The organism is Citreicoccus inhibens (genome assembly GCF_019039035.1).
GTDB classification, from domain to species: Bacteria; Myxococcota; Myxococcia; order Myxococcales; family Myxococcaceae; genus Citreicoccus; species Citreicoccus inhibens.
In genome coordinates this window covers 1-56,959 of record NZ_JAHNZT010000020.1, presented here as the reverse complement: position 1 = coordinate 56,959, position 56,959 = coordinate 1, and the positions used below count along the sequence as shown (strand labels likewise).

The 56,959-nt window shown below is 67.6% G+C and carries 47 protein-coding genes and 1 pseudogene; 21 read left to right on the top strand and 27 right to left on the bottom strand.

The window, feature by feature from the left end:
- Positions 1-73 precede the first annotated feature (73 nt).
- Together KRR26_RS22345 and KRR26_RS22340 are read left to right on the top strand one after the other, a co-directional pair.
- Entirely contained in the window at positions 74-628 is a 555-nt protein-coding gene (locus KRR26_RS22345) for a peroxiredoxin family protein (protein ID WP_120210746.1), read from the top strand.
- Between the two features lie 222 nt (positions 629-850).
- Positions 851-1,722, top strand: a pseudogene (locus KRR26_RS22340) (MFS transporter).
- A gap of 84 nt (positions 1,723-1,806) precedes the next feature.
- On the opposite strand, the gene KRR26_RS22335 reads toward KRR26_RS22340, so the two are convergent.
- Positions 1,807-2,928 (bottom strand): sterol desaturase family protein, encoded by a 1,122-nt coding sequence (locus KRR26_RS22335; RefSeq protein WP_236069005.1) that lies wholly within the window; start codon positions 2,926-2,928, stop codon positions 1,807-1,809.
- A 140-nt stretch (positions 2,929-3,068) separates the two neighbouring features.
- Positions 3,069-3,821, bottom strand: coding sequence for a cupin domain-containing protein (locus KRR26_RS22330; RefSeq protein WP_217080759.1), 753 nt, complete (start codon positions 3,819-3,821; stop codon positions 3,069-3,071).
- A 509-nt stretch (positions 3,822-4,330) separates the two neighbouring features.
- Here KRR26_RS22330 and KRR26_RS22325 point away from each other — a divergent pair.
- The 3 genes from KRR26_RS22325 to KRR26_RS22315 are packed head-to-tail and all read left to right on the top strand — an operon-like array spanning position 4,331 to position 10,617.
- On the top strand, positions 4,331-4,729 hold the full coding sequence (locus KRR26_RS22325; RefSeq protein ID WP_217080758.1) for a hypothetical protein: 399 nt from the start codon (positions 4,331-4,333) through the stop codon (positions 4,727-4,729).
- Between the two features lie 14 nt (positions 4,730-4,743).
- Positions 4,744-5,709: a peptidoglycan-binding domain-containing protein gene (locus tag KRR26_RS22320; RefSeq protein ID WP_217080757.1), complete on the top strand. Its 966-nt coding sequence runs from the start codon at positions 4,744-4,746 to the stop codon at positions 5,707-5,709.
- A gap of 18 nt (positions 5,710-5,727) precedes the next feature.
- Complete coding sequence (locus KRR26_RS22315) at positions 5,728-10,617, top strand: OTU domain-containing protein (protein WP_217080756.1); 4,890 nt, start codon at positions 5,728-5,730, stop codon at positions 10,615-10,617.
- Between the two features lie 35 nt (positions 10,618-10,652).
- On the opposite strand, the gene KRR26_RS22310 is transcribed toward KRR26_RS22315, so the two are convergent.
- The 10 genes from KRR26_RS22310 to KRR26_RS22265 form a co-directional block, all read right to left on the bottom strand.
- Positions 10,653-11,210 (bottom strand): DUF4123 domain-containing protein, encoded by a 558-nt coding sequence (locus KRR26_RS22310; RefSeq protein WP_158611599.1) that lies wholly within the window; start codon positions 11,208-11,210, stop codon positions 10,653-10,655.
- Positions 11,207-11,740, bottom strand: a complete 534-nt coding sequence (locus tag KRR26_RS22305; RefSeq protein WP_217080755.1) for a hypothetical protein — start codon at positions 11,738-11,740, stop codon at positions 11,207-11,209. Before KRR26_RS22305 ends, KRR26_RS22310 begins: the two co-directional genes overlap by 4 nt.
- Before the next feature lie 328 nt (positions 11,741-12,068).
- Positions 12,069-13,943, bottom strand: coding sequence for an invertase recombinase-like protein (locus tag KRR26_RS22300; protein ID WP_236069003.1), 1,875 nt, complete (start codon positions 13,941-13,943; stop codon positions 12,069-12,071).
- Between the two features lie 301 nt (positions 13,944-14,244).
- Positions 14,245-15,237 (bottom strand): dimethylarginine dimethylaminohydrolase family protein, encoded by a 993-nt coding sequence (locus tag KRR26_RS22295; protein ID WP_217080754.1) that lies wholly within the window; start codon positions 15,235-15,237, stop codon positions 14,245-14,247.
- A 109-nt stretch (positions 15,238-15,346) separates the two neighbouring features.
- Positions 15,347-16,315 carry a Fic family protein gene (locus tag KRR26_RS22290; protein WP_217080753.1) on the bottom strand — a complete coding sequence of 323 codons (969 nt, stop codon included), beginning with the start codon at positions 16,313-16,315 and terminating at the stop codon, positions 15,347-15,349.
- A gap of 245 nt (positions 16,316-16,560) precedes the next feature.
- On the bottom strand, positions 16,561-16,902 hold the full coding sequence (locus tag KRR26_RS22285; protein ID WP_217080752.1) for a hypothetical protein: 342 nt from the start codon (positions 16,900-16,902) through the stop codon (positions 16,561-16,563).
- A 12-nt stretch (positions 16,903-16,914) separates the two neighbouring features.
- Positions 16,915-17,112: a hypothetical protein gene (locus tag KRR26_RS22280; RefSeq protein WP_217080751.1), complete on the bottom strand. Its 198-nt coding sequence runs from the start codon at positions 17,110-17,112 to the stop codon at positions 16,915-16,917.
- Between the two features lie 123 nt (positions 17,113-17,235).
- The gene (locus KRR26_RS22275; protein ID WP_217080750.1) at positions 17,236-20,211 is read right to left on the bottom strand and encodes a phospholipase C/P1 nuclease family protein; all 2,976 of its coding nucleotides are present in this window, start codon (positions 20,209-20,211) and stop codon (positions 17,236-17,238) included.
- Between the two features lie 163 nt (positions 20,212-20,374).
- A complete protein-coding gene (locus KRR26_RS37480; protein WP_328707190.1) occupies positions 20,375-20,941 on the bottom strand; it encodes a TetR/AcrR family transcriptional regulator in 567 nt (188 codons plus the stop codon).
- A 99-nt stretch (positions 20,942-21,040) separates the two neighbouring features.
- Entirely contained in the window at positions 21,041-22,225 is a 1,185-nt protein-coding gene (locus KRR26_RS22265) for an FAD-dependent monooxygenase (protein WP_120210590.1), read from the bottom strand.
- 217 nt (positions 22,226-22,442) lie between these two features.
- Between KRR26_RS22265 and KRR26_RS22260 the strand changes: the two genes are divergently transcribed.
- A complete protein-coding gene (locus KRR26_RS22260; protein WP_217080749.1) occupies positions 22,443-22,634 on the top strand; it encodes a hypothetical protein in 192 nt (63 codons plus the stop codon).
- A 294-nt stretch (positions 22,635-22,928) separates the two neighbouring features.
- The gene (locus KRR26_RS22255; protein ID WP_199723965.1) at positions 22,929-24,011 is read left to right on the top strand and encodes a helix-turn-helix transcriptional regulator; all 1,083 of its coding nucleotides are present in this window, start codon (positions 22,929-22,931) and stop codon (positions 24,009-24,011) included.
- 53 nt (positions 24,012-24,064) lie between these two features.
- On the opposite strand, the gene KRR26_RS22250 is transcribed toward KRR26_RS22255, so the two are convergent.
- The 4 genes from KRR26_RS22250 to KRR26_RS22235 all read right to left on the bottom strand — a co-directional run bounded on the left by KRR26_RS22250 (position 24,065) and on the right by KRR26_RS22235 (position 29,870).
- Positions 24,065-24,775: an iron-containing redox enzyme family protein gene (locus KRR26_RS22250; protein WP_120210592.1), complete on the bottom strand. Its 711-nt coding sequence runs from the start codon at positions 24,773-24,775 to the stop codon at positions 24,065-24,067.
- 81 nt (positions 24,776-24,856) lie between these two features.
- The gene (locus KRR26_RS22245) at positions 24,857-25,669 is read right to left on the bottom strand and encodes a GNAT family N-acetyltransferase (RefSeq protein ID WP_217080748.1); all 813 of its coding nucleotides are present in this window, start codon (positions 25,667-25,669) and stop codon (positions 24,857-24,859) included.
- Positions 25,670-26,001: 332 nt separating this feature from the next.
- On the bottom strand, positions 26,002-28,746 hold the full coding sequence (locus tag KRR26_RS22240; RefSeq protein WP_217080747.1) for an AAA family ATPase: 2,745 nt from the start codon (positions 28,744-28,746) through the stop codon (positions 26,002-26,004).
- Positions 28,743-29,870 carry a metallophosphoesterase family protein gene (locus KRR26_RS22235; protein ID WP_217080746.1) on the bottom strand — a complete coding sequence of 376 codons (1,128 nt, stop codon included), beginning with the start codon at positions 29,868-29,870 and terminating at the stop codon, positions 28,743-28,745. The genes KRR26_RS22240 and KRR26_RS22235 overlap by 4 nt, the downstream gene beginning before the upstream one ends.
- 400 nt (positions 29,871-30,270) lie before the next feature.
- Here KRR26_RS22235 and KRR26_RS22230 point away from each other — a divergent pair, with 400 nt between their 5' ends.
- The 7 genes from KRR26_RS22230 (at position 30,271) to KRR26_RS22200 (ending at position 37,432) form a co-directional block, all read left to right on the top strand.
- Positions 30,271-31,197 carry a helix-turn-helix transcriptional regulator gene (locus KRR26_RS22230; protein ID WP_217080745.1) on the top strand — a complete coding sequence of 309 codons (927 nt, stop codon included), beginning with the start codon at positions 30,271-30,273 and terminating at the stop codon, positions 31,195-31,197.
- Between the two features lie 198 nt (positions 31,198-31,395).
- Complete coding sequence (locus KRR26_RS22225) at positions 31,396-31,989, top strand: RNA polymerase sigma factor (RefSeq protein WP_120210597.1); 594 nt, start codon at positions 31,396-31,398, stop codon at positions 31,987-31,989.
- Positions 31,982-32,365, top strand: a complete 384-nt coding sequence (locus KRR26_RS22220; RefSeq protein ID WP_233577515.1) for a hypothetical protein — start codon at positions 31,982-31,984, stop codon at positions 32,363-32,365. Before KRR26_RS22225 ends, KRR26_RS22220 begins: the two co-directional genes overlap by 8 nt.
- A complete protein-coding gene (locus KRR26_RS22215) occupies positions 32,362-33,096 on the top strand; it encodes an ImmA/IrrE family metallo-endopeptidase (RefSeq protein WP_217080744.1) in 735 nt (244 codons plus the stop codon). The genes KRR26_RS22220 and KRR26_RS22215 overlap by 4 nt, the downstream gene beginning before the upstream one ends.
- Positions 33,097-33,098: 2 nt before the next feature.
- Positions 33,099-34,280, top strand: a complete 1,182-nt coding sequence (locus KRR26_RS22210; RefSeq protein ID WP_120210599.1) for a hypothetical protein — start codon at positions 33,099-33,101, stop codon at positions 34,278-34,280.
- A 12-nt stretch (positions 34,281-34,292) separates the two neighbouring features.
- Positions 34,293-36,443: an ATP-binding protein gene (locus KRR26_RS22205; protein WP_120210600.1), complete on the top strand. Its 2,151-nt coding sequence runs from the start codon at positions 34,293-34,295 to the stop codon at positions 36,441-36,443.
- A 119-nt stretch (positions 36,444-36,562) separates the two neighbouring features.
- Positions 36,563-37,432, top strand: a complete 870-nt coding sequence (locus KRR26_RS22200; RefSeq protein WP_120210601.1) for a YopT-type cysteine protease domain-containing protein — start codon at positions 36,563-36,565, stop codon at positions 37,430-37,432.
- A gap of 22 nt (positions 37,433-37,454) precedes the next feature.
- Here the strand turns inward: KRR26_RS22200 and KRR26_RS22195 are convergent, their stop codons facing one another.
- Complete coding sequence (locus KRR26_RS22195; protein ID WP_217080743.1) at positions 37,455-38,813, bottom strand: hypothetical protein; 1,359 nt, start codon at positions 38,811-38,813, stop codon at positions 37,455-37,457.
- Between the two features lie 170 nt (positions 38,814-38,983).
- Between KRR26_RS22195 and KRR26_RS22190 the strand changes: the two genes are divergently transcribed.
- Positions 38,984-39,382: a cytochrome c oxidase assembly factor Coa1 family protein gene (locus KRR26_RS22190; RefSeq protein WP_147423098.1), complete on the top strand. Its 399-nt coding sequence runs from the start codon at positions 38,984-38,986 to the stop codon at positions 39,380-39,382.
- A 15-nt stretch (positions 39,383-39,397) separates the two neighbouring features.
- Here KRR26_RS22190 and KRR26_RS22185 read toward each other — a convergent pair whose 3' ends face one another.
- The 3 genes from KRR26_RS22185 to KRR26_RS22175 form a co-directional block, all read right to left on the bottom strand.
- Positions 39,398-39,856, bottom strand: a complete 459-nt coding sequence (locus KRR26_RS22185) for a GNAT family N-acetyltransferase (protein WP_217080742.1) — start codon at positions 39,854-39,856, stop codon at positions 39,398-39,400.
- A gap of 516 nt (positions 39,857-40,372) precedes the next feature.
- Positions 40,373-43,198, bottom strand: a complete 2,826-nt coding sequence (locus KRR26_RS22180; RefSeq protein WP_217080741.1) for a VCBS repeat-containing protein — start codon at positions 43,196-43,198, stop codon at positions 40,373-40,375.
- Positions 43,199-43,665: 467 nt separating this feature from the next.
- Positions 43,666-44,595, bottom strand: coding sequence for a LysR family transcriptional regulator (locus KRR26_RS22175; RefSeq protein ID WP_120210606.1), 930 nt, complete (start codon positions 44,593-44,595; stop codon positions 43,666-43,668).
- A gap of 64 nt (positions 44,596-44,659) precedes the next feature.
- On the opposite strand from KRR26_RS22175, the gene KRR26_RS22170 reads away from it, so the two are divergent.
- Positions 44,660-45,505: an SGNH/GDSL hydrolase family protein gene (locus tag KRR26_RS22170; protein ID WP_236069002.1), complete on the top strand. Its 846-nt coding sequence runs from the start codon at positions 44,660-44,662 to the stop codon at positions 45,503-45,505.
- The gene (locus KRR26_RS22165) at positions 45,502-46,341 is read left to right on the top strand and encodes an NAD(P)H-binding protein (RefSeq protein WP_217080740.1); all 840 of its coding nucleotides are present in this window, start codon (positions 45,502-45,504) and stop codon (positions 46,339-46,341) included. The genes KRR26_RS22170 and KRR26_RS22165 overlap by 4 nt, the downstream gene beginning before the upstream one ends.
- A 503-nt stretch (positions 46,342-46,844) precedes the next feature.
- Here KRR26_RS22165 and KRR26_RS22160 read toward each other — a convergent pair.
- Together KRR26_RS22160 and KRR26_RS22155 are read right to left on the bottom strand one after the other, a co-directional pair.
- Positions 46,845-47,207: a cupin domain-containing protein gene (locus KRR26_RS22160; protein ID WP_120210672.1), complete on the bottom strand. Its 363-nt coding sequence runs from the start codon at positions 47,205-47,207 to the stop codon at positions 46,845-46,847.
- A 173-nt stretch (positions 47,208-47,380) separates the two neighbouring features.
- Complete coding sequence (locus tag KRR26_RS22155; RefSeq protein WP_120210608.1) at positions 47,381-47,587, bottom strand: cold-shock protein; 207 nt, start codon at positions 47,585-47,587, stop codon at positions 47,381-47,383.
- 302 nt (positions 47,588-47,889) lie between these two features.
- Between KRR26_RS22155 and KRR26_RS22150 the strand changes: the two genes are divergently transcribed.
- The 4 genes from KRR26_RS22150 to KRR26_RS22135 all read left to right on the top strand — a co-directional run bounded on the left by KRR26_RS22150 (position 47,890) and on the right by KRR26_RS22135 (position 51,085).
- Positions 47,890-48,432, top strand: coding sequence for a Spy/CpxP family protein refolding chaperone (locus KRR26_RS22150; RefSeq protein WP_217080739.1), 543 nt, complete (start codon positions 47,890-47,892; stop codon positions 48,430-48,432).
- Positions 48,433-48,468: 36 nt separating this feature from the next.
- A complete protein-coding gene (locus KRR26_RS22145) occupies positions 48,469-48,990 on the top strand; it encodes a hypothetical protein (RefSeq protein ID WP_217080799.1) in 522 nt (173 codons plus the stop codon).
- Between the two features lie 14 nt (positions 48,991-49,004).
- Complete coding sequence (locus KRR26_RS22140) at positions 49,005-49,685, top strand: response regulator transcription factor (RefSeq protein ID WP_217080738.1); 681 nt, start codon at positions 49,005-49,007, stop codon at positions 49,683-49,685.
- A 113-nt stretch (positions 49,686-49,798) separates the two neighbouring features.
- Positions 49,799-51,085 (top strand): HAMP domain-containing sensor histidine kinase, encoded by a 1,287-nt coding sequence (locus KRR26_RS22135; RefSeq protein WP_120210612.1) that lies wholly within the window; start codon positions 49,799-49,801, stop codon positions 51,083-51,085.
- Positions 51,086-51,139: 54 nt separating this feature from the next.
- Here the strand turns inward: KRR26_RS22135 and KRR26_RS22130 are convergent, their stop codons facing one another.
- From KRR26_RS22130 to KRR26_RS22110, 5 genes are all read right to left on the bottom strand, one after another.
- A complete protein-coding gene (locus KRR26_RS22130) occupies positions 51,140-51,946 on the bottom strand; it encodes a carboxypeptidase regulatory-like domain-containing protein (RefSeq protein WP_120210613.1) in 807 nt (268 codons plus the stop codon).
- Between the two features lie 97 nt (positions 51,947-52,043).
- Positions 52,044-52,898, bottom strand: a complete 855-nt coding sequence (locus KRR26_RS22125; RefSeq protein WP_120210614.1) for an ABC transporter permease — start codon at positions 52,896-52,898, stop codon at positions 52,044-52,046.
- Positions 52,895-53,887 carry an ABC transporter ATP-binding protein gene (locus KRR26_RS22120; RefSeq protein ID WP_217080737.1) on the bottom strand — a complete coding sequence of 331 codons (993 nt, stop codon included), beginning with the start codon at positions 53,885-53,887 and terminating at the stop codon, positions 52,895-52,897. The genes KRR26_RS22125 and KRR26_RS22120 overlap by 4 nt, the downstream gene beginning before the upstream one ends.
- A gap of 33 nt (positions 53,888-53,920) precedes the next feature.
- On the bottom strand, positions 53,921-54,805 hold the full coding sequence (cyoE, locus tag KRR26_RS22115; RefSeq protein WP_120210616.1) for a heme o synthase: 885 nt from the start codon (positions 54,803-54,805) through the stop codon (positions 53,921-53,923).
- A gap of 303 nt (positions 54,806-55,108) precedes the next feature.
- On the bottom strand, positions 55,109-56,959 hold a 1,851-nt coding region (locus KRR26_RS22110; RefSeq protein ID WP_217080736.1), incomplete at its 5' end, for a tetratricopeptide repeat protein.

The window sequence follows — 56,959 nt, the reverse complement described above, 5'->3', positions numbered from 1 at the left end:
CCTCGGCCGATGTCAGGATGGGCTCGTGATGCGCGGGCCGTGAGCGCGCACGGGCCCTTCCTGGAGAGACGCCATGCAGACGGCAGGCACTGGAGCGCTGGAGCGAGTACGGGCCGCGTGGGCTCGGGCGCGACAGCGCTGGTGGGTGCGATGGGGCGTGGACCTGGCGCTCGTCGCGCTCGTCCTCACCGCGGTGGCGGCCTGGCAGACACGGCACCTGCCAGGCGCTGGCACCCAAGCGCCGGACTTCACCCTCACGAGCCTTTCGGGCGAGCAGGTATCGCTCGCCTCGCTGCGCGGCAAGCCCGTGGTGCTCGCCTTCTGGGCGCCATGGTGCGGCGTGTGCGGTGCGGAGTCCTCGAACCTCGCGCAGCTGCGACGCCTCGCGGGAGACTCCGCGCACGTCGTGTCCGTCGCGCTGGCCTATGACGACGTGGCCGCCGTGCGGCGCTTCACGCAGGAGCACGCGGTGGACTACCCCGTGCTGCTCGGGAACGACTCGCTCCAGGAGGCGTGGCGCGTGAACATGTTCCCCACGGTCTTCTTCCTGTCCCCCGAGGGGCGCATCGAGCGCTCGGTGGTGGGCTACACCACGCTGCTCGGGCTGTCCTGGCGGTGGATTCTATAGAGTCGGACGCACTTCGGAGTGCATCGGATGGGAACGACCAAATCCGCAGATGAGTGAGCCGCGGCAACACGCCCCTCGTTGCCGCGGCCCTCTTGTCCCAGCTCATCACGTGTCCCGTGGAGAGGCAGATGGCCGCCAGTTGTATCGCTTTGCGCGGATACCATCGTGACTCATTCGAAAGCCGTGTCGTGGACGTACGCCGTGCCAGCAGCGCTGTTGCTGATGGCCCCCCTTCGGCCTCCTGGCCTCGCTGGCCATGGCCATCGACCTGCCCGTCGTTCCGGCGATGACCGGAGTGCTCGGAACTTCATCCTCCGTCATCCAGCTCACGCTGAGCCTCTACCTGGCCACCCTCGGGCTGGGACAAGTCGTGTTCGGCCCCATCTCGGATGTCATCGGCCGACGGCCGGTGTTGCTGGGGGGCGCGCTGCTGTTCGCGCTCACTTCGTTCCTCATCGCCGGTGTCTCGGACGCGTGGCTCTTCGTCGGCCTGCGGCTGTTGCAGGCCCTGGGCGCCTCAGCGGCCCTCGTCGCCACGTTCGCCACGGTTCGTGACATCTACGCCCAACGGCCGGAGAGCGCGGTCATCTACAGCCTCTTCAGCGCCATGCTGGCCTTTGTCCCCGCCGTGGGCCCGATTGCCGGGGCCCTGCTCGCGAGGCAGCTCGGCTGGCGGTCCATCTTCGTCACGCTCGGCGCCCTGGCAACCGCGGCCGTGCTCCAGGCGTGGCCCCGCTGGCACGAGACGAATGGTGCTGCTGTTGGGCGCGGCGTTGCTCACCGCGGGGCAGTTCCTCGCGGCGCCGTCCTTCTGGACATTCGTCGCGCCCATGTGAGTCATCGCTTCCGTCACCGCCAATGGTGCACTCCAGTCCTTTGGTGACAGGGCGGGCACGGCGGTCGCGATCTACTTCTGCATCCAGAGCCTCATCGTGGTGACCGTGGGCACGCGGATGGTCGCCCTGCTCGACGGCGACACGGCGTGGCCGCTGGTGGGCTACGCCACCCTCCTGCCCACCGTGACGCTGAGCGCCCTGGCGAACCTGCGACCCCAGCCCCAGGCGGCCGAACAACAGCCCGAGACGCACGCCTAGGCCCGGGCACCGCCGCGCCGGAAGCATCGTCCGTCTCCCGGCGCGGCACACCTCTCCGTGACTTCGACGACGAGCGCGGCGGGACTACCCGTAGGGCGTCTCCTCGTGCCGCTGGAACGGATAGGCGAGCTGCCCCAGGTAGGTCTCCGGCGGCTGGAACTTCGTCGTCCCATACCGCGAGGGCCAGTGCGCGGGGAGGTGCGAGGTGCCGAAGATGACGTCGATGAACGAGAGGAAGACCGCGAAGTTCTTGTCGATGCCCTCCTCGTCCGAGGTGTGGTGCCAGTGGTGGAACTCAGGCGTCGCGAACACCCAGCGCAAGTAGGGCCAGCGGTGGCTCACGTTGGCGTGAATGTAGACCGCGTGGAACGAGACGAAGACCAGGTACCCATAGATGGCGGAAGGGCTGAACCCCAGGAGGAACGCCGGCACGAACCCCGCCACCCGGTTGATGAGCACGTCCACCAGATGTGAGCGCGAGCTGGCCAGCCAGTCCATCTGCAAGCTGGAGTGGTGGATCGCGTGGAACCTCCACATCCAAGGCACCTGGTGAAAGGCGCGGTGCACCCAGTAGCTCACCAGGTCCACCACGAAGAGAATCTCGAAGACCTGTAGCCACACGGGCTGGGCCGCCACGTGGGCCTGGAAGTCCGCGCGCACGGCCCAGGACAGGAAGACCTGCACGGGGATCAGCACCGCGAAGGAGATGAGCTGCACGCCCACGTGGCTGACGAAGAAGTGCTTGAGGTCCGTCTGCCAGCCCTCGCGGAAGATGCGCTGCGGATGCAAGCCCCAGAGTCGCTCCATGGGGATGAACAACAATCCCAACACGAAGAGTTCGAGCACGAAGTAGTCGAGGCCCGCGCTGAAGGCACGTGGCTCGTGGGTGAGCGGCTCCACTTCGCTTCCACCCAGGAGCAGCGCCACCAGCGCGAGCAGCATCGCGATTCCGCCATGGGCCTTGGAGCGCAGGGTGACCGCGCTGAGGGCTCCGAGCACAAAGGTGGCGACGATGGCGGCCTGGAGGATGCCCCGGAACAGGCCCATGTGCTCCGCGTAGAGGGCCCGGCTATCATTGGACACCAACAGGTGGGGAAACAAGAAACAGAACTCAGCGAATACACACAGCACGCCCAACAGGCCGCCGGTCACACCGGCGCGCTTGCCCAGGTCGGTGCGCAAGGCGGGAGTCAAGGAGAGGTCCAAGAGAGGTATCCAGAGAGAGAACAGGGTCCATTCAACACATGGACGTCAGGAACTGTCCACGGCCTCCACCGTCTCGCGCACGCGTCCCCGCAACCGGCACACCGAGCGCCCGGCGGCCTCCGGCGGGAGCCTCACACGCGTCAGTGTTTGCCATAGAGGCGAATCGCCTCGTCGAAGTCGATGCGACGCGCGCGGAGCGTGCCGTCCTTCCGTCGCTCCGCCCCGTCAATATCCACGTGCTCCATCCTCCAATCGAAGCCGCGGTCCGGTTCGAGCCCGACGACGATGAGATCGAACGTGTACGCCGGTCCCTTCGTCGCTACGAGCCAGTGCACGTTGTCCCGCTGATCCGAGATGCTGGAGAGGTCCCCAGCCCTCGACGTGCGGTCGATGCTGGGCCGGAGGAGCAGATGTCCGGGCTGCTCATCCACGCGCTCGAAGTGCCGCAGATGAAACTCTCCCGCGAGCACCACGTGCATCGAGGCCATGTTCTGGTGCCCATGCGGCACGATGGCGCGCCCCTGCTGCATCCCGAAAATCTTCGTGCCGAACTGCCGGGGCATCCCTTCCACGTGGGGGAACGGCGCGCGCACCGCGTCGGCCCGGTCCTCCGGCAAGGAGATTCCGGGTCGGAGCTGGTTGAAGTCGATGGCCCGGAGCAGGTCCGTCAACGGGACTCGGGCGAAGAGCTCCTCGACCTGTCGCTGCCACTCACGTGGCTCCAGCTTGCGGCCTTTCACATCCGCGCACAGCTGAGCGGTCCGAGCCGCCCAAGCCTGGACCTCCGTCCGCACCGGCGCCGCCAGGGCCTCCTGCGCCAACAGTGTACGGACCAGGGCATGGCTGCCCAACGCCCACATCAAGACCTCTCGACGCGTCGCACCGTGGCTCATGGTGTCTCCTCTCAGGGGGGCACCCCCAGGACCACGCATGTCCAAGGGGCGTCACCCCATTCGCAAGTCCCGCGCCAACCGAGGGAGGGGGCGGCGCGCGGCGTGCGGCATCGGGCCTGTCGCTCTCCGGCGACCCCCTGAGGGCCAGGGGCCGCACATACGTGGCAGCGGAGCCACTCCGCCGGAAGCAGCGATGAAGCCCGCGCCAACCGACCGCGTCGAGTCCCAGCAAGGTCACCTGAGTGTTTAGACAGACATGACGCGTGCGCGAATCCAGCCTCGCGCCCCGCGGCACGAGCCGAGCCACGAGGTCAGACTGGCTGGCTTTGCGTCACCGCGGTGACGGCGCTTCGGGATAGCACCCCACGGGGCTGGGACAGGCATGACCCGCCGGGGTGCAGCGCAATCCCTCCCCTGCCCGCCTTGCCAACCTCGATCGCGGCGGGGAATACTTCTGTCTTCCTTCAACAGAGCGGGGGTCGACGTTGCTGCGGATCCGCGAATCCCAGATGGCATCGTTGCGCCGGGCCACGACAGAGGCGAGGGTTCAACAGCGCGTCGAGGCGCTGCTCGCGGAGCCCCCTTCGGTCGAGACCACCGCCACTCCCGCCTGGACCCACGAGACCCTGGCGCCCGTGGTGCGGCGGGGGGTGGAGCGCGGCATCCTGGAGTTGGGCGATGTGCGGCGGTACGTGGGCCTCGCCTCGGCGTTGGGGGCGGACTTCGAGACGCAGCGCCCCCATGCCTGGATGCGAGCCTGGCTGGATGACACCGCGGTCTCAGACCCGGTGGCGCGGCTGCACCGCGTGCTGACCGAGCGTCGCCGCCGAGAGGACGTCGCGCGGATGAACCGACAGAGAGCGGAGGCGTTCCGGCTCCGCCATGCACCGCCGCCCACCTCCACCTGAATGCCTGACGCCCTATGACGGCACAGAACGACCCAGCGGTTGCGCCCTGCCCACTCCAGAAGCGCCCGGGACAGGTAGAGGTCGTCGTCGTCGACGACCAGGAGACCCCGCTTGCCAACGTGGCGCTGGAGTTGGCCAAGCGCACCGAGGACGAGGCCGTGTGCCTGCGCACGGATGAGCACGGCGTCGCCGTGTTCAAGGGACTGGATGAGGGCCGCTACCGGCTGCGCCTGCTCGACGTGGAGCCCGCGCTGTGGCGCGTGCTCGGGCAGTTGCCCCTCCCGAAGCGCGAGGGGAGCAAGGCGCCCGCGTGGGGGGCACTCTCGAAGCCGCCCTCCCTCACCTGGACCTGCGATGGAACGGAGTCAGTGAGCGTGCTGGCCGCCCGCCTGGGGGTGCAGCCTTCGCGTCTGCGGGATGCGCAGAGCGGCCAGTCCCTCGCGGCGGAGGTCCCTCCCCTCTCGGGCACACGCGTCGCCGTGAGCGCCTTCACCCGGGAGTGGAGGGAGGTGGACACCGGCTACCGGCAGGTGGTCCACCGCATCGGAATTCCCCTGGCCCTGGTGTTGACGCTGCGTGACGGCACGCACCGGCCTCGCGTGCATCAACCCTACCTGTTGAAGGTGTGGCTGGACGACGAGGAGGAGCTGCCCGCGCGCGAGGGCATGACCGACGCCGCGGGCCGTGTCGCGGAGGTCTTGTCAGAGCGCGCCGTGCGCGGCGAGCTGACCGTGTCGCCGGGGAAGCAAGACGAGCGCAAGGTGACGTTGCGCTTCGCGGCCCTGCGCCCCACGACGGAGCCCGACGGCTTGCAGGAGCGGTTGGAGAACCTGGGCTTCTCCTGTGGTGGAGAGCGCGGCGAGCTGGGGTCGAAGACCCGCCGCGCGGTCGAGTGGTTCCAGTACGCGCTCGGGATTCCCCCGAGCGGCGACGCGGACGATGCGACGTGCGCCGCGTTGGGTCTGCTGCATCGCTCGTAATCGGCGAGGACGCTCTCCATGCGGTGCCCCAATTGCGGCAACGACTTCATGATCGACGAGTCCTCGGGCTCGCCGAAGTGCACCACCTGCAACGCCGACCTCATCCCGACGAGCGGGGACGAGGCGGACACGTCCCAGGGTGACCTGACCTTCGAGGAGGCATTGAGGGACGACGACGAGCTGCGCCCGGAGGAGGTCGCCCGTGAACTCAGGGCCGGCAGCTATGACGCCACCCTGGAGGAGCTGCTCGAACCCGAGCTGCATCGTCTGTCGTCGACGGAGATGAGCGCGGAGATTCACCGAGCCACCTCCAGTCCCTCGCTCGTGGCGTCCATGGAGTTCCCCACGGAGGAGCTGGAGGACAAGCTCGTCGAGGAGCGACGCGCCCCGCTGGGCGAGGAGACCGTCGTCGCCGACAAGCCCGTGGTGCCCAAGTCCTTCCCGCTCCGAGTGCTCCTGTGGAACATCGCGGACCTGGGCGGAGGACCCAGCGGGACACTTCCCGTCCGCAAGGATTGGACCATCTCCGCGCTGGCCCACATCATCCGCACGGCCAGCCCCGACGTGGCCACCATCCTCGAGCTGAAGAAGAAGGGGGGCATGCGGCTGACCGAACCCAAGCCTCCTCAGCCCATGCAACAGAGCCTGGGGCGACGGGGCAAGAACCTCATCCTGGATGCGGTCGTCACGAAGTACGTCGCGCCATTGAAGCTGAACAGCGTCTCCGCGCAGGCGGTGGAAGGCGCACTCCTCACTGACCTCGCGAGGTTCTTTGCCGCGCGCGTGAGGTGGGCCTTCTGGCCTGGGGCACAGGACCCGGACGGCGACGATGCCGCGAAGCAGGCACCCGATCCGCAATGGAGCCCGGCCCTCTCGGCCCTCGGCCAGGAGCGGACCCAGGCGCTCGAGGCAGATGTCGCCGCGGCGTGGAAGCGGTGTGAGCCCGGCGTCATGGCCGAGTTCGCGAGTTCGGGCCCCCTGGACGTGGCCACATTGGACGTCAAGGGGAAGACGGCGGACAAGCTCGCCCGGTTCCGCAAGCAGTGTGTCGCACTCCTGAAGCAGCAGCGATACGTGGACTGGCTCGAGCCCTACATGGCCCGCTATCCCACGAATCAGAAGTCAGCCAAGAAGGACGCAACGGACGACCAGAAGAAGGACGCGGAGGAGAAGAAGCGACTGGATGAGCTGTCGGATCTCGCGACCGACGAGCTGTGGAACTACGGAGGGCGATACTTCCGCCAGTTCCTGGAGACGCTCATGAGCTCGGGGCCGTCCAAGGCCGGGCTCTCCGCGGCACGCGAGAATGCCTTCGAGCTCATCCTCCAACGCTCGAACCACGAGCACCGCCAGCGTGTCTACGAGAAGAAGCACGCCGAGTACCTCAAGCAGAAGAACGAGCTGGAAGACAGCGCGGACCTGCCCCACGCTGGCCTGCGCGAGTTCCTGCGCATCCGCGATGCGTTGAACAACCAGTGTCGTGAGCGCGGCGAAGAGCCCTACCTGTCCTGGCCCGACGCGGTCCCCGACAAGCCGCGCAAGGGGCTCTATACCCAGGACGAGGCTTACGGCGTCCTGTGGCGCAAATCCAAGGTGGAGGTGGACGAAGCAGGCGTCGTCTATCTCAGCACCTACCTGGCGAAGCGGTCACGGACCGAGGAGGACACCTCCTCGAAGATGGAGCTTCAGGACATCGAAGACGAGGAGACCGCGCAGGACGATGACGAACGCGACGTCCACAGTCACTTCATCAAGAGAGAGCCCATCCGCGTTCCGGTGAAGCTGGCCCAGGTGAAGGGCGCCCCATCGGTGGGGATTGTCGCGTGGCACCCCCCAGCCCCAGGGGTTCGCAACCAGGAGGCCCGCGGCAAGGACTTCCCCTCCTTCCTTCGCTACTGCCAGGAAGAGCGCAAGGCGAAGGCGTTGGGGGTGCTCCTGTCGGACCTCAACATCGACACCGCGAGACCCAAGAACACCACCGCCCCCGATGGCACGCCGCTCATCGACACGTGCGTGCCGAACCTGTCGTTCAACCAGTTCTTCGGGACGCTGCTCGGGCCCAGCGTGGATCCACGCCACCTGTACGAGCTGGCCGACCAACAATCCACCATCGCCAAGAGCAAGTTCAACTCCTGGCGGGTCGACGAGGCGCGGGACTTCGGCAACGGGACACAGCAGACGCTCCGCTCGCTGTTCAACAAGGCCGTGCGGCCCGAGATGTTCGCGACCCAGACGACGGCCCAAGGGAACAAGCTGGGGCCCCGGTTGGCCGCGGACGAGTTGCTGGGCTACATCGAGAGCTTCGCTACTCCGCCACAGCAGCGATATGGCGCCAGTGGATACGACAAGATTCTCGTGTACTCACCGTCAACGGATGGGTGGACGCTCGAGCAACAATCGGTGTCCGTCATCCCGTTCCCCATGGCCATCGCCAGCGAGGAGGAGAAGGACCTCTTCCTCATCCATGGGAACAGCCTCCCCGAGCACCTGAAGCCGTTCTGGACACTCATCCAACGCGAGGACGCCCAGAAGCCCGAGTCGCAGCGCATCTTCGCTTCGCTGCGGCCCAATGACGTGTCGAAGTCGAACTCAGCCGACGCGCGGTGGGAAGTGATCATGGCCGCCGCGAAGAAGCTGAGCGACCACATGCCCCTCGTCTCGAACCTGCGCCTCGTCTACAGCGGGAAGGATGCGCTGGTCCTCGAGGAGCCCGCCCTGATTCCCGTCGCGTCCACGGAGCTGAGCCAGCTGCGGTCGCTGTGCGCGAAATACCAGGCCGCCTCCTTCGCCACGAATGAGGAGGCCGCCCAGCACCTCGGCGCCATCCTGGATGCGGCGCAAAAGGTCCCGGAGGCGGAGCATGGACTTTCCGCGGTGCTGGTGGCGGAGGCCATGCAGCTGCGGGAGACGCTCGACGTCCTGCGAGCCGAGGGCTTCGAGGATGGTGCGCACTGGGCGAAGCGGCCGACCCTGAAAAAGGTCGGCACCGGAGGAGCATCCTCGACCAGCACCTCGCTGGAGAGTCACCTGAAGGGTTTGCCAACTCCGATGGGGCTCGTGAAGAACGAAGGGGGCGGGGACTGCATGTTCCTCGCGCTCTCCCAACTCCTCTTCGGCACCGAGGAACACCACGGAGTCATCCGGCAGGCGGTGGTCAATCATCTGGAGGATCTTCTTCAGGGAACGGTCCAGGACGCGGGCGGACGGGTGGGCCCCGTGTCCGTGGCGGAGTTCCAACAGCACATGGGGCTCCTGCTCGACTGGCACCGCGAGGGCTGGCCCAACGAGCATGCGTACCGACGCGTCCCAGGCATGGCGCCGTGGGGTCAGTATCTCCGGGCCATGAGCAGGGACCACGCCTGGGGAGACCTGGTGGCGCTCTCTGCGGCCTCCCACTTGTTCGAGGTCCGCATCCAGCTCTACGTCCGCACGGGCGCCAACACCTTCCGAACCGACCTCGTGGACTTCGTGCCGCGCGCCGAGGGCCATGAGCACGCGCCGATGCTGCAACTGGCGAACCTGGACCAAACCCACTTCGTCGCGGTGCAACCCTCGGGCGAGCTGCCACCCGTCGCGGTGGAGTTTCCGCCTCGGTTCGAGTCGCTGAGTGAGCGCCGCCGGCGAGACGAGGGGAAGTCCTCCGCGCCGCCTTCCGACAGCAAGCCCCAAGAGACAGCTCCGCCCAAGACCGCCGGCACGGATCCGTTCACGGGGGGGCCGGTGTGCCTCTGGAACAACACGGTGTACTTCACCGCGCAGACCCCGGGCCGTCACCCGGACGCGCTCTTTCTGTTTGGAGAGAACGACCAGTCCAAGAAGAACCCCCAGTTCCAAGCCAACACACAAGCGGTCATCCGCATGTGCCCGAACGCCCACGGAATCCGCACGTGTTGGGTGCCCGGCGTCGGTATGACGGACAAGGACCTGGCCAAGAACACGGCGGCCATCGACGAGGACCTCGAAGAGGCGAAGACGAAGCTGCTCCACGGCCCCTACACGGCGCTCGTCGTGCCGTGGGATTACGGGGCCAAGACCGTGGGTATCGGCACCGGGGTCGCGGGCCTGAACAACCCCGCGAACTCCGCCCAGCAGACGTGGGCACACCTGAAGAAGGGCATCGACGGCCTCATCACGTGGGCGCAGACGAACGTGGGGAAGGTCCACATGGTCCCCCAGAAGACGGGGCTCCTACCGCCCGTGGCGAAGCACCGCCCCACCGACCTCTACGTGCAGGAGGTCTCGCAATCCATGAGTGACGCCTGGTCCGTGGACGCGAGCTCCAGCACCAGCCTCCGGGCCGCGGACAACGTCGTGGAATTGCGGACGTCGTGGCACCCCGGCGCCACGAGCGCCGACACGGGGCTGATGACAGACGCCGAGTACGAGAAGAACAAGGCCGCGATCGACAAGGGCCTGGCGGTGCTCCGCCAGAAAGTCGAGAGCGGGAAGTTCCAGCGGCTCGTCCTGCCCCTGGACTCGGATGGCAAGCACTTGATGGGGACCCAGAAGGGGCTGCTCGGCCAGCATGCCCCCAAGACGCTGAAGTACCTGCACGATCAGCTCGATCAGCTCGTCAAACGCTGTGGGGAGATTCAGTTCGAGAAGTCCTTGCCCATGGACACGGACGACAGCTTCGGCGCCACGCTGCGGCCCGACTACAAACGCAAGCATCGCCTTGACTCGGATGATGAGGACGACGCCCAGCCGCACGCCAGGTCAGAGCAGCCACCGCGAGTCATCAAGAAGGTGAGGACCCTCACCCCTCCGAACAGTTCTCAGCAGGACAATGCGAAACCGGAGCTTGTGGTCGAGGTCATGGACGACGAGGACTCGGACGCCTTCGACCCGGTCTCCGTCAAGGACGACGGGCCCCATAAGAAGCAGCACATGGAGGACCGGCGGGATTGACGTCGGAGCGGGCCCGCTGTCGCGGATGGCTGGGCTTAGCGTCCAGCGAGCTGCTCGGTCTGCTCACGCATCTCGGCATGCTCCCCGAGGCTGTAGCGCAGCAATGCGGTCCCTCCAGGCCCCTCCATGCTCCAGGCCTGGAGCGGGCCGAAGATGAACTCGCGTTCGTCCTCGTTGCAGGTGGGGAGGTACACCCGCATGACGCGCGGATCGTAGTAGCGGAAGTACAGGCGCCGCCCCTGCTCGTCCTTCACCTTGAGGAAGCGGCGCAAGTGCCGGCGCACCGTGGGAACATCCTCCGAGGTCATCAAGAACAGGCCCCAGGACTGTCCCCAGGCGCGCTCCAGCAATTCGCGCGTGAACGGCGACTCGCGCTGAAGCGGAACCAGATAGGGAGCGACGTCCAGAAGCTCCCGTGGCACGGGGCCCTCGTAAAGACATTCATGGCGGACGCCCTTCCCCACCACGAACGGCAGGATGCCTGGATCCCGAGCCGCATCCAGGATGGCGTAGACCTCCGAGGGCGCGCGGGGGTCGAGCGGCTGCCACAAGGCTTCGATGATGGCCTCGACCTGCACGCGGGCCTCGCTCACGCGGCGGCCCGCTGGGGCTGCTGGCTCTGGCGCAGCTTCTCGCACTCCTCGCAGAAGGGCACGCCTGACTGGGCGGCATCGCGCAGGGCCTTGGCCTGGGCCGCGGCGTCCACCTGGGGCTCGGGCCTCGGGGGCGGCGCGCGGATGGGTCTGGGCTGCGCCGCCGGCTGAACCTCCGGGAGCGCCTCTGGCCAACGCCAGCTGCCCACGGGCTGTTCTTCCATCAGCGCGACCAGCGCCCCGGACTCGAAGGCGTCCGCCAGACGCTTCACGAGCCGGACTTCGTGGGACGTGCGCTCCAGGCGGGTCAGGCCCGAAGGCCAGACGCCGCCCAACGCTTCGTAGAGCGAGCGAAGCGTCGAGGGGGCGCTGCGCACGCCCTCCTCCAGCGTCCAGCGCATGAGCGTCGGTGCTACCCGAACGACCGCCTCGTCCGGCGGCACATCCATGCCTCGGTAGATGCGGATGTGCGCGTTACGACCGAACCGAAGCGACCATGATTCCCTTCCGCGTGAGGTACGGATTGTCATGGGGGCTCCTGGCTGTGGCCGGAAGTGACCCCGGGATGCTGACCGTCGGGCCCTGTCGCGTCAAGCCCAGCCCTGGACGACACGCGGGGCAGTCCTTGTCAGCCAAGGGTGTCACGCATTGCCCAGCCCAGGGGTATTGACCCACCCGAAGGGCAGCCATCGGCCGCTTGCCCTTGCATGAAGGTCCGCGTGGGCACACCGATGCAAGGGGATGGCATCGGCGTACCCGGGCATCTCGTTTCCCCCGAAGCGAGCGCGCGCAACCGCGCTCCCTTTGCAGCACAGCGGCACCGGGCAAGTCACCCGGTGCCGCCGGAGCCTACGAGGCTCAGTCCTTCGTGCAGACCACGTCGTCGATCTGGAGGTGATCGCGATCGGCGACGCTGCGGCTCGGGTAGAGAATCAGGCGCCAGTCCCGCACGTTTCCGGTGAAGCGGAAGAACACCGGCGTCCACGCGTCGCTGTCCACGGTGATGAAGTCCGTCTGCGGGCTCCAGCCACCCGTGGAGTAGCTGCGGTGACGAATGGTGCCGTGGCCGCGCACCCGGTACGAGCAGGAGTAGTTGCCGCTGGGCACGTTGAACTTCTCGCTCGTGAACCGCTCGGCCACCTGGATGGGCACCACGAACTGGAGCGCCTTGGCGCCGCCATTCACCGAGTTCGTGTAGGGCATCAGCCGCGAGGGCTTGATCTCCGTGCCCGGGTCCGTGATGCCATTGTCGAGGCCGTACCAGTAGTCCGGCAGGTAGAAGTCCCCGTAGTAGGGCACGGAGTACGTGTGCCAGGACTCGAAGCTCCCGTTCCGGATGATGTTCGCGGGGTGGTCCGCCGAGACGCAGCGACGCGTCGACGGATCGCAAGCGGGCAGCGCCCCGACGCAGTCATAGGTCGTGAAGCAAGCGCCCGGGGCCAGCTCGCACACGCCCGACTTCGGGTTGCAGGTCGTCGCGGCGTTGCTGCAGGTGACGCCCGCGCACGGGTCACCCTCGATGCACGCGTGCGTGGCGGTGTCGCAGACCGGCGTCTCCGGGGTCCCCGCGCAATCCGCGTGGCGGACGCAGCGGTTGGCGGCGACCACGCAGGTGTGGTTCGCGTCGCAGGTCTGCCACTCGGTGCAGCTCGAGGCGTCGTTGCAGCGGCCCGAGAGCGGCTCGCAGGTGGCGGTGGTGTTCACGCACCGCTCCCAGGAGCCACAGGTGACCTGATCACACGGCTCGGCGGCGCGCGTGCAGCGCACATCATCCAAGAGCAGATGCTCGCCCGTGGTGTTGCGGATGCTGAAGATGAGCTCGAAGGTATCGAAGACGTCCGCGGCCAGGTTGAAGGAGTACGACACCTGGGTCCACTCTTGGGGCCTGGCGGTGGTGTAGCCCGAGTAGCTGGAGTAGTCGGTGCTGAAGAAGGCGTTGCGAATCTCGCCCGAGCCCCGCACCTGGTACGAGCAGGTATAGCGCCCCTTCTGCATCGACTTCGCCAGGGTGCTGAAGCGCCGGTGCGTGCCCGACGTGTTGACCAGCCGAGCAGCGTTCACGCCCTCGTAGGCGCCCGTCGTCACCTTCTGCACATCGCTGCTGAGGATGTTCGACGTGCTGCCGAACCACTGTGCAGGCAACGCACCGGGCCAGATTTCAAAGCCACCATTGTCGATGGCGTTCACCACCTGAGGCCCACCCGCGTCCGGCGTCCCCGTGCCGGCATCCGGCGTCTCGGAGCCCGCGTCCGGCGTCCCCGTGCCGGAGTCAGGCGTCTCGACGCCCGCGTCCGGAACCTCCGTGCCGGAGTCAGGCGTCTCGACGCCCGCGTCCGGCGTCACCGTACCGGAGTCGGGAGACTCGGTGCCGGAGTCGGGCGTGCTGACGCCCGAGTCGGGGGTCTCGGTGCCGGAGTCCGGCGTGCTGATGCCCGAGTCGGGCGTCTCGGAGCCCGCGTCCGGCGTCACCGTGCCGGAGTCAGGCGTCTCGGAGCCCGCGTCCTTCACTTCCGAGCCGGAGTCGGGCGTCTCGGAGCCTGCGTCCTTCACTTCCGAGCCGGAGTCGGGCGTCTCGGAGCCTGCGTCCTGGATCTCCGTACCGGAGTCGCGAATCTCGATGCTCGCGTCTGGCCGGGGGCTGCCGGCGTCTGGGGTGACTCCGGGCGATGAGTCATCACCACAGGCGGCCAACACCACCAACAACGACGTCAGACATACTCGAAACAACTTCAAAGCGAGCCTCCGGGTCTCGGTAAAAATCCCTTCGTATCACAATTTCTCCAGGACCACCTCCGACCCCGAGCCTCTCGGGCGGCCTTCACGGATCGCAAGAAACTGGAACCACCATGGGTGTGGCAGAGACCCAGGGGCGACCCGCTGTCGTGAGCTTGTGACAAACATTCTCCTCTCGCCCATGAAAGGAATTGGCGAGAAGGGGCCCCCAGCCTCCGTCAATGCTCTCGGCGCGCGGCACCGGGGCGAGCGGCCGGACCCTTCGGGAGTGACGCGTGTCAGTGAGCCAGCGCCGAGCGCCTCACTCGCGCCACAGCGGCTGGGTGGAGCAACGGAACGCCCCACCGAATGCGCGTGAGATGGTGAAGTCCACGTACTCGACCTTCACGCCGCGCCGGGCGATGGCATCGCCGATGCGCTGGAACGCGGGGTCGGTGACATAGACGTCCGGCGAGATGGGTAGGCCGTTGGTTCCAAGCCGCGTGGCCTCATCCTCGGAGACCTCGATGCAGTCCCAGTCACGGAGGACTTCGGGGAGGCCATCGACGAGCGCCTCGCGGCACGCGACCAGGAGCCCCTGGCGCACCAGCCCCAGCGCGCAATCGAGGTGGAGGAAGTTCTTCTTCAGCCGCACCGGCTCAACCACGTAGCCCCGCGGCGACAACAGCTTGCGCAGGAACGCCACCCCGGACTCCGACGAGGCGAGCCCGGATTGCCCCACGAACACGTGCTTGCCCCACACCAACGTGTCACCGCCCTCCAGGAACGGACCCACTTGAGGCCCCTTCGCGTCGATGGGCGCGGCATCGGGCTGCGGCACGGCGACATAGGTGCAGTCCGACGGAAGGACCTCCTGCGCGAACAGTTCGCGACACGGGAGCACTTCGCGCCGGCGGTGCAGGCTCCGCAGGCTGCCCTCGATGACCACATCGCCCACGGTGAACCACGGGTCGCGCACATACGAGTTGCTGTAGCCGAACTTGCCGCCTGCCTCCTTCTGCGACTCCGTCAGCAGCGACGGCAGCAGCACGCGCACGCCGTGCTTCTCCAGGACGGACTGCAACGCGAGGCGCTCTGCCTCCCAGGCCTTCTGCCGCTCGGGCATCGCCTCGGCATGGTCTCGCCCCACCAGGCGACGCGCGATCACGCGCTCGGACTCCGGCAGGATGGCCAATCGCGCTTCGAGCTGCGCCTCCGACATGACGCCCGCATCCGAGATGCGAATCTGGCTGCGCGCGACCACCACGGTGCGCAGGGGAGCGAACTCGCTGGCCACGAAGACTCGTTTCGTCATTCGAGATTCCCTTCCTCACGACACAGCGGGCGCTTGATGCTCACACGCACTGCATGTCACCACCGACGGCCGCCGCGCCCCTCCGCGGGCGGCCCTCAACGGGACCTCATCACGAGTTGGAAGCCTCGTCTCGCTTCGCCACGGCATCCATGTGCTTCTGGATGCGCCCATTCCGGAAATCCTCCACCATCAGCACATGGGTGCGCTTGCCCTTCCACGCGCTGTCGACCTCCTCCTGATTGTTGCGGTCCTTGCCTGCCGCCTGGAAGTGCTTGATCGCCTGGGTCAACTGGACCCGCGTCGCCTCCAGTTCGATCAGCTGGTTCTCACGTTTCGGCATGTCATGAGCGAGCGTGCCCTCTGGCTTCTTGATGGCGAATGCCGTGATCAACTGCTTCAGGTTCGGCGGCAAGGACTGCTTGTTCTCCTCACCGAGCGTAAAGGCATGCAGAAGGTCCGGATCCAAACGGAGCCGGTAACCATGGCTGGCCAGCTCCGAGTAGATGGAGAACAGCGCCGTTCGGCCGTTCCCATCTCGGAACAGATGCTCCTCGACAATCTTTGACGCAATGAAGACCGCGCGGTCGGCCACCTGATCGAGGTGGGTCGAGGGCATTGCATTCAGCGTCTTCAGATGGTCCTCCAGACGACGCTCGGTATTCGAGACCCCGCCCTGGCTCGACTCCCCCGGGCCAAAGAATCGCTGCTCCCCCGCAGTATCGCTGTAGGTCTTCTTCAACTTGTCGTGGAACGCGAGGAGGGACTCCTTGCTGTTCGCCTGCGGTGGCGGCAGTGGACGCGACGCCCCATAGACCTGTTTCGATTGGGCAGCGGTTGCCACGACGGTCTTGGCATGCGCCTGAGCCGCCCCCTGGCTCAGCATCGGGTCCGAGTTCGAGGCGGCACCGTGGCTGTCGTAATGACTGGGCACGTCCTTGGATGGATTCGCCCCCGAGGTCTGCTTTGGGCTTGCCGCGGTGGGAGCCGCGTTTGAACCGGTCGCGGTTCCTGATTTCTGAGAGCCTTGGGAACCGGTCAAAGAATTGCTCGACGCGCCCTTACCGACTTTGCTCAGCATCGTGCTCCCTATAGGTCAGACAAAGAAGAGAGCCTCGACCATGCCCCACCGCTGACTGGGTTGCCAGCCGATAGTGCGGGCGGACCGCCCACGTCAGACTGTGAGTACTGGCTTCACCAGCCCTCTCGCTCAAGGGCGTTGAACTCACCGCCACGGAGCGCATCGGGTACGAGCACGTGCGCCCCGCCCCCTACGTGCACGTACCCCGCCGGGTTCTGCCGGGCACGCTCGGCGCGGGCGGGGCGTTACGGCTTCGCCTTCTCGGCCTCGGCCAGTTGCCGCGACTTCGCATACATCTCGGCGGCAGTGGCCGCATCGCCTGGCGCCGCGTGGCACTCAGCCAGGCTGGCCCAGGCATTGGCCGATTGGGGATGGAGCTGGGTATTGAGCGTGAACACACGCAGCGCCGGGCGATTGCCGAGGTTTTCACGGATGGCATAGCCGGCGCCGTTGATCTCCCGCTCCAGGTCCGCCACGGCGATGCCGCTGCTGTCACGCAGCCAGGCCGTCAACACAGCATCGTCGCTGCCATCTTCGCCGAGGGCATGGGCAATCAAGCGTTCGGACAGCGTCTCGCGCGGAAACAACTGCGGCGCGATCTACGCCATGGTGCTGTCCACCAACGTACGCGACCAGACATTGTGCGCGCTGCCGTTGGTGAAATAGACAAACATCCAGGTGTCCCCGGCCAGGGTGTCCTTGCCAATGGAGGCCGTGGCCAAGCGCGCGGCCGGCACACCCGAGGGCCCCAACCAGGTACTGCGCAGGCGCAAGGGCTGAAGGATGCGTTGGCGCACGATGGCCGCATAGGGTTGACGGCCTGGGCGGGCCGTTGGAATCAGTCAGCCCCTGGCCACGACAGGGCCCCGCCAGCACGAATGCTGGCGAGGGCCCTCACGCATCAATGCATCACAGTCCTGTCAGACTTCGCCATCGATGGCGAAGGCCTGGATGAAGTCCAGCGAGGTTCCACCCACCGAGAGGGTCTCCCCACTCGTCTGGGAGAACAGCAGGGAGTAGGTCTTGAGCACGTCGGTGACGACCACCATGCCCTCCAGTTGGATGTACCCTGGCAGCCGCGCGCTCAGGTTCCCCGTCGGGCAGATGTGGGTCGCCAGCAGGGGCGTATCAGGCGAGCCCGGAGCGTTCTCCTGGTGCAGCTCCAACTGGGCCATGAACAACGGGCCGCTCGTCACGGGGATCCCGAGCGAGACCACCACCCAGTACTTCCCTGGGAGATTGAACTGAAGGGAGGCCCCCCGCTCCGTCTCCACCACCGTGAAGCAGCGATTCTTCCCCAGCGGCAAGCTCAACTGTTTCGCGTGATCGCTGGTGATGTTGTTGGTGTACGGCAGAAACGTCGTGCCATTCATCGTCGTCAGGTCGTAGCGCGCCACCTGCAACGGATCCGGGTCGTCGAGCTTGAAGATGTCCAGCCGGTCCGGCGTGTCCCCGCCCACGCCGAACGACTCCCCGCTCCCGAGCGGATAGAGGCCCAGGCGAAGGAAGTAGACGTCTTCGGTGGTGACGTCGACGAATCCCGAGAAGTGCACGTAGCCAATGATGCTGTTGTTCGCGGTCGCGACTCGCTTCATGAGGACCGGGGTATTGGCCACCTTGTGCCCGTCCCAATACGCCCGGACGAGCTGAAGCATCGCAGCGGCCTGATTGCTTCCCGTCGACCGGTGATACGACGTCCCGAGCGCGGCATGGATGAAGTACCGCCCGGGGCTCAGGAACCTGAACTGCCTCAGCGCGCCGCTGATCTGCACGGCCCGATTCGCCGAGGAGTCCGACAACAGGATGAGGAAGCCACCATCCTTCCCCTGCCTCGAAGCCCACAGCCGTTGGGCCGGAATGAAGGACTGGTAGTGGCGGGCGCTCAGCGGCGACAACGCGAGGTCCGAGACGGGCGCCCCTTGAATCTGGACGACGTGCACGAAACAGCGCGTGTCGGCCGCGAGGTCATAGGAGCTTCCCGAGTCCTGGGCAAAGCGAACCCTGTACGACTCGCCGGTGTCTGACACCGTGACGAGGCCGCTCACCTGGATGATTCCGACATCGCCCTTCCCCGTGGCCACGCTCTCGTGGATCTCGACCTTGCCCGTCGTGACGTTCTTGAGCGCGACCTGCGCCGTAAAGGGGTCCTCGGATTGAGCCACCCACGGCGTCATGACCTGGATGGTGACGTAGTAGACCCCGGGTGACAGGAATTGGAATCCGTTGCCCTGGGCCGTCAGCGCAACGCAGCGGTGGTTCGACGTCGGCTCCGACAACGCCAGGCTGGTGTTCAACGAGCTGCTCGAGGCAATGCCGCGCGTTTCCCCCAGCGGGATGATGGCGTGGGTCTGCGTCACCGGCGCGTCGAGGGGCGGGAACCCCTGGGTCTTGATGGAGGACCCCTGCGGCATGCGCTGGTTCTCGAGCGGAACACCGTCACGCCCGATCACCGTCATGTCCGGAATGTTGCCCGGCAACTGCCGCCCCAAGGTGTAGACCGGCGGGAGCGCATCTTGCGTGGGGGGGTAGTCGGGGTTCGACGCGATGGCGATGGCGTAGCGCCCCAGCGCGTCCGTGTAATAGCCCTCCGAGCCTGGGACGATGCTCGCGAACAGGTCCGGCTTGCCCGTGTAGATGTTGACCGCGGAGAAGGTGCCGGATTGATACTTTGCCACGGTCTGACAACCGATGGCGACGACGTCCTGTGGGTACACCGCCTTGCCAGGGAAGTCGTCAAAGGAGCGAGCACGGGTCCGCTCGACATCCTTCCACATCAGCATCGGGAACCAGTCACGGAACAGCGCCAGGAGGAACCCCGCGCACCCCTGGATGGCTGAGACCAGGACCCGCTCGAAGACGGGCACACAGGCCGCCTGCCAGGTCGCGTAGCCCGCGGGCTTGGGATGGCCCGGAGGTGGAATGGGGAGCTTCTGATCTCGGTAGAACGCGTCGAGGGTGTAGCCCGCTTTGATGTTCGGCGGGAGCGGATCCGCCTTCGACTCGAACGGGAGCACGCGCGACAAGGCCCAGTCATGCTGGTTGGCATCCGTCAGCGCCAGATTGTAGTTGGGGTGGCCAATCCTGGCGGCCGCGGCGATGATCCACGCGGCGACGCCTGCATCCGGCGTCTGCTTCGACGGGTCCCCGCCGAACGCGAAGCAGTTGTCCTGCGTCAGTGACCCGGGGCGCACCTTGAGCGCCTCGGGGAGCGTGTTGACGTAGGTCTGTGCCGCCGCCTCGAAGTCCTTGTGGAACACGTCCTCCGCCCCAGCAATGACGTTGGGGAAGTTGTGGGCGTGCATCGGCTGCGTCAGGTCCTCGAAGTAGTGGAGCGCGATGCCGAGGTAATAGAAGAACTGGAGCAGGTCTCGGATGTCTGGATTCTCGACGGCGAGCCGCTCGTATTGCCCCAGTTGAATGGCACGGACGGCGTAGTTCGGGGCGACCTTCCCGGTTGGATTGTTGCCATTGAGGTACGTGTCGACGCTCTTCTTCGTGACGGGATTGTAGAAGTGGCTCTGCCACGTGCAGGTGCTGATCCACGGGTTGGACCAGTCGCAGTCATAGAGGCCCTTCACCATGGCGTCGTGGAAGATGGTGTTATCGGTCCAGGGTCGCTTGGAATTGCGGTCCGGGGTCACGCTGAATTTCAAGAACCCGGCGATGCGTCTGGCATCCGCCACCACTCGCGGGTCGGCTCCCGAGGGGCCAAGGTTCTCCAACAGCTCCAGGGCACGGTGGAAGAGCCACAAATGGGTGGCGCTCCGCTCATCCAGAACGCTCTCCTCCGACCACATCCGGTGATGATGGCAGGCATAGTGAAGGGACGCATCGAGTGCGTCTGGGTTTGACTCCGTCAGGGATTCGGGCGCGAGGTGCGAGGCGAGGGTCGTCATCAATCGCCGCAAGTGCAACGGACGTACCGCCTTCGCGCACCAGGGGAGCCGAGCGCACGGCGTCTCGTGACACGTGAGAACGCGTCGAGGCCGGGCGCACATGCGTCGTGACGGAACGCGAAGGGCCGAAGGAATTGCGACTCCGGAGCGCAGCCCGGCCCTGCTAGCGTCTGGCCTTGGAGGGCGGGCTCGACTCGAAGCGAGCGCCCTGCTCCGCGACCTCCAGCGCGCGGCCCACGAGCTTCATGAGGTCTGTCTTGCCGCCAGACTCGGTCCAGGATTCCAGCGCGGCGGAGATGGCGCTGACGAGGATGGCGCTGGTCACCTTGAGCTCGAAGTCATGGGCCTTGCGCTTGGATCGCTTGGCGAGCAGTTCCTGGAGGAGGCGGGCACTGCTCTCGCGCTCCAACAGGGACGCGGCGCGCAAGGCGGGGACCTCGAGTGTGAGCTTCGCTCGGGCCATGAGGAAGCCCCGGTCCTCCTCCGCCAGGATGGAGCGGAGCATCGCCTCGAGGGCCTGACGAATGGCCGTGAAGATGGGTTCGTCGGGGGGCCTCGACTCCAGGAGTTGGATGAAGAGCGGATCGTACTCGTCACCGACGAGGGCTTCTTTGCTCGGGAAGTAGTTGAAGAGCGTACCGAGCGACACGTCCGCCGCGCGAGCGATCTCCTCGGTCGTCGTCCGGTCATACCCTTGCTTCGTGAAGAGCTGGAGGGCCGCGCGTTGGATGGCCGCGCGCGTGGCCCGCTTCTTCCGCTCACGTAGACCTTCCCCGGGAGGCGTCTTCGGCGTGGAAGGGCTCAGGAGTCTCTCCGCATGGGCCAGACTCTACCCTGGGCACTCCTGCGCACGAGCGCGAACCTCGGAGAGGTTGTGGCGCAGCCATCCGGCGACCGCGGCCACGGGCCACAAGCGCGTGGCGAGGTTCCGCGCCCGGATTCCATGCCGCGTGGCCGGGACGAGGAGCGAGGCCGCCAGCGCGCTGTTGCGCTGCCTGGGCTCCACCCAGGTCCGGTGCTCCGCTTCGTACTGGCGGAAGGCCGCGCGGGGGTCACCCGGGTGGGCGGCCAGCGCGTGGGCCAGCGTGAATGCGCCCGCCATGGCCAGCGAGGAGCCGTCGCCAAACAACGAGATGCAGGAGGCGGCGTCTCCGAGCAGCGCGACTCGACCTTGCGCCCACTGGGACAAGCGCACCTGACTGACGGAATCGAAGTAGAGCTCGGAGGTGGCGTGGATGGAGCGCCGCAGTTCGGGGACTCGCCACGCGTCATCCGAGAACGCGTCCGTCAGCAGTCGCTTGTGCCGCTCGGTGTCGCGGTGGTCGAAGCCCTCCTCCAGCGGGCCGCGGAACATGAACGCCGCCAACGCCTTGGCTCGGGACGGATGGAGCGAGATGGCCCTGCCTGGCGTGTTGTACAGGATGACCTCTCGCGCATCACCGAGCGGTCGTTCCAACGGCAGGGTCGCGATGAAGATCCCCATGTGCCGCACGAAGTCCGACTCAGGGCCGAAGGCCAGACGACGCACGGTCGAGTGCAAACCGTCCGCGCCAACCACCAGATCGAATCGGCGCGGAGCGGCGCGTCCGAACGTGACATCCACGCCATGCGCGTCCTGGCTCAGCGCGGTGATGGAGTCGCCAAACAGGAACTCGGCCGAGTCCTGGCTCGCCTGATACAGGATGGACGCGAGATCGCCCCGAGGCAGCTCCACCTCGCGGCTGCCGCTCGCACGTTGGAGGGCGCGCAGGTTGACCCGGCCGACTTCACGCCCCGACTCCTCGATGAAGCTCAGGGCCGAGACCTGCGTGGCCGCGTCGCGCAGGCGCGCCATGAGTCCCATCTGCTCGGCCACCACCACCGCGGGCCCGCGGACGTCCACGGGACTTCCGCTGGAGCGCAGTGCCGCGCCGCGCTCCACGACGGTGGGACGAAACCCACGCCGTGCCAGCCAGTAGGCCAACGTGGGTCCAGCGATGCCTGCTCCGGAGACCAATACGGTCGGCTGGCTCATGACGCGCTCCTGTCGGTGCTGCAGCCACCTGCCCGGCGGCGGGTAAATTTGTAGCGACTTCAAAAATTAAGTCACTACAATTTCAGACCGCTTCGCCGCGTTCCGGAGCAAGGCATCCCTTCCGCCCATCAAGATCCAACCGGGCGCTCCCGATGCCCTGGACACCAGACACACCAGGAGTAACATCCGCGACGCCACTCAACCCAAGGAGTCCCAGATGCTGCGCAAGCTCGTTTGCGGAATCGCCGTGAGTTTCGCCTTCGCGGTGGGAATGGCTGACGTTTCTTCCTCGCAGCGCAATGCGAGTGAAGTCTCGTCGAATGACGCAGCGGCGCTCGTTTCGAGTGCCCCTCGCAGCGCGACCTCGGACGAGAGCGGAGTCGAGCCCGCGCGCCGGCTCGGCTGCTGAACGGGAGATGGATTGCTCTGCCTCAGCAACGCGGCCTGTCAGGCTCGCGGCGCCGGGCTCTACGGCGCGCCTTGTAACTAGACACCTTCTCCAGGCCCCAGGGCTCTGGCGGCACGCGCGTGTGTCCACCTGTCTGGCAGCCTTGCGAGGCTGCCTGCGGCGCATGCCCTATCTGTGCAGTTCGCGCAATACCTCCAGGGAGTTAGGGCGAATTCTTCAGCACAGACCTATGAAGAGGGTCCCACATGCGAACCACTGGGGTTGCTTGACCAGGAGAAGCGGATGCTCCGTTCCATGACGCTCACTTCCCAGGAGATCATGCTCCGGGAGAGGGTCATCACGACCCTCCACAGCTCACTGTCCCTCACGGACGTGCTCGAAGCGGCGCGAGCGCCCCTCCTGGAGCTCGTTCCGGCCGACGCCGTCGCCATGTGCCTCATGCGGGTCACACCGGAGCTGAGCTTTCAGTGGCTCGTCCCGGGCTCTCCCATCCCCCTCATGGCGGAGTACACCCACCTGTCTGACCACGACTTCGTCCGGCCACCCATCTTCGCCCGGCCCGGCGTGGTCCTCCGCGATCCAGAGATGCTGTCGCGCAAGGAGTACGACCACAACCTCCTCTATCAGCGCAGCCGCGAGCTGGGACTGGGCCTGGAGCACGTCATGGCCGTCCTCCTCCCCCTTCGTCCGGGCTTCGTCTGCGCGCTCGCGCTCTACCGGACACGACGCCGCGCGTTCGCCGCGCAGTGCGCCAACAAGCTCGCCCATGTCACCGAGACCATTGGGGATGCGGTGCGCAACTGCACGGACTTCGAGTCCTACACCACCGGCGCGCGCCTCCTGGAAGGGCTCTATGACCGCCCCGACAAGGCGTTCGTCATCGTGACTCGCCACGCGCATGAGGTGGCGCGGTCCCAGTACGCGACCACCCTGCTGGAGCGGTGGTTCACCCCGTCTGATTTCTCCTCCTCGGGCCTCCCTCACGTGCTCGAAGAGCAACTGGCGGCCCTGGTTCGCATGCCCCCGGAGTCACGCCATGGCCGAGACCATTGGGTCACCCTCCACGGCGATGTCTACCGCTCGGTCCGATTCATCGAGTTGCCCGCGTCCGAGGGCCCCCGGCAGTGGGCCCTCTTGATGGACGAGCTCTCCATCTCCATCCCGCTCCCCGTGGCGATGCGGCGCAAGCTGACGCCCCAGCAGGCCAAGATCGCGGAGTACGCGCTGCGCAACTGGAGCAACGCGCAGATCGCCGAGGAGCTGCGCATCTCCGAGAACACCGTGGAGACCCACATGCGAGAGGTACGCAACCGATTGGGTGTCGACGGCCGCCCGGACCTCATCTATCAGGCCGCGCGCCTCAACCGGCCCGTCTGAGCCCCGAGGCCAGCATCCGCGCGAGGCCACGGCGCGGATGCGTGGGATTGGCGCTATCCCGCGAGCCGATAGCGGATGGGCGCCTCCCCGCGGAAGATGTTCGGGTAGAGGTTGCGGACGACTCGTGCCGACAGGAGGATTGCCTCCCGGTCCTCCGGCTCCGTCAGCCCTCCGAGCACTCGCGCCATCTCGTCCACGTGGTCGCCGTCGAGTTCGCCGTGGCTGCGCAGGAACGTGACCGACTTGTGGATGTTGGGAATGGCCGCGACCTCCAGCAAGCGCGCGGCCCCCACTCCCGCCCGCGTCTGTGAGAGGTACTCCAACACATACGCGGTCCCCAGGACCGCGGTCGGCACGCCCGAGCGCGACGTGAAGAAGTTCCATCCGGTGTAGGCATCCACCGCGGAGCTGCGCGTCGCCGATTCCACCTGCGCTCGCGAGCACCCCAGGTTCTTCAGGTCGGACAGCAACCACCGCTCGTGGCCCCGCTCCTCTCCCGCCTTCTGGATGAGCAGCTCCGCCAGCTCCGGGTTGCGCCCCGAGCGCTTCAGCCGCACACCCGCATCGCCGAGGATTGGCGTGCTCCAGCGGGCATAGTGATACGTCTGGATGAGGTAGTGGATGTAGCCCGCGGTGTCGATGGTGCCATTGAAGAGGCGGCTGGCATCGGGGTGCGCATCCACCGCCGCCACCAGGCCTCGCGCCTCTTCGTCCAGCACCGCCACCCACTGCGTCCCCGTCTGATTCTGCGTCTGAGTGTGCACGTACGTCTCCTGTCCTGGCGCGGCTGGCGCCTGGCTGTTGCGGGTTGAAAGTGAAAGGAAGGAAGGTGTGTTGCCCCGGGCCTAGACGGCGGGGCTCACGCTTGGGTCCAGCGCCTGGAAGCGAGCCAGGGTCGCGGCCGGCATCTCATCGAGCGTGACGACGAGCGGCAGCGTGAACCAATCGAAGTAGGCGTCGTAGAGCGGCTCCGCGATGAAGCGTGCGCCCAGCTTCTTGGCGAAGAGCAGCGGCGCCTTGGGCAGTCGCAGCCCTTCCAGCCGCCCCTGCTCCGCCTGCGCGCGCTCCGCGGCCGAGTAGAAAGGGCTGCGAGGATGGGCCGACGCCTGCGACGGGTGAGGCACCTCCACCCGCCAGCGCGGGCTCACCCAGCCCTTGGACGCAGCCACCCGCGAGGACAGCCGCGCGTCGTCATGCGAGTCCGTCTCCAGGTTGGCGGACCCAACCCAGTGTGTCACGCCGCGCCGCCGGCTCTCGGCATAGAGCCCTGCTTGAAGCCACGCGAGGGCCTCCGAGCGCCGCCACTGCGGAAGCACACAGAAGCGTGAGGGCTCGGCGAACACGCGCTCCGGCCCGAACAGGCCGGAGAGGTCCAGGCGCTGCTCCATGTCGAGCCCGGTCGTCCCGCCCGCGTTCGCCGCCACCTCCGCGTTGGGCAACAGCAGCCGGACGGTCGCCACGGCCTCGGAGCCAGCGTAGACGTTGACATGCAGCGTGGTGTCGAGCGTGTCGAAGCACGTCACCTCACGCCTCGAGGGGGACGCCTTTCCGGACAGCAACCCCAGCTCTCCTCCGAACACCGACCAGCGGATACGGGCCGCGTCATCCATCTCGCGCTGGGTGGTGGCAACCCGCCAGCGCCATTGTCTGCACGACATAGGACTCTCCTGGTAGCGAAACGAGGTCGGTGTCTTGCCGCCTCTGCACCTTCTTTCGGGGCCACAGGCTGAAGTTCGAGCCGGCCGTGTGTATCTGGCGCGAAACGAACATCCGGACACGCTGAGGTGCTCGTTCGGCGTCGGCAGGCCGCCTGTGCTTTCGCCTCAGCCAAGGAGCACGAGCACCGCCTGGAGTTTGTTCGTGAGGCCCTGCGTTCGACGAGCCTTCACCCGGCTCGCCGAGGCCGCCGAGTTCCGCACGTCGCTGGCGATTCAAGACGAGGAGCGGAATGCGCGGGGCGAGCTGGCCGCGTGAGCACGAGCCCGCGGGCTCAGGTCGACTCGGACGCTTCCACCAAGGCGCGCAGGTCGAACTCCTTCGACCCGCGCAGGCTCCGGTAGCGCTCCGGAAACGCCGTCAGGATGAGCACCTGAAGCGACTCCCCCGCCGCCTCGATGAGTTCCAGCGCGCGCTGGTGGCGACCCGCATCCGTATTCACCAACGCATCGTCCAACACCACCAACTGCGGCTCCGCGCGGCGCCCCTGCCTGGCCAGCACCTCGCCCAGGGCCAACCGCAGCGCGAACAAGGTCTGCTCCTGCATGCCCCAGGAGAAGCTCCCCAGGGCCCTGTCTCCACCGAGGGTCTGCATTGACGCCCCACTGAGCCCCGCCTCCAAGACGAACGGCTCCGCCCGAACCGAGGGCCGCAGGTACGCCAGACGTGCTCGAACCGCCTCCTGGATGGGGGCCACGAACGTCCGGTCCACCTGCTCCAACCAGTGGCGAACCACCATGCGCAGCCGCTCCGCGGCCTCGGCCCGAGTCTTGAGTCGTGCGTGCACCTCGGTCGCCATGGCGAGCCGCTCCTCCAGCTCCGCCCACTGCGAGTACACCCCATCCTCCGCCGCCTGCCCGAGGAGCGCTTCCTCGCGAACGATTCGCTCCCGCTCCAAGGTCTCCGCTCGTTGGACTCGCGCCAACGTCTCCTGGACATGCCGATGTTGCGTGGCGGCGCGAGCCTCGGGACGGGGGAGCTGCGACAGCAACTCCTTCCGTCCGTTCTCCAAGCGCGCCAGCCGTTCGCCCGCCTGATTGAGCCGAGCCGAGCACTGCGCCAGAGACATCCCCGCGACCTCGAGTTGGGCCTCCAGCCGCACCATCAAGGCTCGAGCCGTCTGGCGCGCGCCATCGCGGGCTTGCGTGAGAGCCTGAAGCCGCCCCTCCGCCTGTCGAGCCGAGGCCTCCGCCTCGTCCTTCACCTTCGCCCTCACCCGGGCCTCTTGCTTGCGCGCCTTCAGCTCCTCCGCGAGCGCGGTGGGTTCCGGATACACATACGTCCGCAGCGACTCCACACCGAGGTCGAGCTGCCCCGCCAGGGCTCCCACTTGCCCTGCCAGGGCTCGCTGTTGCGCCCGAAGCACCTCCACGCTCTCGACGTCAGCGGCCTCCAGGAGTGCGGTGAGCGCCCCCGTGTGCTTCTCCTGCTCCTGGAGCAGCGCCTGGCGTGACTCCCACCGGGCGCGGAGTTCCTCCAAGGTGCTCGCGTCGTGCTCCCGAAGCCGGCGCGACACTTCCTTGCGGTGCTTCTCCACCTCGGCCTGGAGCTTCCCAATCTCCTCGGCCCCCGTGCGCACCCGCACCTCGCCCACGCCCTCGATGCGCAGGCTGGCCGCGCTCACTCCCGCGAAGCGCTTCTGCTCCCCCTTGGCCACCGTGTGATGTTGCGCATGTCCCTGCGTCTCCCATTCGATGCGCTGCGAGCCTTTTGGAACGAAGAGCACCTCGATGCCCTGGGCCTCCAGGCGGTCCTGCGCCTGTCGCTGTTGCCGCTCGGCGTCCTCCACCCTCCTCACATCGGCCTCGGACACGGACTTCGACGTCGCGGCCTTTCTCCGCAGCGTCTCCACGACGCCCTCCAGGCGCTCGGCCTGGATGAGCAGTCCCTCCAACCGCTGCTGCTCCGCCAGCGCTTGGCGCGCCTTCGCCAGGAGTCGCCCGCGCGCCTCCCGCTGCTCGCACGCCTCCTGAGCATCGACCGCATCTCGGCAGGACTCGCGTGCCGCGCGACACGCGGCCTCCGCCTTTCCCCACGCCTCCCTCGCCTGGCCGAGCTCCGGCTCCTTCGCCGCCGCGATGGCCTCATGCCGAGCCACGTCTGCTTTCAACGCAAGCCAGTCCTCTTGCGTTCGAGACAAGGCCGCGCACTCCTGCCGCTGTCGCTCGACATCCTTGTCCCAGAGCGCGAGCTGCTGCTCCAACTTCGCCTCTTGCGCCACGCGCTCATGAAGCTGGGCCCCCTGGGCCTCCAGAGCATCCCGCTCCTTCGCCAGCCGGGTCCGCGCATCCCCTGCATCCTCGATGGCGCGGGCATGCCTCGCGGCGGCCTCCTGGCGGGCCTGTAGCGCCCTCGCCTGCGCTTCGAGTGAGGCCACCTCCGCCGCGGCCTTCTCGAGCGCGCTGTCCGCGACCGGCTTCCGCGCCTTCAGCGTGTAGAACTGGTGATAGGCGGCGTCCACCGCCGCCAACAACCGCTGCTCCGGCTCGCTCGTCGCGACGACACCCACGGCCTCCATGAGCCGCGATTTGAGCGAGGAGTCCAACGTGGGCAGTTCGTAGCGCTCGGGGGACTGATTCAGCCAGAGCAACCGCGCCAGTCCCCAGTGCCCCAGCTTCGTCGCCCCCACGGTCGCCCCGCTCGCCAGGAGAAACTTCCGCACCTGCTCGTCCGCGGCCTGCGAGTCCGCGAGCCGCTCGAAGCGCGCCCCTGTCCACTCATCCAGGCAACTCGAGGCGCCGTCCAGAAAGCCTTTCTCCAACCGGTAGCGCTTGCCCTCCGCCTCGAACTCCACCGTCACGCGGGGGGACAGCTCTGTCCCCCATGGCCGCAGGTTCTGAACCTCTCGGTCCTTCGTGGAGTACTTGTCGAACAGTGCGCGTGCCAGCGCGAGGACGAGGCTCGACTTCCCCATCTCGTTCGGACCGTGGACGACATGAACCCCCACCCCCAGCCCCGCAAGCTCCACCGGGTTGCGAAAGCAACGGAAGTGCTGAACCCGCAGGCGGCGGACGATCATCGCCACGCCTCCAGCACCAATTCCGACAGCAGCCGGCGGGCCGCGAGCCGTCCCGCCTCCGTTTCACCCGTGAGCCCAGGTGTCAGGGGCTGGGCCAGTCCCTCCAGAAGCGCCCCCACCAGCGGGCTCGATGCCGCGATCTCCGCGAGCCGCCCCTCCACCTCCGCCCTCGGCGCATCCCGTCTCTCGACGACGACGGACAAGACGCCTCGCCCCAGCAGCTCCTCACGAAGCCCCTCCAACTGCGACGTGGCTTCCTCGGGCGCGACTCCATGGGTCCGGATGCGCAGCAACAGCGTCTCGGGCGGGCCCTCTTTCGCCACCCACGCACGGGCCCGCTGCGCCTCCGACTCCATCCCCTCCCCCAGGTCCAGGTCGAGGGCCCCCCAGCGCAGCGTTCCAGTCGGTACGGGCGTCAGGTCTGGACACGCCCCCCTCGCGGCGATCTCCACCAGCAGCGCCCGCCCCGCTCCTGGCTCGTCGAACTTCGTCGTCTCGTGGGCCCCCGCGTAGGCAGCGCGCTCCTCGTGGATGTATTGGCCATGCCAGTGTCCGAGCGCGAGATAGTCGAGCCCCGCTCGGGTCACCACGTCGGGGCCGATGGGGAAGTCATCCGCCGAGTGTTTCCCGGGAATGCGCAGCGAGCCATGCGCCACTCCGATGCGGATGCCTTCGGCCCTCGGCTGTTCACACCAGACCGAGGTCGGGTCCTTCATCCCCTTCTTCTGCCGCAAGGGCGCGGCGAGCAACACGGCCGGAGTCCCTGGAATGGGGACCGGCGCATCGGTATCCAACACACGAACGTGAGCGGGGCGCTGCTTCCACGACGCGCGCCGGTAGACGGCATCCGGCGTCAACGCATCATGGTTGCCCGGGAGGATGAACACAGGCGAACGACACTCCGCCAGGATGCCCAGGACCGCGTGGACGAGCCGGTCTTCAACGAGGTTGTCCTCAAAGATGTCGCCCGCGAGCACCACCGCGTCCACGCGCTTCGCATTCGCCGCCTGGATGACATTGCGCGCCGCCGCCAGTCTCGCCTCGCGCACGGCCGCGGCCACGTCCGCCACGTGGCGAGCCCGCAACCCCATCTGCCAGTCCGCGGAATGAAGAATCTTGACCATGCCTCACCGGTGGGCCGCGAACACCCAACGCGGCGACGTGAAGGCCGGCGAATACACAGGCGCCAGCATCCCGCGGACCGTATCGGTAGCGGGCGACCCGGGACATACCTCGCAAGGGGTAGAGACATTCCGTTGCGCTCCGACCCACCGAGTGACGACGCACCCATCCCATGGCCAACACATGCAAGCGCACGGGGGGGCTGGTCACTGTCCATTGCACATGGATAGGATCGACTACGGGCCTGGGGTGCAGGAGCAGGCGGGGAACCCAGGCCGTCCAATCCCCTCCCTACCCTCAGAGTGGTAGGGACAGCTTCAGCGCAGGCGCCTTAAGAGGGATGGCAGTCTTGAACCGGCCGCGGAATGAACCACCGCGAGATGGGGACGGAGGCACGCATCCATGGAGTTCGATACTCGCGAGTTCGCCCTGAGGAATCGAGTCATCGCCGCGCTGAACAGCACGCCGCAGATTCTCTCCGTCGTCCTGGAGAAGGTCCGAGTCCTCCTCCTGGAATTGATTCCCGCGGACGCCGTGGGACCGCACATCACCTTGCCCAGACAGCTCCCCGAGCCCTCCTGGGAGGGGCCGGTCCAGTTGGAACACGCGATGGCGGTCCTGGTGGATGTCCAGCCGGAGGCTCCGGGAGACACCTCGCTCGCCCGCGACCATTGGCACTCCTTCGTGGAGCGAGCCAAGGCCCTCCTCACCAGTCTGCTGCCGCACCTGACGCAGACGGTGCGCAACTGCCGCGCGATGGAAGGCGCGTTCGCGCGGTCCCAGCTCGCGGAGAAGCTTCACGAACCTCCCGATGCGGCCTATCTCGTGGTCGAGCCGCCTGCTCGCGAGCGGCTCCGGTCTCCCAACGCCGCCGCCCTGCTGGGCAAATGGTTCGAGCGCTCCGAGCTTCATGGCTCCGGACTTCCGCTGGTGCTCGTGGAGCGCTTGGACGCGCTCACCCGAATGAGCGGGGAGCAGCGGCTGGAGAACGCGGTCTGGGCCCGGACGTACGACGACACCTGCCGCGTGGTGAAGTTCATCGAGCTGCCCCAATCCGGAGGCCCTCCCGTGTGGGCCCTGCTGCTCCATGAGCTGCCCAGCGCGCTCCCCCTCCCCGATGAGATGCGGCGGCGCCTGACCAAGTCACAGGTCCGGATTGCCCAAGCCATCCTCCGGAACTGGAACAACGAGCAGATTGCCTCGGAGTTCCAGCTCACCCGGGAGACCGTGAAGACCCACGTCAAGAACATCTTCAGCAAGGACCGGCTGAACTGTGACAACCGAACCGACTTCCTCTATCAAGCGGCGAAGTTGATGCGACCGATTTGAGCCTTCTCTGCGTCGGCTGATTTCGCGTCCAGTTCCACGCGCTCCACCCGGGAGGTGCAGCCCGCGAGCGCGCTCCTCCCAGACCGTGGAGGCACGACACCTGCCCACCTCCGTCGAACTTATCGGGACGGGTACGAAGGAACACACATCACGCAGTCCAACCGCGAGCGGGCATGAGGATCCCGGCGAGGAGTGGGGATGAGCTTTCCATCGCAACCGGAGGAGCAGGCACTTCACGAGCGCGTCCTCGCACGCGACTCACTGGCCTGGGAGGACGTCTTCAAGGTCTTCATGGACCCCATCATCGCGGGGCTCAGCAAGCGGCCGGGGCAATCTCAGGAGGATGCGCGCGACGCGACCATCGACGTCATCTACGAGTACCTGAACGACCCGGAGCGGTACGTCCCCGACAAGGCACGCCTGCACATCTACCTGGCGCAGGCCGCCCGCAAGCGCACCGTGGACCGGTACCGCTCCAACGCGGCGCGCCACCGCCGAGAACAGGAATACGGGGGAGTTTTCGAACTTCGCGCGATGCCTCCGAAGGACAGCTTGGAGATCACCGTGGAGGCGCGACGCATGGCGGACCGACTGGCACAGCAACCGCTCACGGAGACGGACCATCACGTCATCAAACTCGTCATGGAGGGCGAGCGCTCCACCCACGTCCTGGCGGAAGCCATGGGCCTCCCTGAGTCCGAGGAGACCGTCCGCCGGCGCGAGGTGAAGCGGAACCGAGACCGCCTCATGAAGGTGCTGGGGCGACTCCGAAAGGAGGACTCCGATGTCTAACCCCGACTGGCTCGAACACGCCGCGCGGCGTGGCCAAAGCGAGACCTGGACCCTGGCCTTCGTCTTCGAGCAATACCGCCAACTGGAGGGCCTGAGCCCAGACGACCTCGCCCGTGAGCTGAACTGCTCTCGCGACACACTCCTGTGGATGTCCCTGTGCCGCAAGCCCGAGGGCGACACCCGCAGGGAGCAGGTGACCGCCATCGCCGAGCGCCACGGCGTGACGCCCCTCTCGCTCGCCAGGATTCTCCGCCACGTGGAGATCATGGCGACCCTGGCGATGTCCACCCGCGACGAGCAGACCGGAACCAGCAGGATTCAGCTCGCGGCAAGGGACCGCATCGACCGCGGCGACGATGACGAGCCCACGCCATGACCGGGGACTGGCTGGAGGAGGCCACGCGTGAATGCGGCCTGGCGGCCCCCACCCAGTTTCCCCGCGACCTCCTGCTCGAGTTGGACTGGTCACCTCTGCTCGTCGAGGCGGTCGCGCTGCCGAAGCTCACCCCGGGGCGCATGCGCGAGTGGCTCCGTCGCCGGGGCATCCACCACCCTGTCGCTGAGGACTCTCACGGGATGAAAGGCTGCATGGTCGCGAATCGCGGCCACGGCGTCCTCTTCTATGACAGCACGTTGGAGCGGCCCGAGACGCGCTTCACCGTCGCGCACGAGCTTTCGCACTTCGTGCTGGAGCAGTGGCTGCCTCGACGCAAGGCGGTTCGCGTCTTCGGAGAGTCCATCCTGCCGGTCCTCGATGGGGACCGCGCGCCGACCGACGATGAGGTCGTGACGGCGCTGTTCGAGCGGATTCCGCTGAGCAAGCCCCAGAGCCTGATGACCCGTGACACCTCGGGACTCCTCACCCGGCGAGCCGTGATGGAGGCGGAGCACCACGCGGACCTGCTGGCGCTGGAGTTGCTCGCGCCCGCCGCGCTGGCCGCACCGCTCGTGAGCGATGACCTGCCCGACAACGAGGTCCGGGGTCGGCTGGTGTTCCGCTTCGGGCTCCCCTGGGAAATGGCTGCGCCCTACGTCCTGTGGCTGCGCAGACGCCTGGGCATTCCACGCTTCTCCATCGATCAATTCCTGGGAGTGGAGGGAGAGTAGACATGTCGCGAGGGGCTCCGCCTGAAGTGCCGGACACGATGTTTGGGGATGACGATTACCGGGAAGCATTTGGCGAGGAGATCTCCTCCACGCTGGACCTCGACCGCTGGTCCACCGGGCTAGACCTGGACCGGGTCATGGAGCGCTTCCGCCAGGAGATCGCGACGGCGGTCCAGAAGGAGGGGCGCCTGCGCGCGGCCGTGCGGTCCGAGATCTTCCCCAAGCTGGGGACTCGCACCCGCGCCCTGCCCGAGGCGGGCGTCTACAAGGTCACCCCCGAGGAGATCTCCCTCATCCACGAGCGGCTGTTGTTCCGAGGCAAGGTCGACGCGGTGGCGGGAAGCCATGCGGCGCATGACAGTCTGCCCATCGGCATCTCCCAGCTCGGGGTCGGCATCGTGGGTTACCAGGGCACCACGGGGGCCTTCTCGCAGCGGCTGTTCCGCAAGGAGATGTCCTCGCGCGCCGCCAGCCCGCTGCAGGAGGCAAAGGACTTCATCGAGATGCGGCAGAACCGCTACAAGGGGCCCAAGGACTCCATGTCGCGCATGGCGTGTCGGGGCATCCGGACCTATGCCGAACGGCTCGCGCTCCTGACCAAGTCCTCCGCGGAGTGGCGGATGGGATTGGGGAACCCGTGTGCACACGAGCTGCTCTCGGGCTCGGGCTACGCCAGCTTGCTGCGCTGCTCGCTGTCGGTGTTGCAGCGCCTCATTCACGAGCACAAGAAGTTCGTCTTCGTCTCCGGCGCGCTCCATGACCGGGGATTCCTGACCATGGGGTTCGCGCTCGACGCGGGCGAGTACTGTCTGTTGGAGACGCTCCAGAGCGACAGCGAGGACATCGTCGAGGGTTGGGAGTACGGCTCGCAGGGCAAGCGGATGGCCTGGCAGTTCGTTCGCGACTCGACCCCCAGCATCGTGAAGGGGCTCTATCGCGTCTCGGATTACTCCGCGCCGCGGCTGTTCTACGCCCACCGCGAGCACGTCCACGAGGCCGCGTGGGTTGCCATGGCGGACAGCATGCTGCGCCCCGAGCGGGGCTTCCCGATGCTGCTCGACGTCGCGGAGATGACGTGCCGCAGCGCCTTTGGCGACGACGGGTTCCTCGGGCTGGTCCATGACGCCTATGCCCAGGCCGGAGCCAACCTTCAATTCTTCAGCGAGCGCACGACGCGCCGGTAACGGGGGAGCGACATGAACACGGATGGGAAGGGGCCGAGGCCGCCCAGCAATGGAGTGTTCGAGTTCGAGACCGGGAGAGGCGCACCCCATTCAGGTCTGAACGGTCGTGCGCCGTCGTTCCAGGTAGTGGGGGGACCTCGTAGCGAGTCACCTCGGACTGTCGCGGAGGGGCCCGGGAGCGCGCCCCGGAACGTGCCGCAGACGCCGCCGCCCGTGGTGCCCCCCACCGCGAGAGCCCCCCGCCCGGACGTCATCCGCACCACGCCGCCCGAGGCCCGCGCCGTCCTTGATGAGATGCGGAACGACACGACCACGCCGCGGCTCGATCCCGAGTTGGAGCAGGCCGCGGGCTTCACGCACTTCGACACGTCCTCGAGCGCGGACAATCTCCTGACCGTCCTGCTCACGCGCGATGACCTCCACCTGCTCGCGTCGCAAACGCTCGTGCGGGTGAAGTCGCGGGAGGACGGCAGGGCCTATCTCGGCGTCGTGGTCCGAGGGCCCTTCGCGGAACCCAACGCGGTCCCCGCCAACTCGACGATGGCCATTGGCGTGGTCACCCACGGGAAGAAGCTCACCTATACGTTCGACTATCACGGTCGCGCCGAGGTGGAGCTGCTGGGCGAGGAGGTCGAAGGAACGCTGAAGCCGCCTCGCTTCCGGCCGCGCCCCCAGAGCCCTGTGTTCGTCCTGGACGACGCGGAGAGCGAGCGCGTGCTCGGCGTGGGTGGCGACCTCTGCCTCGGCGTCGTGGTGGGCTATGAGCGGATGGAGGCGCGGCTCAACGCACGCGACAAGGGCATCCTGCCGCGGCATACCGGAATCCTCGGCACCACGGGCGGCGGCAAGTCCACCACCGTGGCCACGCTCATCCACCGCGCGCAGGAGGAAGGCATCGCCATCGTCGTGTTCGACGTGGAAGGTGAGTACACGCGCGTGGACGAGCCCACGGAGAACGCGGCCATGCTGGAGGCCCTCAAACGGAGGAGCCTGCGGCCCCAGGGCGTTCGCGACCTGCACATCCACCACCTCGCCGGCCGCTCCAGCCGCAATCCCCAACACAAGAACCTGCACCGGTTCTCGCTGAACTTCTCCAGCCTCTCGCCCTACGCCCTGGCGGAGATCCTGGACATGTCGGACGCGCAGCAGGAGCGCTTCCTCAAGGCCTACGACGTCACGAAGCTGCTCCTGGAGGACTTCGGCATCTATCCCCAGAGCGAGCAGGACCGCCGCGAGGCGCTCGACGTGGACGAGCTGTCGACGGGCTATCCTCGGATGACCATCCAGCATGTGCTGGATGTCGTCAGCGCTTACATCTACAGCCTCAGCGACGAGGGCCGCGCCGAATCCAAGAGTCGCTCGCGCTCCACGTCGAAGCGAAAGGAGTCCTTGCTCGACGGACTCGGAGATTTGGACGGAGCCGCTCCGGATGACGGCTTCGTCGCGGCGGCGCACGGCCCTACACTCTTCAGTGAGTTCAAGGCCAGCCCCGGCCGCGTCATGAGCCGGGTGATGGCTCAGAGCAGCAAGCACGAAATCAGCTGGAAGGCCCTCGCCAGCAAGCTCCACCGGCTCCGGCGGCTCAACATCTTCGACGTGGGCAACATCCCAGGGGTCGCCTATGGCGCCATGCTCGCGCCAGGCCGAGTGTCCGTCGTCGACCTGTCGGACACGGACTCGCCCCAGCTCAACAACCTGGTCATCGCGGACATCCTGCGAGGAATCCAGGACGCGCAGGAGGCGCGCTACGAGAAGGCGAACGCCCGCGAGCAGGCCGTCACGCCCGTGCTCATCATCATCGAGGAGGCACACGAGTTCCTGTCCGCCAGCCGCATCAGCCAGATGCCCGTGTTGTTCGAGCAGGTGGCGCGCATCGCCAAGCGTGGCCGCAAGCGTTGGCTGGGATTGGTCTTCGTCACCCAGCTCCCCCAGCACCTGCCCAACGAGGTGCTCGGCCTGCTCAACAACTTCATCATCCACAAGATGACCGACAGCGCGGTCATCTCCCGGATGCAGCGCACGGTGGGCAATATCGACGAGAGCCTCTGGAACCGAGTCACCCGGCTCGCCCCCGGTCAGGCCCTCGTCTCCTTCAGCAACTTCACGCGGCCCTTGATGGTGGCCATCGACCCCGCGCCCGTGAAGCGACTGCTCGTTGATTGAGGATGCCCCGCACGCAGAGTAGGCATCGACGGGCTCCCAGGGCCGCGCGCCTTGACCCACGACGGTGAACACACGAGCATCGATTTTCGTGTTTCACGCCCCGCGGTAGGAGCCCGTCGATGCGCAAGGCGCAGTGCCCGTTCAATCAGACCCAGGTCGCCTTCTTCGAGAAACAGGCGAGCATCATCGAGAAGTACAAGTTCCGCGGCATCTGCTTCATCTTGTCGCTCCAGTGGCTGGAGCTGCGGAGCGCGGGCAACACGAACGCGGGGAGCATCTCCAAGCTCTTGCACGGCGGGAAGTTTCGCGAGCTCTGGGTGGACTTCGAAACCCAGACACAGATGGCAAGCCGTCTCCAGAAGGAGCTGCGCACCGAGGTTGACCAAGCGCGCATCGCCGCGGAGAGCTTCGTCCCCGCCATCTCGGGCCTCCAGGGGATGATCAATCAGCTGACCACCGACGAAACCGACTTGCACATCCAGTTGCTCGCGCGGCTCCAGGAACTCCGTGCGCAGCGGCGCGAGCAGGTCCTGCGCGAGCGCGGCGCCAAGGGCCAGCTCCAGCGGATGTTCGCTTCCGAGGACGAGCAGCTCCACGGCGATACGGGAACGTTCTCGGAGCAGATCATGCGCAAGGTCTTCGCCATGACGCTCAAGCTGGTCGTCGTCGATGACCTCAAGGTCGAGAAGAAGCGCACCCTCTTCGCCGACACCCTGAACTGGTCACACGCGGGTACGATTGCGAGTCAGCTCGTGATGCTGACAGGAGACGCTCCCGCGATGTTCGAGATTGGCTTCTATGGGGATGGCGCGCACTCCATCGCCCTGTACACGGAGGGCAAAGGGACCTATTCGCTCTTCGACCCCAACTACGGCGTCTTCGAGGGCAATGGCAATCTCAACACGCTGAGTCAGGACCTCTCCAAGCTGATGGAGGACAAGTACCCCAAGATGAACAAGTTCGTCATCTCCTGGCTCACGGCGGATTGAGCATCCCTCATGCCACGCCGAACTACAGGGTCCCCGAGGACGGATCGGATCGCCGCTTCTTGAGCGGCTGCGTGGGCGCCTCGTCCTCGGCGCCTCCCCCGATAGGATTCCAACGGATGGACAGGGGTTGGCGAGGACAGGTCACGTGCTTGCGCGCGATCTTATCCAGAGCAGTCAACACCTGCCGACAGTCCGGGCAGTGCGCCGCGACAATCTCCGCGCGGCGCTTCTTTTCGCGCAGCGCCAGCTCACGCTTCCTCCAGCGCAGCACCTCTACGATGACGCCATTGTGGTCGCTGTAGGCATAGGCCTTGCCCTTGAGCTCCGTGTGCTTGTCCGTCAACCCATGGAACACGAACACGGGCTCGACGTTGGGGTCGCCCTCGTCAAACGCATGGGCCTTGCCATCCTTGATGACCGCGGTCACCTGACGAGAGCACGCGATGTCGAAGTGGGTCGTGTAGTTGCTGTTTGTCCCCGAGATGCTGAACGTATCGTGCCCGCCGAACCCCACGAGTTCCTGTTTTTCATCCAGCACGCTCGTCACCCAGTCCCCGCCACCCAGGTGGTTCTTCAGCGTGGCTGAAACGAAGTCACTCTTCTTCTGGTTGGTGTCGCCCATCACCAGGTCGAGTTCCTCCGTTTCCGTAGCCTCCCTGGCATTGTTCTTCAAGTAGCGGAGGACTCGGAGACCGTCATTGCAGATGCTGTTCGGCGTGTGCACGAACGCCATGACCCAGCCCATGACCTTCAGGATGACGCAGCGAGCGTTCTCGTCCTTGTTATCGTCGGAGGTGAGCAAGTAGGGGAAGAACTCCACGTCGCCCAGACTGGTGCGGGAGTGCTCGTTCCTCAAGACGACGAACCGGTGGCGCGAATCCCCCGTGGGGTTCATGCCCGTGACGATCTCGTAGCCGCCCACGGACTTCACGCCCAGGTCCTCCTCGATGTCCGTCGTGAAAGCCTCGCCCAACACGATGAGGTCTGGCACCCGCGCACTGGGAAGGTCGCCCCGCGACTGGGTCCGGTTCATCGTGCTCTTCTTGATGGTGTCAATCACGCCTTCCAGGAAAGCACGCAGTTCCGCCTTGCTCTGAGTCGTGGGTTGGCCCTCCGGCCCCAGGAGCCCCAAATAGGCACTCGATAGGTTCTTGGATTCCTGCTGGGTCGCGAACTGGATGGTCGACGTGGGATAGGTGATCTTCTTCAGGTCGCGCTGGTAGACGGGCCTCTTGTAGTCACGCTTGCGGTCCGTCCCCAGGGAGAAGACCGCGCCCGCGTTGGCTTGGGTCTGGTGCTTGAAGGAGTTGCCCATCAGCGCTGTCCCGAATGAGTCTTCCTTCTTCCCGGTCGATTCCAGCGATTGGTAGACGATGATCATCCTGGGCCCCTGCTGCGTGCGGTGTCACCCCGGACTCTAGCAGTCTACTGGGCAACCCCAAGTCGTCCCTGAGCGTCCGCGACCAGGAGCCGTCGCGAGGGCCCCGGGCGAGGCTTGGGTGGTCCCAACCTGGACGCGTCCGTGTATGGTCGAGGCTGGAGGTGCAGCTCATGGCACGAATCGCGCGTGGCACGCAGCCTCACAGCTCCTGGGCCCCCCGAATCCTGATGGCCGCCTTGGGAGTCCCTTTGCTCTGCGGAGGTTGCGGCCTCGCGGGCTTCCTCTATATCCGCAGCGAGAGTCCTTACGAACAGGCCGTCGAGCGCGTACGGAATCACCGACAAGTCACCGCGGCCTTGGGCAGCCCTGTCAGTTCAGACTTCATGTTCAAGGCGAACATGAAGTCCCAGGGCAACAATGGCGTCGCGGTGATGGAGATTGGCCTCTCGGGCCCCAGACAAGACGCTGTCTTGTATGTGAATGGCGTCCAGACCAGTGGCCTGTGGGGCTTCAATCGGCTCCGCGTCGTCGCGCACGACGGCACGGTCATCAACGTCGTCGGGGAGTAGGCCCCTCCGCGCCCATCAGAGCGGGCACTTCATGCCTTCGTGGCTCGCCGTGAAGCCCAGCCGCGCATAGAAGCGGTGGGCCTCCACGCGGCGCTTGTCCGTGGTGAGCTGCATCATTCCGCAGCCCCGCGCACGCGCACGCGCCATCGCGTCGTGCATCAGCGCCTCACCGATGCGGCGGCCTCGCAGGTCGGAGCGCACGCGCACCGCCTCCACCAGCGCCCGCCGCATCCCGCCCCGACTCAGGCCCGGAATGTACGTGAGCTGCAACGTGGCGATGACCTCGCCATCCAGCTCTCCCACGATGAGTTCGTTGTTTGGATCCGCGGAGATCTCATCGAACGCCGCTTGCACGGACGGCAACAGTGCTTCGGTGTAGCCCGTCCGTGCGCGCGCGATGGCATCGTCCGCGAGCAGCGCGAGGATGCTGGGCAGGTCGGCGGCAGTGGCGATTCGGAAAGTCACGGGGGGCATGCCCGGAGACTACGGGATGTGTCGCCGCCACTCACCGTTCCTCGCGGCCGCGCACCGCGCTGCCCCGTCGCTCGCGGAAGGCCTCCGAAGCCTGACGGACGCCCTCGTCGGGATAGGAGCTACAGCGGCACCAGCGTGCGCGACGGGTGCCAGGAGCATCGCGTGCAGGTGGGCCTCCCCACTCGCTCCCATCAGCCGCGCCTTCGCTCCTCATCGTCGCTGTTCGCGGCTGGCTCTCGGTTGCGGACACGCCCTAGCCGCCCCACGGGTCACCTGCACATCCACGACGAGCCAGCGCCCTTGACCCAGGCAGCACCACTCGACAGACCGCAGGCTGCGGCGGGCCTTCCCTTTCCCGTCGCGGGATACGCGTCCCACCTCGGAATGAAGCGGACCTCCTCCCCTGCCTCCGCGCGCTGGCCCCTTCAGGCCAGCGCGCCCCACCGAGCAGCTGTGCGCGTCGTCCATCAACCCGCAGAGCACGCTGCCGCCCCCTCAGGGACGAGCACGGCCGAGTCAGCGTGCGTCGAACCTCGCCACCTGCGCCACGAACGAACTGCCATTGCTCAAGGCGGCATACCAGCGCCCCAACGAAGTCCGCTCGCGGGCGATGAGGTCCGCTTTTCCGTCCCCGTCGACGTCTGCGACAAAGAGGCGGAAATCGCTACTGTTCACGGCCCAGCCTGAGAGCCAAGGCGTGGTTTGAGCCTGGAACTCCAGTCCGGTGCTGAGGGCCACCTTCCAATTCTTGTCGCCAGTGCGCTCCTTGGCGATGAGGTCAGCGCGGTGGTCACCATTCACGTCCGCCACGAACAAGTCATGATCCGCACTGCTGACCGCCCAGTTCGAAAGCGCGGTGGGCTGAGCCAGGAAACCCGTTCCGGTATTGCGCGCGACGTACCAATTTCCGGGCGAGTTCTTCTCCTTGGCGATGAGGTCCGCCCGACCGTCGCCGTCCACATCCGCGACGAAGAGGTCATACGCGCTGCTGACCACTGCCCATCCGGAGAGCCAATCGCCGGTCACGGGAACGAACTGAGTCCCGGTATTGAAGGCCACCTCCCAGGTGCCTGGAGAAGTCCGCCGCTTTGCCACCAGGTCAGCCTTGCCATCCGCGTTCAGGTCCGCGGCGAAGACGTCATAATCACTGCCAACAGCCCACCCCGGAGTGGCGGCAAGCCAGGGAGAGCCGGTCGGCACGAAGCGGGTTCCGTCGCTGAGGGCGACGTCCCACTCTCCGTTGACGCGGCTCTGCGCGACCAGGTCCTTCCTGCCGTCATTGTTCACGTCCACCAGGAACAGGTTGTAGGCGTCACTGACGACAGCCCAGCCCGTCAGCTTGGCGACCTCCGTGAAGGTCGGAACCAGCTTCACGTCGCCCGACTGCTTCGCGATGGCAACGCTCCCCCAGCGGCCTGGGTACTCGCGTTCCTTGATGATCATCTCCACGGGGCTGCCATCCCCACCCGGAAGGGCGGAGCCGTCGGGCTTCGTGTCCGTGAAGGCATCTCCGAAGAAGACGTCGAAGTCGGCCCCCTTGTCGCAATCCGTGCCAAAGCCAGCGCCGTCACTTGACGCCAGCAAGTTGCGGGTGAACTGCTGGAGCCGCGAGTCGACCCGCGAGATGAGGGGACCGCCCAGGTTTCGCAGCGTGGACCAGTCATCCAGGCCCCAACTCCAGAGCATGCTCATGCCGGCGACGACATGGCCACTCGTTGCTGAAGGGCGATACATCACGAGGTGAGTAAACTCATTGCCATAGGGAGTGGGGAATTGCGACGCCCAGGACGGGGCGTCGGAGAAACGCCCCTGTCCCAGTGGAAGCAGGCAGCCGGTGGGGCTCATTCGGAACAACAGGTTCGGATGGATGGAATCCGCCTCCCATCCGAGAATGCCCACGCGTTCGGTCGACGAGGGAAGCGTGGGGCCGATGACCACGTCTCCGGCCGCGGTGATGCCGCTCCCGAGGCTCGGGCGAGCGGCGACGGTGTTCGTGAAGAACGTGAGGGGGAGTTCAAACGTGTTGCCCGCGGGGTCGATGGGGTACTGGACGCCCAACAACTCTTGCTCGGGCTTGTTCACGGGAGGAGCCCGGAAGTAGGTCGTCGTGAGCTGGGGCGAGACCGAAAGGAGCGGGTCGGAGCAGTTCGGCGCTGCTGCTGGGACGAGGATGTCGCTCCGGCAGGCGGTCGTCGGGGTCGCAGTGTCCGTGGCGCTCTGCTTATAGCCCACGATAATGGGCCCCGGATTACCCGTCGTGGATGCCTCATAGCGGATCTGCCAGTAGCCGGTGTTCGCAGCCATTGCGATGAGATTGCCGCCCCGCGCGACAAAGGCATCCAGACTGTTGCGGGTCGCCATGTCCCAGTATTCGCCATGGCCGGAGATGATGGCAGAGCGGCGAGCGGCCATGAGGCTGGGGAAGCGCGAGACGTCATAGTCTGTGGCTACCGAGTACGGCAGGTTGTTCATCTCCAGGAAGCGGAGCAAGGGGACGTCCGTCTTGAAATGGTCCGGAATGTTCCAGGACGGCCGCGCCATGGAGACCTTGGTGGCCCTCGGCGTCGAGTACATGCTGAGGCGAGGGCACTTCGGCCAAGCCTCGCAGGTCGTCGAGGTGTACAGCGTTTCCCCCCAGGGGTTGTAGACCTCATTCGTCGTCGGGTTGACGATGACCAGACGCTCCGTGGACGCGTCATTGCGGACGACGAACGTCGCGAGGGTCTCCTTGATGGGCTCATCGGGGGACGGGTTGGGAGACGGGATCTCCGGAGTGATTCTCACGAAGTACAGACCCGACGTGAGCGCGGAGACGGGGGGCCGCACGGGCTGCGTCCACGCACACTCCACCAGTCCGTAGTCCGTCTCTTGTTGCCGAAGGGCCTGGTAGCCGGTGACGGTGGTCGGCGTCGCGATGCCGCATCGGGGTTGGGCAATCGGGCCATAGGTGGTTGATGGCGCGTTGCTCGAGTCGTAGACCACCAGCGCGCCCGCTCCGCCATACCAGCCAAGGCGATAGATGCGCAGCCGGAAGGCCTCGGGACTCTGGACGTAGATGCTGGGGAGCTCTCCCGCGTTGATCGAATAGGGCGCGACGTACACGCCTCGGGGCGCAACCAGGGGCTTGGCAGGGTCGTAGTGCCCCTGCCGGAACGTCGCGGGGGTGATGAGAGCTTCCCAATCATCGGACTGGGCCTGGCTGGTCACGGGGACTGCGACGAGCAAGCCCAACAAAAACAGCACAACCTTGTGTCTATTCACATTCTCTCCGACATCATTTTTCAAAGATGCCCGACGCGTATGACTCGAGGCTCCAGCAGTCAGGAACTGCTTTCGTCTCATGCCCCCGGGGGCCCGACGAGGACCGTAACAGGCTTTGATGGGAACGGGCCCATTCATTCCCCAGGTCGCAATGAGCAGCGGGGCAGGAGCACCGCATCTCCCGCGGGACTCGCGACAGACAGCTCCCTGGGTCAGGGAAGATGTCGCCTCGGCCCAGATGCCGGGCTGATGACGCCATGGGGGAGAGAGCAACCAAGACGCGGTTGACAGATCGGCCCCTTCCCCCGGAACAGGGCCTCGGTGCTCAACGGTCCTGGCTGTTGACCCACGGGGCAAAGGCTCGCAACGCGCGTCGAATGGGGCGCCGCTCTCTCCGAACAACACCATCACGAGCCCGCTGGCGGCGAGGAGCCAGAGCCCCGGTTGCCAGCTCTTCACGCGGCGACCTCGTGCGCGCCGAGCCTCGTTCAGCGACTCTTCGCACCCGGCATCGCGGGCGCGATGGCGAGCGAACGAGCAACTCCCGGTCAGCTCTCGCGAGCGCTGCGGACCAGATGGGTGGCGGGGAGCTCCGCAAGCAGGTGGTCGATGCAGGTACGTACCGCCGCCGTCAGCGACCGATGGGCGCGGTAGAGCAGATAGACACCGGCAGCCTCCCCTTCCCAGCCGTCTAGGACTCGAGCCATGTGCCGCTGCTTCACATCCTGGGCGCACAGCGACTCGGGGAGCATCGCGATGCCGACGCCTGCGAGCACCGCGCGATAAGCAGCGGAGAACTCACTCACGTAGAGGCGCGGCGCGAAGGTGAAACGGCGCTTCGTGCGACCTTGGGTGAGCGTCCACGTTGCGTGGCCGTCCGTGGCGCGCGTCGCGATGCAATCGTGAACGGCGAGGTCCTCGACGCCGCGAGGCGTGCCGTGCTCCTTCAGGTAATGCGGACTCGCGAACAGCAACTTTCGGGTCATTGGCCGGACCTCGCGCGCGACGAAGTCGTCGGTGTCGTTCAATCTCTCCGTCACGATCGCGATGTCGAAGCCGCTGTCGGGGTCGGGGCGACGCCCGTCGGTCTCCAGATCGATCGACACCCCCGGGTGCTTGGCGAGGTACAGGCAGACCGCGTTGGCGACGGCGGGTCCGAAGGCGTTCGGCGCGGCGATGCGAACGCGTCCGCGAGGTTCATCTTGGAGTTCGCGAACCTGCCCGGTGCCTTGCGCCAGGTCGTCCATCGCGCGGTCGGCATGGTCGAAGTACTTACGCCCCGCGTCCGTCAGTCGAAGCGTCCTCGTCGTGCGCTCGAGGAGCCGCAGGCCGAGCGATGACTCGAGCCGGGCGATGCGGCGGCTCACCGTCGAGACGGGAACCCCGCGCTCACGGGCAGCGGCAGAGAAGCTCCGCCGTTGCACCACGCGAACGAACAGGGCGACATCGTTGAGGTCCAGATCGATTTTTGCGCGCATGATAAGAGTTCGTTTCTAATCAGCATACTAGTGCGTTCTCGTCCCGCCCGGTATCTCGTTGCGCATGACATTGACGACTGACCAGACGCGCTGGCTCATGAAGGTGCTTCAACCCGAACAAACCGTGGCCTCGCTTCCCGGGGGCGCGGCGCTCACCGAGCCGATGCGCGCGGCCCTGCTTGGCCTCGCTCCGGACGTCTACTCCGCCGAGTTCGGGCGCCTGCGAGCAGGCGCGAAGGAGGCCGCGCGCGAGCTGCTCGCGGATCCCGCGGTGGGCGCGATGGTGGACCGCCTTCCCTTGCGGCCCGGGGCGAGGGTTATCGCGTTCGGAGATAGCCACACCTCGGATCCGCAGTCGTGGGCGGTGATCCTGAACGAGATGTTGGCCGCGCGCCGTCCCGCGGATGGAATCTCGTTCGACGTCAGCGCCGTCGCCGGTGAGACGACAACGCACGGCCTGATTCGAATCGGCGGGGTCATCGCGAGGAAGCCAGACTGGATCTTGTTCTTCATCGGCGTGAACGACGCTCGAACGCAAGGCCCGACGCCGAGCAAGACGCTCGTCGCTCCCGAGGAGACGGCGCGCAACCTCGCGGAGCTCCGCCAGCGCGTCGCCCGGGAGACGAAGGCGCAGTGTCTGTGGGTAACGCCGGCCCCGGTGCGCGAAGAGCGCGTGTCGCAGCATGGAGGGTTGTCCCGCTTCGGGGTTCGCTTCCGCAACGAGGACATCGCCCGCGTCGCCGAGGTCATTGCCACTTTCGACGAGCCCGCGATCGAACTGTTCGCGAGGCTCGGGCTGCCACCTCCGCAGGAGCTGCTCATGGAGGACGGCCTTCACTTCACGCTGGAGGGGCAGAAGCGAATCGCGCTCGAAGTCGTGCGCGGCTGGGCCGACGCGAGGGCGCGATGAAGTATCTGGTCACGGGCGCGACCGGTAACATCGGCGCGGGGGTCACCCGGTGCCTCCTTGCACGGGGCGTTCGCCCGTGTGTGTTCGTGCGCGACGCGAACAAGGCGCGAGCGCTTTTCGGAGATCGGGTCGACGTCCGGGTCGGCGATCTGGCCGGTTCGCGCGCCTCTCTCTCCACCGCCCTCGCCGGAATCGATGCGGTGTTTCTCCTGAGCAGCGGTCCCAAGCTCGGTGTCTGGGATCGCGCGTTCGCGCTCGCCGCCAGGGCTGCCGGGGTCAAGCACCTGGTCAAGCTCTCGACGCTGGATGTGAGCACGGGCGTGGGGACCGGCCCATGGCATGCGCGCGGCGAGACCGCCATTCGAGAGAGCGGCCTCTCGTTCACGTTCATCCAGTCGGCGGCGTTCATGTCGAACGTGCTCGGCTGGGCCGATTCGATCGCCTCCGAGGGCGTGCTCCGGTCCTCCACCGGCGAGGGGGAGATCGCCTTCATCCATCCGGACGACATCGCCGAGGTGGTCACCAAGGCCCTGACGACGCGCGAGTACGTCGGGGAGTCTTTGGTGATCACAGGGCCGGAGGCGCTGAGCTACGGCGAGATGGCCTCCCGGGTCGGCGCCGCCATCGGAAAGTCGGTTCGCTTCGAGCCAATCTCCGATGAGCAAGCCCAGTCGAGCGTTGGCAGAGGCCCGTACGCCGCGGCGCTCGTCGATATCTGGCGCGCGGTCCGCGAAGGGCGGATGGCGCTCGTCAACGAAGGAGTGGAGCGCGTCCTCGGGCGAAGGCCGCTCTCCTTCGACCACTGGGTCCAGCAGCACGCCGACGCGTTTCGCTGATCGATCCGCTTCGGTAGGCCCCCCAGAGGAGCAGCCGGGAAGGTGCCCAGGCGGCGCCCCCTCGTTCCCCAACTCTCGGGGCAACCCACTGGAGGACGCCCTCGCGTCCCTCGAAGCCATCACAGGTGCGCGTGGCCGGCCCGGTTCCGTGAGGCGGACGTCATGAGTCGAGCGCCCCGCAAGCGCCTCATCCCCATCCGCAGAGCCAAGAAGCGAGACTTCACATCCGGAACCGGACCGAGCTGCTCGCCTCGAAGGTGCATCAAGGTGTCGCGGACGGAGGGCGCCACGCCCCAATCCCCCTGGAAGACCGGGGGCTGGTCCAGGAGGGCACGCGGAGCGCCTTGGTGCGCGGGCATCGCGCACGGGGTTGGACGTGGCGCGACTGGAGCGAGCAACGACACTTGGAGCCTTCACGGGTGCGGGCTCGCCGCGCCGCTGGCGATGAGCCGGCGCCATGCCGTGCGCGTGCGGGAGCTGTTGGCGTGACGTCCCCAGCGCGCTCAGGCCTGGGCCTGGGTGCGCGTGCCCTCATCGCGGCCGTGCACCGCGGCCGAAGGGCTGGTGGCCTCCACGGCGGTGAACGTCTCCAGGATTCGGTAGGTGTGGCGCGCCCCTCGGGGCACGAGCCATGAGTCCCCGGGATTGAGCACCAACACCTGCCCCTCCAGGTGCAGCTCCGCGCGTCCCTTGAGCACGAAGCCCACGGTCTCGTAATCGCGGGGCAGCGCCGGGGCGGGCTCGCCCGGCGGCTCGTCCTCCCACATCCGCATGGACAGCCGGACCCCGGAGGCGAGGTATTTCTGTCCCATCTCTCCGCGAGGAGAGTGCCGGCTCTCGACCTTCTTCACGCTGGTGTCACCCATGCCTGTCTCCTGATGGCGGAGCGTGGCCACGCCCCTGACCTCAAGGTAGGCAAGGTGTCGGATGTTGGCGGGCGGACAGCCACGGGCTGGCTGTCCGCCCACGGACGGGAGCGCCGAGGGCCCAGTCCTCCGAGGGGAGACTGACCCACCCGGCGCGGAGTCCCGGGTGAGGCTCAGCTCTGGACGGCGCGCACGTTCTGGGCCTGGAGCCCCTTGGGACCGCGCGTCACGTCGAACTCCACCTTCTGGCCCTCTTGGAGGGTACGGAAGCCATCCATGTTGATGGCGGAGTGGTGGCAGAAGACATCCTCACCATTCTCCTGGGCAATAAAGCCAAACCCCTTCGCGTCGTTGAACCACTTCACAGTTCCAATTGCCATGTGACCTTCTTCTTTCTGCTCTGACTGGGGGCCTGGCATCACCAGCCCCCCCGTGACGGGACGGACATCGCTCCGGCACGCAGGGAATTCTACTCACTTGCCAGCAGGAGCCAGGAGCCCACCCGACCACCGGGCCACCGAGCGTCGGCCAATCGACAATCGGGCCTTCAGAAGTGTTCTCCGGCCCCTTCACACTTCTTCACCCGTCCCGGGCGCGGGCTTCACACCGGCTCTCTACTTTCTGCTCCGTCAAAAACGCCCGAGCCCTTCGCAGACCGCTCGGGTCCACCCAGGAGCAGCACATGTTTGGATTTGTCTTTGGAACCGCGTGCCTCGCCGGCCTGTTCGCCACCGTGCGCCGGGGCTTCCACCACCGCTGGCACTCGCATCACCCCTTCGGCCACGGCGACCGCCGGGGCTTCGGTTGGCGTCTCCGCCTGCGCTGGCTGTTCGAGCGGCTGGACGCGACGCCCGGCCAGGAGAAGGTCATCGCGCAGGCCGCGGATGACGTGTTCGAGGCGTTCGGCAAGGCGCGCACGGTGCTCGGCGACAGCCGCTCCACCGTGGCCCAGGCCATGCGGGGCGAGCAGTTCGACGGCGCCGCGGTGCGCGAGTTGTTCAGCCGCCAGGACATCGCGCTGGAGGAAGTCCGCCGCACCGTTCAGGGCGCGCTCGCGCAGGTGCACGAGGCCCTGGAGCCGCACCAGCGCCGCGAGCTGGCGGACCTCATGGAGCGCGGCTGGCACCACGGCTGGCGGGGCCACCCCCCCGGGCGCTGCGGTTGGCGCGGGCGCGGTCATCACCCCGGCTCGCACTTCGATGACGCCCGTCCCCCCATGTACTGAGCCTCGTTCCCTCCGGCACACGCAAGGAGCACACCCATGCCTCGCCGTCTGTTGATCATCCTCCTCGCCGCGGGAACCGTCGGCGGCTACGCCTCGGGCTTCGCGAGCCTCGCCCATCGTCACCGGGCCTGCCATGCAGGTGCGGCGTGGGACGGCCCCTCGCCCCGCACGCCCCAACCCGCGCCGACCACCAGCGCGCCGCCGCCCGCCGCCGCGAGCAGTGGCCCGGTCATCGTCTCCGTCACCCCGCCGCCCGCCTTCGCTCCGCTCCCGGTCGCCGCGACGGCGATGCCCACCCTGATGCCGTCCCCGCAGGGCCTCCAGGCCCTCTATGTCGCGACCCCCATGGGCCTGCAGCCCGTCATCGTCACCACCGCGGCGGGAGCGCAGCCGGTGTATGTCGCCGCCGCCCCCATGGCGGCCGGTGTCACGGGGTTCGCCCTCTCCACGGGAAACCTGGCGACGCTCGACGCCAGCCCGGCCGTCCGGCCGTCCCCCACCCTGGCCCTGCCCGTTTCCATGGGCAGCGCGCCCGCCGCGACGACCGGGGCGCGTTAGAGTCCCGGCCCTCCATGTCCACACGCGTCCTGCTCATCGACGACGACACCCGGATGTATGAACTGCTCGCCGAGTACCTCGGGAAGAACGGCCTCACCGTCAGCCACGCGGTCGACGGAGGACGTGGGCTGGCGGCGTTGGAGGCCGGGGCCTACGACGCCGTGCTCCTGGACGTGATGATGCCGGGCATGGATGGCCTGGAGGTGTGCAAGCGCATCCGGGCCAAGAGCCGCATCCCGGTGCTCATGCTCACCGCCAAGGGTGATGAGACGGACCGCGTGGTGGGCCTGGAGTTGGGCGCGGACGACTATCTGCCCAAGCCCTTCAGTCCGCGCGAGCTGCTCGCGCGGTTGCGCGCGGTGCTGCGGCGCTCGCAGCCCTCGGCGGTGGCGGACCGCCTGGAGGCCGCGGGCGTCTCCATCGACGTGGCCGGGCGCGAGGTCCAGGTGGATGGCAAGCCGGTGGACCTCACCGGCCTGGAGTTCGACCTCCTGGTGGCGCTGGTCCGCCGCGCGGGGCGCGTCATCCCCCGCGACGCGCTGCTGGGTGAGGCCGGCCGCACGGACACCGTCGTGGGCGAGCGCACCGTGGACGTGCACATCTCCCATCTGAGACAGAAGCTCGGCGACGTGGGCACCCGGCTCATCAAGACCGTGCGCGGCGTGGGCTACGTCTTCGCCAAAGAGGGCGTATGAGGCCCCGCCCTCCACCCCGGCCCCATCCCCGCTCGCAGGGTCGGGGCCGTCATCCGCCGCCCTTCCCTCATCCCCCCCCCTGGCATCAGTGGCACCACTGGCATCACTGGCGAATGGGGCGCCTGGGCCACTACGTGCGCGCCCGCCTGCACCGCCGGCTCTTCATGTGGTTCGGCGCGAGCATCCTCGTCACCAGCATGATCGTCGGCGCGGTGATGAACCTGGTGGGCGGCACGCTGTGGAGCCAGGAAGCGGAGCGCATGCGCCACTACGTCGGCAATCGCTTCGCCGAGGCCTGGGACGTCCCGGCGCAGCGGCAGGCGCTGATGGAGGGCATCTCGCGCGACTTGAACGTGTCCGTGGAGCTGCTGGACACGGGCGGGGCCGTCATCGCGCACGCAGGGGAGCCATGCCACGGGCCCGACATCTCCGTGCCCGTGGAGCGCGGCGGCACGCGCCTGGGCCAGGCGCGCGCCTGCTATGGCAACACGCGCAACCGGCCCATCTGGCGCTTCATCCTGCCACTGGCCTTGTCGGCGATCGTGCTGTGGGCCGCCTCCGGAAGCATCGCCCGGAAGCTGGCGCGCCCGGTGGACATCCTGGTGCGCACGACCCAAGCGCTCGGCGCGGGCAAGCTGGATGCCCGCGCGAGCCTGGACTGGCACGCCACGGGCGAGTTCGCCGAGCTGGCCGAGGCCTTCAATGACATGGCCGCGCGCATCGAGAAGCAGGTGGTGGACCAACGCGAGCTGCTCGCCGCCGTCTCACATGAGCTGCGCACGCCCCTGGCTCGCATGCGCGTCCTCACGGAGCTTTTGCGCGACAGCGGCGGCAGTCCCCGCACGCTCGACCAGATGGACCGCGAGGTGGTGGAGCTGGACGCGCTGGTGGGCGAACTCCTGGCCAGCTCGCGGCTGGACTTCGGGCAGCTCACGCCCAAGGTGCTGGATGGCCGGGAGCTGGCGTGTCGAGCGCTGGAGCGCGCGGGCCTCCCCACGGAGAGACTCGACGTCACCGCCGAGGAGCCGGGGCTGGTGGCGGATGCGACGCTGCTGGGGCGCGCCCTGGTGAACCTGCTGGACAACGCGCGCAAGCACGGCGGCGGCGCGGAGTCGCTGCGGATGATGCCGCGCGGCGATGCCGAGGTGGCCTTCTGCGTGGATGACCGAGGTCCAGGCCTCCTCCCCGGCGAAGAGACGCGCATCTTCCAGCCGTTCTACCGCAAGGACCGCGGCGGAGAGGCGCGCGAGGCGGGCTCCCTGGGCCTGGGGCTCGCGCTCGTGCAGCGCATCGCCCGAGCCCATGGGGGTGAGACCTTCGCGGAGAACCGCCCGGGTGGCGGCGCGCGGGTGGGCTTCACCGTCCGCCGGCAGGGCCCCCCGGGGCGCGCGGAAGCCTGACGCGGAAGCGACTCCGGGGCCTGAAGCCTCACGGCCCCGGAGCGCGGCGCACGCCTACTTCTTCGCCGTGGCGTCCGCGGCGGAGAAGTCGAAGGTGGCCTCGGCGGGCGCGTCGTCCTTGACCGTCACCTCGGCCGTCTTCGTGCCGAGCGTCTCGTGCCACGCCTCCAGCGTGTACGTGCCCGCCGGCAGGCCCGTGAGCGTGAAGGCGCCGTCCTCGCCCGTGGTCGCGAAGAACGGGTTCGCGTTGGAGACGACGAAGGCCGCCATCCACGGGTGCACGTCGCACTTGAGCTTGAGCACGTCCGCATCCGCGGGCAGCGCCTTCTCCACCGGAGCGGCCGACGGCGGCTGCGCGACGTTGAACACGGGCTTGGTGCCCACCACGCCGCGGACGTTGTGGAGCGTGCCGTCGCTGTTCTTGAACATCACCTGCTGGCCCGGCATCGCGCCCTGCACGCGCGGCAGGTACGTGCACTTGGACTGGTCCACGAGCACCGGCGTGGTCGGCGCGGGCGGAGCACCGGCCACGGGCCCCTTCACGCGCACCAGCACGTTCTGCAGTCGCCCGTCCTTCACCAGCACCGACTGCTCCTTCGCCGGCCGTCCCTCGCAGGCCGAGTCGAGGCTCGCGGGCAGGTCCGCCATCACGGGCGCCTCGCCCGCGAACTTCACCACGCCCTTCACCACGCCCTTGCCCGCGGGCGCGGCGGCCACCGGCGCGGCGGGCCTGGCGGCCGAAGGCGCGGGCGTCTCCGTCGAGGGTGCGGGCGCGGGCGGCGCCTCGTCCTTCTTGCAAGCCGGCAGGGCCATCAGGCCCGCGGCACCCACCACCGCCAGGCCGAGCGAACGCAGCGTCATGAGGCAGTCTCCTTGATGAGCTTCAGGGTTCCAACGTGGGTCCCCTCGTAGTGGAAGGGAGACCCCAAGTCCAACCGGCGGGGCGGGCTCGGCGGGGCTACTCGCGGCGGCTCACGCTGAAGGCCGCCAGCCCGAGGAACACCACCGCGAACGCGAGCAGCACCGGGACTTCCAGCCCCAGGCCGCTCTGAGCGGAGCCCACCGCCGCGGACGCCTCGACGCCATAGAGCGCCCGGCGCACGCCTTCGACCGAGAAGCGCATGGGGTTGAGCCGCATCACCCACGCCATCACCGGCCCCGCGCCCTTCAGCGGGAACATGGCGCCGGACAGCACCCACATGGGCAGGAGCACGATGCTCATCACCGCGTGGTAGCCCGCGCTGGAGCGCACCCACCACGCCAGCGACATGCCCATGCCCGTCAGCGCGAGCGCCGACAGCACCATCACCGCGGCCAACAGCGGCAGGTTCACCGTGTCCCCCCGCACGCCGGCCAACGGGGCCAGCAGGAGGAACAGCGACGCCTGCATCAGCGCGATGGTGGACGAGCCGAGCGCCTTGCCCAACACCACCGCGAGCCGAGAACCCGGCCCGGCGAGCACCGCCTGGAGGAAGCCCTCCTTGCGGTCCTCGATGACGGTGATGGTGGCGAAGATGGCGCTGAAGAGCACCACCATGGTGACGACGCCGGGGAAGAAGAACTGCTGGTAGCCCAGCCCCTGCGCGCCCTCCACGCGGAACGAGCCCGCGAAGCCCGAGCCGATGACGAACCAGAACAGGATGGGCTGCGCGAGCGCGCCCACCACGCGGCTCGGCTGCCGGAAGAAGCGCACCACGTCACGCGCCAGCAGCACGCGCACCGTCGCCCATTGCAGCGCCAGCGCCCCGGGCTCGGGACGCGTGGCCGCGGGGGCCTCCAGCGCGGGCTGACCCGCGGATACCTCGGCGCTCATCGACGACCCCTCTTCGCGACGGGCTGCGGGGCCGGAGCGTCCGCTCCGAGCGCGCGCCCGGTGAGCTGGAGGAACACGTCCGCCAGCGTGGGCCGGCGCAGCGACACGGAGGCGAACCGCCCCGGAGGGAAGGCCTCCACCAGTCGCGGCACCAGCGCGTGTCCTTGCGCGACCTCCACGCGCACCTGCCCCTCCACCACGCTCGCCTCCAGCCCCAGGCGCTCGCGCACCTGCGTGGCCAGGGCCTCGGGCTCCGGCGCCTCCAGGGTCAGGATGTCCCCGCCCATGCGCGCCGCGAGCGCCGCCGGCGTGTCGCACGCCACCAGCTTCCCGCCGTCCAGGACCGCGAGCCGATCGCACACCTCCGCCTCGTCCGCGCGGTGGGTGGTGAGCAGCACCGTGATGCCCTCCGCGTCGCGCAGGCGCTTGAGGTGCGCCCAGAAGGTGCGGAACGAGCCCTCGTCCAAGCCCTGGGTGGGCTCGTCCATCAGGAGCACGCGGGGCTGGTGCACCAGCGCGCGCGCCAGCTCCAGCCGCCGCCGCATGCCGCCCGACCACGTCCCCACCCGCTCGTCGCCCCGGTCGCTCAGACCGATGAGCGTCAGCATGGTCTCCACCCGCTCACGCGCCCGCGCGCCGGACAGGCCGTACAGCCGAGCCCCCAGGAGCAGGTTCTCGCGCGCGGACAGCAGGTCATCCAGGCTGCCGCGCTGGAAGATGATGCCCATGCGGCGGCGCAGCGACGGGTCGCTCAGGGACAACGACTGCCCCGCGAAGCGCACATGCCCCGCGTCCGGAGCCAGCAGCCCCGCCAGGAGCTGGAACGTGGTGGACTTGCCCGCGCCGTTGGGACCGAGCAGGCCCAGGATCTCGCCCTGCCGCACGGACAGCGTCAGGCCATCCACCGCGGTGCGGCCAGCGAAACGGCGCGTGAGCCCCTCCAGTTGCAGCAAGGGGGGCGGAAGCGAGGGGACCGGGCTTTCAAGCATGGGCGTCTGCTCCCCGGCCTGCGCCCGCGCGCGCTAGCCGCGAGGGACGCGGTCGAGCATCAACGCGGCGAACAGGCCGGTCAGGTACAGCAGCGAATAGAAGAACGTCTGGCGCGCCCACGGCTTCCCGAGCTGCTTGAAGAAGCCCCACGCGCCCATGGCCAGGAAGGCGAGCCCCAGCCCGGCCGCCGCGGCCAGGTACCACACGCCCGCGATGTTCAGCTGGAAGGGCAGGAGCGTCATCGGGACGAGCGCCACCACGTAGAGCACGAGCTGCGCGCGGCTGGACTCGTCTCCTCGCTCCAGCGGCACGGACTTGAGGCCCGCGGCGGCGTACTCCTCCTTGCGGAAGAGCGCGATGGCGAGGAAGTGCGGCATCTGCCAGAGGAACAGGATGGCGAACAGCGCGAAGCCGCCCGAGTCCACCACGTTCGTCACCGCGGTCCACCCCATCAGCGGGGGCAGCGCGCCGGGAACGGCGCCCACCAGCATCGCCGCGGACGTGCGGGCCTTGAGCGGCGTGTACGCGAGCACGTAGCTCAACAGCGCCAGGAGCCCCAGGCCCGCGGTCAGCAGGTTGGCGCCCAGGGCCAGCGCGGGCAACGACACGGCCGCCAGCGAGATGCCGAACCAGAGCGCGACCGCGGGGTCCATGCGCCCGGCGGGCAGCGGCCGGTTGCGGGTGCGCGCCATGAACTGGTCGCTGTGGCGCTCCAGGTAGCAGTTGAGCGCGTTGGCCGCGCCCACGGTGCCGGAGGTGGCCAGCAAGGTCACCAGCGCGCGCCCGGGGCTCAGCGCGCCCGGCGCCAGCCACATGCCGCCGGCCGTCGTGATGATGACGAGGCTGGAGAGGCTGGGCTTGGTGAGGGAGACCAGGTCGGACGCGGTGGACGACAAGGACACAGCACGCGCGCTCACGCAGACTCCCGGGATGTGGCTCAGGCAGCCCTCGCTGCCGGCGCGGGTGGAAGACGGGACGCCGCTCCCGTCCAGGTGCGCCCTCCCATACAAGCACCGGGAGGGGGTGGCAAGGCCGCCGCTTCCAGGCTGGGAACGCGCGGGGCGGGCATATCGGCCGCCCGGCCGGGCATCAACCCGGCCTCCAGGACGAGCCCCGTGTCCAACTGGCGGCGCGCATCAGCGGCGCTTGTCCTGAAAGCACGACGCCGCGAGCCCTGGGGCCCGCGGCGTCGGGATGAAGCCAGCCGTGGACGGCTCGGGCTAGTTGCCCGCCATCCGCTGGGCCTCGGAGGCGTACTCGCCCTTCGGATCGCGCTTCATGTACTCCTGCGCCAGCATCTTGGCCTTGGAGCCCTGCTTGGAGTCCTTCGCCAGGAGCGAGGCGTAGAAGTAGTACGCCGGGGCGTAGTTCTCGTCGGAGGTGAGCGCGCGCTGGTAGGTCTCGTCCGCCTTCGCGGCGTCGCCCTTGCCCTGGTAGACGCGGCCCATCTCGGTGAGCGCCAGGGCCGCGCGGTCGGTCTGACCGACGAACTCCTGGTTGGCCTTCTCGAGCTGCTCCAGCGCCTTGTCCCACTCGGAGCGCTCCCGGAAGATGGCGCCCATGGCCAGCCGCGCCTCCGGGTTCTTGGCCTTCGGGTCCTTCACCGCGCGCTGATACTGCGCCAGCGCCTCGGGGAGCTTGCCCTGCCGGCGGTAGGCGTTGCCCAGCATCACGACCAGCTTGGGGCTGTCCCCCATGGTCTTGAGGGCGGTGTTGAGCGCGTCCGCGGCTTCCTTCTCGCCGCCGGGCTTGCCCATGAGCGCCTTGGCCAGCTCCACGTAGAACTGGGCGCGCGAGCCATCCAGGCGGATGGCCTTGCGGATCTCCTCGGCGGCGGCGTCGAAGTTGCCCTCGACGAGCAGGCGGCGGCCCTTGATGAGGCTGAGCTCCGGGTTCTGCTTGTCCAGCGCGAAGCCCGTCTCCTCGGCCTTGAGCACCTCGGCGCGAGCCTTGTCCTTGTCCACCGGCACGCCGGTGACCTCGGAGAGCTTCTGCTGCATCTCGGGCTTGAGCGAGGGCATGGCCAGCGACACGCGGCTGATGAGCAGCGAGCGCGCCAGGTGCGCCGTGGCCAGCTGCCGCGGGCTCGGCGGAGGATCCACCTCCAGCAGCGCCTTGAGCAGCCGGTTGGCCAGCTCGTAGTTGGGCTCGTCCTGCTCCAGCATCAGCAGCGAGCGCCCGAGCAGGGACTCCGGGTGGTTCTTCTCGTAGCGCAGCGCGAAGTCGTAGTTCTTCCAGGCCGTGGCGTCCTGGCCCATGCGCCGGTACACCGCGCCCAGACCGGCATAGACGCGCGGGTCGTCCGGAGACAGCGCCTGCGCGCGCTCCAGGCTGTCGCGGGCGCGCTCCATGTCTCCTGCGTTCATCTGGATGAGGCCCAGCGTCAGGTACAGGAGCGAGGACGCCTTGCCCTCCGCGTCGAACTTCTTCACCCGCTCCTCCAGCTGGCCCAGGGCCTCCTTGCCCTTGCCGCTGTAGGTGAGGATGAGCGCCTCGGCCGCATAGAGGTGGCTCGACAGCTCCTTGCCACTCTTGGCCGCGGCCAGATGCTCCTCGGCCTGCTTGCGGGCGTCGTCGCCGCCGCCGTGCTCACCCCAGCGGATGGCGTAGGCGTAGGCGAGGTAGCCGTGGGCCGCGGTGGAATCGGAGTCCACCTCGAGCGCCTGGTTGGCCGCGTCGCACGCCTTCTTGTAGCTGGCGAACGAGTCGTGCTTCAGCTCGGCGGTGGCCGCATCCAGCGCCTTCTTCAGCGAGTGGGCCCGGGCCTTCGCGCGCGACGCGTAGAACTGATAGCCGCCGGCGAACAGCGGGATGAGCACGATGAGCGCCAGCGTGACGAACTTGCTGCCACGTCCCGCCGGAGCGGCGACCCGACGCGGCGGGGCGTCATCCTCGTCGTCGTCCACCTCCTGCACCACCACCGGCGCGCGGCGCACGGGCGCCGGACGGGCCACCGGCTCCGCGCGAGCCGCCGCGGAACGCGCCGGCGACGCGGCCGGCTGAGGCTGGGCAGCCGGAGCCGCGCGAGCGGCGGCATTCGAGCGGGGCTCCAAAACAAACAACAACACAAC

What these genes read in the sequence shown, in the direction of transcription:
- KRR26_RS22275 (WP_217080750.1), bottom strand. Translation starts at nt 20,211, where the DNA reads ATGACGACCCTCGCCTCGCACCTCGCGCCCGAATCCCTGACGGAGTCA.
- KRR26_RS22235 (WP_217080746.1), bottom strand. Translation starts at nt 29,870, where the DNA reads ATGGTCAAGATTCTTCATTCCGCGGACTGGCAGATGGGGTTGCGGGCT.
- KRR26_RS22150 (WP_217080739.1), top strand. Translation starts at nt 47,890, where the DNA reads ATGTTTGGATTTGTCTTTGGAACCGCGTGCCTCGCCGGCCTGTTCGCC.
- KRR26_RS22190 (WP_147423098.1), top strand. Translation starts at nt 38,984, where the DNA reads ATGGCACGAATCGCGCGTGGCACGCAGCCTCACAGCTCCTGGGCCCCC.
- KRR26_RS22305 (WP_217080755.1), bottom strand. Translation starts at nt 11,740, where the DNA reads ATGACAATCCGTACCTCACGCGGAAGGGAATCATGGTCGCTTCGGTTC.
- KRR26_RS22255 (WP_199723965.1), top strand. Translation starts at nt 22,929, where the DNA reads ATGACGCTCACTTCCCAGGAGATCATGCTCCGGGAGAGGGTCATCACG.
- KRR26_RS22220 (WP_233577515.1), top strand. Translation starts at nt 31,982, where the DNA reads ATGTCTAACCCCGACTGGCTCGAACACGCCGCGCGGCGTGGCCAAAGC.
- KRR26_RS22155 (WP_120210608.1), bottom strand. Translation starts at nt 47,587, where the DNA reads ATGGCAATTGGAACTGTGAAGTGGTTCAACGACGCGAAGGGGTTTGGC.
- KRR26_RS22295 (WP_217080754.1), bottom strand. Translation starts at nt 15,237, where the DNA reads ATGACGAAACGAGTCTTCGTGGCCAGCGAGTTCGCTCCCCTGCGCACC.
- KRR26_RS22315 (WP_217080756.1), top strand. Translation starts at nt 5,728, where the DNA reads ATGCGGTGCCCCAATTGCGGCAACGACTTCATGATCGACGAGTCCTCG.
- KRR26_RS22215 (WP_217080744.1), top strand. Translation starts at nt 32,362, where the DNA reads ATGACCGGGGACTGGCTGGAGGAGGCCACGCGTGAATGCGGCCTGGCG.
- KRR26_RS22240 (WP_217080747.1), bottom strand. Translation starts at nt 28,746, where the DNA reads ATGATCGTCCGCCGCCTGCGGGTTCAGCACTTCCGTTGCTTTCGCAAC.
- KRR26_RS22225 (WP_120210597.1), top strand. Translation starts at nt 31,396, where the DNA reads ATGAGCTTTCCATCGCAACCGGAGGAGCAGGCACTTCACGAGCGCGTC.
- KRR26_RS22265 (WP_120210590.1), bottom strand. Translation starts at nt 22,225, where the DNA reads ATGAGCCAGCCGACCGTATTGGTCTCCGGAGCAGGCATCGCTGGACCC.
- KRR26_RS22140 (WP_217080738.1), top strand. Translation starts at nt 49,005, where the DNA reads ATGTCCACACGCGTCCTGCTCATCGACGACGACACCCGGATGTATGAA.
- KRR26_RS22200 (WP_120210601.1), top strand. Translation starts at nt 36,563, where the DNA reads ATGCGCAAGGCGCAGTGCCCGTTCAATCAGACCCAGGTCGCCTTCTTC.
- KRR26_RS22290 (WP_217080753.1), bottom strand. Translation starts at nt 16,315, where the DNA reads ATGCTGAGCAAAGTCGGTAAGGGCGCGTCGAGCAATTCTTTGACCGGT.
- KRR26_RS22145 (WP_217080799.1), top strand. Translation starts at nt 48,469, where the DNA reads ATGCCTCGCCGTCTGTTGATCATCCTCCTCGCCGCGGGAACCGTCGGC.
- KRR26_RS22180 (WP_217080741.1), bottom strand. Translation starts at nt 43,198, where the DNA reads ATGAGACGAAAGCAGTTCCTGACTGCTGGAGCCTCGAGTCATACGCGT.
- KRR26_RS22135 (WP_120210612.1), top strand. Translation starts at nt 49,799, where the DNA reads ATGGGGCGCCTGGGCCACTACGTGCGCGCCCGCCTGCACCGCCGGCTC.
- KRR26_RS22245 (WP_217080748.1), bottom strand. Translation starts at nt 25,669, where the DNA reads ATGTCGTGCAGACAATGGCGCTGGCGGGTTGCCACCACCCAGCGCGAG.
- KRR26_RS22175 (WP_120210606.1), bottom strand. Translation starts at nt 44,595, where the DNA reads ATGCGCGCAAAAATCGATCTGGACCTCAACGATGTCGCCCTGTTCGTT.
- KRR26_RS22320 (WP_217080757.1), top strand. Translation starts at nt 4,744, where the DNA reads ATGACGGCACAGAACGACCCAGCGGTTGCGCCCTGCCCACTCCAGAAG.
- KRR26_RS22230 (WP_217080745.1), top strand. Translation starts at nt 30,271, where the DNA reads ATGGAGTTCGATACTCGCGAGTTCGCCCTGAGGAATCGAGTCATCGCC.
- KRR26_RS22130 (WP_120210613.1), bottom strand. Translation starts at nt 51,946, where the DNA reads ATGACGCTGCGTTCGCTCGGCCTGGCGGTGGTGGGTGCCGCGGGCCTG.
- KRR26_RS22325 (WP_217080758.1), top strand. Translation starts at nt 4,331, where the DNA reads ATGGCATCGTTGCGCCGGGCCACGACAGAGGCGAGGGTTCAACAGCGC.
- KRR26_RS22120 (WP_217080737.1), bottom strand. Translation starts at nt 53,887, where the DNA reads ATGCTTGAAAGCCCGGTCCCCTCGCTTCCGCCCCCCTTGCTGCAACTG.
- KRR26_RS22345 (WP_120210746.1), top strand. Translation starts at nt 74, where the DNA reads ATGCAGACGGCAGGCACTGGAGCGCTGGAGCGAGTACGGGCCGCGTGG.
- KRR26_RS22165 (WP_217080740.1), top strand. Translation starts at nt 45,502, where the DNA reads ATGAAGTATCTGGTCACGGGCGCGACCGGTAACATCGGCGCGGGGGTC.
- KRR26_RS22210 (WP_120210599.1), top strand. Translation starts at nt 33,099, where the DNA reads ATGTCGCGAGGGGCTCCGCCTGAAGTGCCGGACACGATGTTTGGGGAT.
- KRR26_RS22170 (WP_236069002.1), top strand. Translation starts at nt 44,660, where the DNA reads ATGACATTGACGACTGACCAGACGCGCTGGCTCATGAAGGTGCTTCAA.
- KRR26_RS22205 (WP_120210600.1), top strand. Translation starts at nt 34,293, where the DNA reads ATGAACACGGATGGGAAGGGGCCGAGGCCGCCCAGCAATGGAGTGTTC.
- KRR26_RS22195 (WP_217080743.1), bottom strand. Translation starts at nt 38,813, where the DNA reads ATGATCATCGTCTACCAATCGCTGGAATCGACCGGGAAGAAGGAAGAC.
- KRR26_RS22160 (WP_120210672.1), bottom strand. Translation starts at nt 47,207, where the DNA reads ATGGGTGACACCAGCGTGAAGAAGGTCGAGAGCCGGCACTCTCCTCGC.
- KRR26_RS22260 (WP_217080749.1), top strand. Translation starts at nt 22,443, where the DNA reads ATGCTGCGCAAGCTCGTTTGCGGAATCGCCGTGAGTTTCGCCTTCGCG.
- KRR26_RS22330 (WP_217080759.1), bottom strand. Translation starts at nt 3,821, where the DNA reads ATGAGCCACGGTGCGACGCGTCGAGAGGTCTTGATGTGGGCGTTGGGC.
- KRR26_RS22185 (WP_217080742.1), bottom strand. Translation starts at nt 39,856, where the DNA reads ATGCCCCCCGTGACTTTCCGAATCGCCACTGCCGCCGACCTGCCCAGC.
- KRR26_RS22125 (WP_120210614.1), bottom strand. Translation starts at nt 52,898, where the DNA reads ATGAGCGCCGAGGTATCCGCGGGTCAGCCCGCGCTGGAGGCCCCCGCG.